Consider the following 55,389-nt stretch of genomic DNA (forward strand, 5'->3'; position numbering starts at 1 on the left):
TCGACATACTGATAGAGCGCCACGGCCACGCCGGCGAGCGCCAGTCCCCAGGCCAGCGCCTTGATGGCCGGCGCGCTGCCGCGGGCCTGCACCACCAGCGGAAAGACCAGAAGCGTCAGAAAGCCCACATGGAAAGCACGGACCACCTGGCTCGGCAGGTTCAGCACATGGGCGGCGGTGGCGATCTGGTAGAGCGAGAAGATCACCGCGATCCAGAAAAGAAACCGCCCGATGCGGTCGGTGCCGAACTCGCCATGGGCGTGATCGTGCAGGTCTGCCTGGTCCGCGACTGTCGTCTGGCCGGTTTCACTCTTGCTCATTGGGTGCTCCGCTTCCCCATGCTCTTGTTCGGGCCTTGCCGATTGTCCGCTCGTTGTCCGCTTGGGCGCCACAGGGGGCACCGCAGCGGCGCGAGGGCTCGGCATTCGGGCCTTCCTGTCACACCCCGCGCCGGAGCGTGACAGGAAGGCCCCGTCGCTGGACGGGGCCTCGCCTCACTGGCCTAGAGCCTTTTCCGATCAGGTGGAACCACCTGATCGATAAGAAATGGCTCCAGATTCAGTATGTTGAGCAATTCCTTTTCGTTCGGATTGATTCAATCCGAACGGGAAATGCTCTAGAGCAGGCCCTTTTCCTTGTAGTAGCGCTCAGCGCCGGGGTGCAGCGGCAGCGGCAGGCCCTTGGGGCCGTTCTCGGCGGAGATCGCCTTGGCGGCGGCATGAGCGGCCACCATGTCGTCGAGGTTCTCGAAGAGCTGCTTGGTCATCTCGTAAGCAACCTCGTCGGAGACATCCGAATGCGATACGAGAATGTTGGTGATGGCCAGCGTCGGCACATCCTCGCTCTGGCCCTCATAGGTGCCGGCGGGAATGGTTGCCGCGATGAACGGCGCGCCCAGCGTTTCGGCAACGCTGTTGGGCACCGATACGAGGGTCACCGGCAGCGACAGCGCCAGATCCTTGATGGAGGCAACGCCCAGACCGGCCGACTGCAGCGTGGCGTCGAGCTGACGGTTCTTGATCAACTCGACGGATTCGCCGAACGGCAGATACTCGGTCTTGCCGAGATCGTCATAGCTCATGTCCATCGCGCCGAAGATGCGCTGGGCGTTAAGCTCGGTGCCGGACTTCGGTGCGCCGACGGAAAGGCCCTTGCCCTTCAGGTCGCCGAATTCCTTGATGCCGGATTCCTGCGAAGCAACGATCTGGATGTAGTTGGGGTAGATCGCGGCGATGGCGCGCAGCTTGTCGAGCTTCTGGTTGAAGCCGGCTTCCGCGTCGCCTTCCCAGGCCGACTTCACGGAATCGCCGAGCGCGAAGGCGATCTCGCCACGGCCCTGCTGCAGCAGGTTCAGGTTTTCGACCGAAGCCTTGGTCGACTGCACCTGCGTGCGCACGCCGTCGATCTTTTCGCCGTAGATCTTGGAAAGCTGGGAGCCGAGCGGATAGTAGACGCCCGAAGTGCCGCCGGTCAGCACGTTGATGAATTCCTGGGCCATGGCGCCTGCGGGCGCGAGGCCCAGCGAAAGCGCAACCGCGCCGGCTGCGAGATACTTCCTGCTTGCTGATAACATCTTGTCTCCTCCGCTGTTTAACAGTTCGGCAGGCATGGCGGCCTGCGCCATGCGTGACTGTAGACAACCGCACGCCCTTGCCAACCGGAAAGCGGCAGGCAAAGGGAAAAACGGCCTGTCAAAGCCGATAATCGGAGGGAAAAAGCGGCGCAAGCCCCAAGCCGCCGCAATAACGGCCTGAGGTCTTATACCAAAGTATAGTGTCGTTGCGGCAGCCCCAGCGGCTGCCCCATAGTCAGGCGACGCCGGTGGAGCCGAAACCGCCTGCGCCACGGGCGGTGCCGCCCACATGGGTGCGTTCTTCAAGCCGCGCCTGGCTGACCGGCGCAATCACCAGCTGGGCGATGCGCAGGCCACGGGTGATGGCGAAATCATCCTCGCCATGGTTGATCAGCAGCACCTGAACCTCGCCGCGATAGTCGGCGTCGATGGTGCCGGGCGCGTTCAGGCAGGTGATGCCGTGCTTCAGCGCGAGGCCGGAGCGCGGGCGCACCTGTCCTTCGAAACCCTCGGGCAGTTCCAGCACGAAGCCGGTGGGCACCAGCGCGCGGCGGCCGGGCAGGAGAACGATGCGGCGGTCTTCCGGCACTGCGGCGCGCAGATCCATTCCCGCTGCGGCCTCGCTCTCATAGGCGGGCAGCGGCAGCCCCTCGCTGTGCGGCAGACGAACGATGCCGACGGTGGGGCCAATGACGGGCATGGAGGAAACGGTGTTGGACATGGTGCTTATCCTGTGCGCTGCAATCCGGGGGACGACGATCACGACTCATTCCGTCTGGCCCGTTTCGCCGGCGAATTCAACAGCTGGCCATCAGCCAGAGCCATCTCTTCACCGCTATGTGGCTTTTGCGCGCGTCCACTTTCCGTTCGACAGGCGCAGCGCCGCTTGTTAAAAGCCCCGGGCTTCAGGAAAACCAGATACAGATGACCGACAAAATCGCCGATGCGGTGGCCCGCCGCCGCACCTTCGCAATCATTTCGCACCCGGACGCCGGTAAGACCACGCTGACCGAGAAGCTGCTTCTGTTCGGCGGCGCGATCCAGCTCGCCGGTGAGGTGAAAGCGAAGAAGAACCGCGTCCAGACCCGTTCGGACTGGATGAACATCGAGCGCGAGCGCGGCATTTCCGTCGTCACATCGGTGATGACGTTCGAGTATGGCGACCACGTTTTCAACCTGCTCGACACGCCAGGCCACGAAGACTTCGCCGACGACACCTATCGCACGCTGACAGCGGTCGACAGCGCCATTATGGTCATCGACGCGGCCAAGGGCATTGAGCCGCGCACGCTGAAGCTGTTCGAAGTGTGCCGCCTGCGCGATATCCCGATCGTCACCTTCGTCAACAAGCTCGACCGCGAAAGCCGCGACCCGTTCGAAATCCTTGACGAGATCGAGCAGAAGCTGGCGCTGGACACTGCACCCGTCACCTGGCCCATCGGCCGGGGCAAGAGCTTTGTCGGCACCTATAATCTCGCCAACGACACGATGCGCCGCTCGGATGGCGATGTGGAGCCGATTGCCGTCGATGGGCCTGATTCCGAGGCCGTGGCCGGTCTCCTGCCAGAAAATGAGCGCGACATGCTGGTCGAGGAGATGATGCTGGGCAAGGAAGCCTGCCGTCCCTTCGACATGCAGGCGTTCCGCGAAGGGCACCTCACGCCGGTCTATTTCGGCTCGGCGCTGCGCAATTTCGGCGTGCGCGACCTGATCGAGGCGCTTGGTGCATTCGGTCCCGAACCGCGCGCCCAGGAAGCGGATGCGCGCAAGGTCGAGGCGAATGAGGAGAAAATGACCTCCTTCGTCTTCAAGATCCAGGCCAACATGGACCCCAACCATCGCGACCGCATCGCGTTTGTGCGCGTGTGCTCGGGCAGGCTGCAGCGCGGCATGAAGGCCAAGCTGGTGCGCACCGGCAAGCCGATCAGCCTGTCAGCGCCGCAGTTCTTCTTCGCCAAGAGCCGCATCACCGCTGACGAGGCGTTCGCCGGCGACGTGGTGGGCATTCCCAATCACGGCACGCTGCGCATTGGCGACACGCTGACCGAGGGCGAGGAGCTTCTGTTCCGCGGCGTGCCCAATTTCGCGCCGGAAATCCTGCGCCGCGTGCGCCTTGGCGACGCCATGAAGGCCAAGAAGCTGAAGGAAGCCCTGCAGCAGATGGCCGAAGAGGGCGTCGTGCAGCTCTTCACGCCCGAAGATGGCTCGCCCGCCATTGTCGGCGTGGTCGGCGCGCTTCAGCTCGACGTTCTGAAAGAGCGTCTGAAGATCGAGTATTCGCTGCCGGTGGATTTCGAGATGGCGCGCTTCAGCGTTTGCCGCTGGATCACCTCCGACGAGGCGGGCGAAGTGGACCGTTTCATTGCCAGCCATCGCGGCGACATTGCGCGTGATCTCGACGACGATCCGGTTTTCCTCGCGCCGCATGAGTTCGGTCTGAACTACGAGGCCGACCGCTGGAAGGCCGTGCGCTTCACCGCCGTGAAGGATTACCAGACCCGAAAGGCCGCCTGAGCGAAGGAATTCGCCGGGCGACACGAGTGGGGGATGTAAATTTCCCTCTCGTGCTCATTTTGGGAATAAGATTCCAAGCAACTGCGTCAATTTACACCTAGATGAGGTTCATCAACCTGTGTTTGGGTTGCTATCCTGCTGCGGCAGGAACACCCAACGCTTTATCTCACCTCAGGAGGAGAGAACGATGAGCCTTCGCATCAATGACGCGGCGCCGGATTTCAGCGCCGAGACCACCCACGGCACGATCAATTTCCATGACTGGGTCGGCGACGGCTGGGCCGTGCTCTTCAGCCACCCAAAGGATTTCACGCCCGTCTGCACGACCGAACTCGGCACGATGGCTGGCCTCGAGGATGAGTTCAAGAAGCGCAACACCAAGATCATCGGCATCTCCGTCGATCCGGTCGAGGACCATGTGCGCTGGAAGGAAGACATCAAGAAGGCCACCGGCCAGGCCGTCGAGTATCCGATGATCGGCGACAGCGACCTGAAGGTCGCCAAGCTCTATGGCATGCTGCCGGCTGACGCGGGCGACAGCTCCGACGGTCGCACGGCTGCGGACAACCAGACCGTTCGCTCGGTCTACGTTGTCGGTCCCGACAAGAAGATCAAGCTGGTGCTGACCTACCCGATGACGACGGGCCGCAATTTTGCGGAGATCCTGCGCGCCATCGATTCCATCCAGCTCACCGCCAGGCATCAGGTGGCGACGCCCGCCAACTGGCAGAATGGCGAGGATGTGATCATCACGCCGGCCGTCTCTAACGAAGAAGCCGAAAAGCGTTTCGGGTCATTCGAGACCATCCTGCCCTATCTGCGCAAGACCAAACAGCCGACCGGCTGATCCCTTCGCAGGACAGGTATCAAGAATATCGGCCCCGGAAGCGCTGTTGCTTCCGGGGTTTTTCTTTTTCAGCAAGTATCTGCGGCCATTGTCTTTAATTCGACACGCTGCCACGGTGTGATGATCTGGTTTGATAGTGATTCAGGAGTTTCATCATGCGCCGTTCCATTCTTGCGCTCGTTTCCACGCTTGCACTGGGTTCGTCCGCCTTTGCCGCGACGCTGGAGATCGATCTGCCCGATGTGGAGAGCGTGGAAACCACCGCAGTGACCTATGCCTGCCCGGACGGCGACATCGACGCTACCTATTACAACGCTGACGGCAATTCGCTCGCCGTCGTCATCATCGATGGCAACCCCGTCGTGATGAGCAATGTGCTTGCGGCGTCCGGCGCAAAATACGCAGGCGGCCCCTACATCTGGTGGACCAAGGGCGACAATGCGGACCTCTATGACCTGATGAAGGGCGAGGACGCAGACCCGGTTTCCTGCACCGCCAAGGACTGATCCCGGTCTCTCTCCATAAAGTTAAACCATTCGGTTGACCATTGGGTTGGTGACTGATATCTAAACCATATGGTTGAATATCAGTCGCCCCATCTGGATGCCGTTTTCCATGCCCTGTCGGACCCGACCCGGCGGGCCATGCTGCACAGACTTTCAGCCGGAAAGCACAGCGTGTCGCAATTGGCGGAGCCGTTCGACATGTCGCTTGCCGGCGCATCCAAACATGTGAAGGTGCTGGAGGCAGCCGGCCTTGTGAGCCGGCATGTCGAAGGGCGCACCCATTATTGCCGGCTGGAGGCTGCGCGCCTCGCCGAAGCACAGGCCTGGTTCCGCTACTATGAGCGCTTCTGGAGCGACCGGCTCGATGCGCTTCAGAACATTCTGGAAGCCGAGGATCGGCAGAAACCGCCAGCAGAAAAGGGCTGAGCGCGCGCCGACGCTGTTTCCTCAATGGGAGAGAGACGATGAAACATGCCGATAGGGATGCCTATGGCGTTGTCGAAGCGCCGAATGCGGTGCGTTTCGAACGCCTTTTGCCCGGCCCGGCCGAGCGCATCTGGTCTTATCTGACTGAGGCCGACAAGCGCTGCCAGTGGCTTGCCGGCGGCGCGATGGAAGAGCGCGTTGGCGGGGCCGCGCAGCTCGTGTTCCGTCACGCCGACTTCACCGACGAAACGCCGCCTGACCAATATCGCGAGATGAACGAGAATGGCTTCGTGTCCGAAGGCCGGATACTCGAATGGGACCCGCCGCGCGTTCTCGCCATGACCTGGCCGGGTGAGGGTGAAGGAAGCGAAGTGCGTTTCGAGCTGTTCCCGGAAGGCGACCGGGTTCTTCTGGTGGTCACGCATAGCCGCCTTGCCGGTCGTGGCGAGATGGTCAACGTGTCCGGCGGCTGGCACGCGCATCTGGCGGTGCTCGACGCGGTTCTTTCGGGCAGGCCCGTGCCGCCCTTCTGGGCGCGCATCACCGCGCTGGAAGCCGAATACGAACAGCGTTTCTCGCAGACATAAATCACTGTTCGTCCAACGACGAGAGAAGGAAGAAACGTCATGAACATTGCCGTCATGCCGGATGTTTCCGGCCGCCCCCATGAATGCGCATTGTCCCGGTCGATGAGTGCGGATCCCGACACGCTCTATCGCGCCTGGACCGAGCAGCTCGACCGCTGGTTTGCGTCCCGCGCCTCGGTGCATATGGAGCCGCGCGTCGGGTCTCCCTTCTTCTTCGAAACAGTGCATGGTTTTGATGAGGATAAGCCCGCCGAACGCAGGCCCTGTTACGGGCGTTTCCTCAGGCTTGAGCCGGGCAGGCTGATCGAGATGAGCTGGGTCACCGGATCAAGCGGCACCGAAGGGGCGGAGACCATCGTCACCATGGAGTTCTCGAAGCGCAGCCGCGGCAGCCGCCTGAAGCTCGTGCATAAAGGGTTTCTCAGTCAGGAGAGCGCGGCGAAACACGAAGCGCTCTGGCCGCTGATCCTCGATCACCTCGACAGGTGCATGGAAGGTGTTGGCCCCGATGAGGCTGCGCCAAGGCCCCATCTGGCCGGCGGGCGCAACATCGCCATGAAGGTGCCTGTGCATCAATATGAAGAGACCGTCCGGTTTTACCGCGATGTGCTTGGCATGGAGCAGATCGAAGAGCTTCTCCCGGCCATCGGCTTTCGCTTTGGGGCCAACCAGCTGTGGCTCGACCAGACGCCCGGCATGAGCCAGGCCGAGCTTTGGCTGGAGATCGTCACCGACGACACGAAGGCGGTTGCGGAACTCATGGCCGCAGAGGGCATCGCCCGTTGCGACGCGATCGAATCGCTGGGCGAAAACTTCGACGGTTTCTGGATATCGAGCCCGGCCCAGATCATCCATCTGGTCGATCACAAATCGGGCGCCTGGTAGCCCGCATTCAGGAGGAAGCCATGCTGAAAATCGCGCTGATGAGCGTTCTGGTCGATGATCAGGACAAGGCCGGGGCCTTCTACACGCAGGTGCTGGGTTTCACGAAGAAACAGGATTTCCCGGTTGGCAAGGCGCGCTGGCTGACCGTCGTTTCGCCCGGTACGGAGGGCGGAACGGAGCTTCTTCTCGAACCCATGGGATATGATTTTGCGCGCGACTATCAAAAGGCTCTGCGCGATGCCGGGCTGCCGGCTGTCACCCTCGCCTCGGATAATGTGCATGCGGAACATGCGCGCCTCACGGGAAAAGGCGTGACATTTCGTGTGGAGCCAACACAGGCAGAGGGGCAACCGACCATCGCGCTCTTCGAGGATGGCTGCGGCAACCTCATCCAGATTTATGAGGCCGGATGAGGCGGCGCGCGTTGCGCCGCCTCATTGCGGGTTTCGTCAGGACTTCGCGCCTTCGCGGATGAAGGTGCCGGCATTCAGCTCGTTGAAGGCCTGCATGAGTTCCTGGCGCGTGTTCATCACGATGGGGCCGTGCCAGGCTACCGGCTCCTGGATCGGCTTGCCCGACACAAGAAGGAAGCGGATGCCGCGTTCGCCGGCCTGAACAACAACTTCATCGCCCGTGTCGAACACCACAAGCGTACGGTCGCCGCTCATGTCGCGCAGATGCACTTCCTCGCCGGCGACTTCCTTCTCCACCAGAACACCGAACGGGCGCGACGCATCGCGGAACGTGCCGGAGCCTTCGAAGATATAGGCAAACGCGCTGCGATAGGTGTCGACCGGCAGCACCTTGCGTTTGCCCGGCGGCACCCAGACATCGAGATATTGCGGATCGGCGGCAATGCCGTCGACCGGTCCGCGCTTGCCCCAGAACTCGCCGACCACCACACGCACCCGCGTGCCGTCATCGTCGATCACTTCGGGAATCTCGCCGGCTTTCACATCCTGATAGCGCGGCGTGGTCATCTTCTCGCTCGAAGGCAGGTTGGCCCAGAGCTGGAAGCCATGCATGCGCCCGGTCTTGTCGCCATGCGGCATTTCCTGATGGAGAATGCCGCTGCCCGCCGTCATCCATTGCACGTCGCCCGCGCCGAGCGAACCGGCATTGCCCAGACTGTCGGCATGATCCACGCTGCCGGCCAGCACATAGGTGATGGTCTCGATGCCGCGATGCGGATGCCAGGGGAAGCCGGCCTGATAGTCTTCCGGCCGCTCATTGCGGAAATCGTCGAGAAGCAGGAAGGGATCGGCCAGCTTCGGATCGGTGAAGCCGAAAGCGCGGTCCAGACGAACGCCAGCGCCCTCAATGGTGGGCTGCGCCTGCGAAATCTGCCTTACGGGACGAATGGACATGATCGTCTCTCCATCTGTTGCCAGAGCATTGGATCGAAAAACGGAATCCGGATCTCGGGCTATTCCAACGCTCTATCAATGATTTAGATTGCCGTTTGTGCGTCCGAATGGGCGCACGGTGATCTGGCGTCAAAGATAGGTTCTGGCAGCGGTCACCGCATCAAGGTGTATGAAGACACGCTGTTCACTTATTGGAGACAATCGACTGATTGAGAAGCGGACGCGCATCGAGCCCAAGGTTCGATGCGCCCGTTTCTACTCCTGTGACGCAGCGTTAAGCGTCGGGATTTTCCGCAGCGCCACGCCGGCGAGCACGGCAAGAATGGCAATGCTCGCTGCGCTGAAAGCGGCTGCGGTGTTGAAGCCCGCGATGAAGGAGGATTGTGCGTCTTCCAAAAGTCCGGCTGGCAATCTTTGCGCCATCGCGGATGCCGCCCACAGGCTGTCGCCAACCGCCGCCTGCACCTCTGGTGAGAGGTCGTCGGGCAATCGGTCCTGCATCGTCTGGCGATAGATCGCCGTCGTGATGCTGCCAAGTAAGGCGATGCCCAGAGAGGCGCCCAGCTCCTGCACGGTCTCGGACATGGCAGAAGCCGAGCCTGCCTTCTCCACCGGCGCCGATCCGACCACGAGGTCCGTGCCAAGGGCTGCGATCGTGCCAAGACCGAGATAGGCAAGCGAGAAGCCGGCGACGACCATCACAAGGCCGCTCGCATCGTTCTTGAGCCATGTCAGCATGAGATAGCCGGCGACCGACAGCGCGAGCGCTCCCGCCACGACAAAGCCAGGCCGGACATAGCGGGCAAGCAGCGGCGTACCGATCCCGGCGGCCACCATCGCCAGCGCGGGAGGCCCCATCCAGAGACCGGCGACCAGCGGTGAGAAACCAGCCACCAATTGCAGATATTGCGTGACCAGAAGCATGGTTCCTCCAACGGCGACAAGTCCGAAGAGAAGCACAACAAGGGCGACCGAGAAGGCCCTGCTTGCGAAGAGGTCGAGATCGAGAAGCGGGTCGGCAAGACGCCGCTGCCGCCACGCGAAAAGCAGGCCGAAAAGAATGCCGGCAACAATCGTGGCGATGGAGGTGAGGGCGAGCCCTTCCTTGGCGATTTCCTTGATGCCATAGATGACGGGCAACATGGCGGCGAGCGAAAGTGCGGCGCTGAAGAGGTCGATCCTGTCGCTTTGCCGAGCACGATATTCCGGCAGCAGAACCGGCGCGAGCAACAGGAGAAGCACGACGATGGGCACCGCGACGAGAAAGCCCGCGCCCCACCAGAAATGCTCCAGAAGCACCCCGCCCACGATCGGCCCCGCTGCCATTCCGAGCGCGAATGTTGTCGCCCAGACGCCGATCGCCAATGCGCGCTGCCGGGGATCGGCAAACAGATTGCTGATGAGCGCCAGAGTGGAGGGCATAAGCGTTGCGCCGGCCACGCCCAGAGCTGCGCGCGCGGCGATCAGCATGGGGGCGTTGGTTGAAAACGCGGCGATGATGGAGGTGACGCCGAACGCCGCCGCCCCGATCATAAGCAGCCGACGCCGGCCGATGCGGTCGCCCAGCGTTCCCATGGTGATGAGAAAGCCCGCGATCATGAAGCCATAGGCATCCATGATCCAAAGGGCCTCTGTGCTCGTCGGTCTCAGATCGGCTGCCAGCGCCGGCAGGGCCAGATGCAGCAGGGTCAGGTCGAGCCCAAGCAGGACGGTCGGCAATGAGAGCAGGGCAAGTCCCAGCCATTCACGGGCTCCTGCCTTCGAAGGCAGGGGGCGTGCCGGTGCGGAGAGAGGATCTTGTTCTGAAATAGCGGTTTCGTTGTAAGTGGTCATGATGCCTCCTTGCGGGAGGCGGACTTTCAGGGCAAAAATGAAACTGTTACAATATTGGAAATTATCCTGTTACCATGAGCAATAGGCAGCCCCAACGATCCCTCGCCCGCACGCGCAGCGATCTTTCGGAATTTTTGCGGCATCACAGGGCAAGGCTCACGCCTGCCGATGTCGGCCTTCCGACAAGGGGCGGGCGTCGCACGCCGGGACTGAGGCGCGAGGAGGTGGCCCTGCTCGCAGGCGTCGGGCTCACATGGTACACGTGGTTCGAGCAGGGGCGTGACATTCAGGTCTCTGAATCTTTCCTGCTCAACGTCTCGAAGGCCCTACGGCTGGACGATGCCGAGTGTTGTCATCTGTTTCTCCTGGCGCATCAGCGGCCACCGCCTTCCCAGGCGTACCAGCCTGCTTCCGTCAGCGCGCACATTCAGCAATTGCTGGACGATCTTTCAAACCGCCCGGCCTATGTGTTCAATCTGCGTTGGGACGTGGTTGCCTGGAATGCCGCAGCCGACGATCTCCTCGATTTTGGCGGGCGAAATCCGGCCGAGCGAAACCTCATGCAGATGATGTTCGCCGATCCCGACATGCGCCGCCGTCTTCCGGACTGGCGGGAAGATGCCCAGAGGCTCGTCGCTCAGTTCCGTTGCGATCTGACGGGCACGCCTGACGAACCCTCGATCCGCACGCTGATCGACGACCTGAAGAAACTGTCCCCCGACTTTCGGCGCTGGATGGAGCAGCCGGACATGACCGGCTACAGCCGGGGCATCGGCACGATCGTCGCGCAGTCGGGCGAACGGTTGCGTTTTCAGCATGAGGTGCTGACCGTGGAGGAGCACCGGCATCTCCGAATGGTGGTCTATTTTCGCAACGAGGCTGAAGACGGGTGAGGGAGCCTGAAGACGGGTGAGGCGCAGAGCCCCATCCCTGCAACGCGGTCAGCCGTGCCAGTAGATGATCGCCGGCCGTTCGTTGAAGTCCGTGCGCGCACGTTCCGCAAAGCCGAGGCGTGCTGCGAGCTTCTGCGAAGGCGTGTTTTCCGCATCGATGATGCAGGTGATCTCCATGGCCGGCTGTGCGCTGGCGCACCATTTGAACACGGCTTCCATCGCTTCGCGCGCATAGCCCTTGCCGTGCGCTTCCGGCAGGAAGACCCAGCCGGCCTCCATCGTTCCCTCGATCGAGGGCGAGAGTTCGCGCCGGCATTCCTGCACGCCCGCATCGCCGAGAAACGCGCCGGTGGACTTCTCGATGACGGCGAAATAGCCAAAACCCATCAGGTCCCACATGCCCCGGTGCATGGCCATACGCCGCCATGCTTCTTCGCGCGACAGGGGGCGACCCGTGGTGAAGCGTGTCGCCTCGGGCAGCGACCAGAGGCGTGCGAAAGCGTCGAGATCGCTGAAGCTGTGCGCCCGCAGCGTGAGGCGTTCTGTTTCCAGAACCGGTGTCGTTGATGTCATTGAGTGGGTCCGAGACGGTCTGCGATGAGTTGCGCCAGTCGCTCCGCAACCTCTTCCTTGCTCATTTCGGGCCACTCGTCATGCCCTTCATGGCCGACGATGACGACGCTGTTGCGATCGCCGCCCATCACGCCGCCGGGGCCGACGCCGCTGTCATGCGAGACATCATTGGCAACGATGAAGTCCGCGCCCTTCTTGTTGAGCTTGGTGCGGGCGTTCTTGAAGAGGTCCTGCGTTTCGGCGGCAAAGCCGATCACGAGCGCGGGGCGTTTCTTGTGATGTCCGATGCCGGCCAGAATGTCCGGGTTTTCGGTAAGCTCCAGCGTGGGCGCGCCCTCGCCGGGCTTCTTCTTGATCTTTTCCGAGATTTCGACGGCGGGCCGCCAGTCGGCAACAGCGGCAACGAACACGCCCGCATCCGCCGGCAGCGAAGCCTCCACGGCCTCGCGCATCTGGCGGGCCGTTTCCACATGGGTGGTCGTCACGCCGTGCGGGTCGGGAATGGAGACCGGTCCGGAAACGAGGTGCACCGATGCGCCCAGCCGGGCGAGCGCGGCGGCAATGGCGTGTCCCTGCTTGCCCGAAGAGCGGTTGGCGATGTAGCGCACCGGATCGATGATTTCGTGGGTCGGGCCGGAGGTGACGATCACCTTGCGCCCGGCGAGCGGCTTTTCGTGATTGCCGATCAGCGCTTCAACCGCAGCAACGATCTCCATCGGCTCGGCCATGCGGCCCTCGCCGGCTTCTCCGCTTTCAGCCATCTCGCCCCGGTTGGGGCCGACGAAATTCACGCCGTCTTCCTTCAGTGTCGCAAGGTTGCGCTGGGTTGCCGGATGCTCCCACATGCGCGGGTTCATGGCGGGTGCGATGAGAACCGGCTTGTCGGTTGCTATGAGAACCGTGGACGCGAGGTCGTTGGCATGGCCATTGGCAAGCTTCGCCATTAGGTCGGCCGTGCCCGGCGCAACGACCAGAAGGCCAGCCTCACGCGACAGGCGGATGTGCCCGACATCATGCTCGTCCTGCCGGTCGAACAGCTCGGTGAACACATGGTCTGCGGAAAGCGCGCCGACGGAGAGCGGCGTGATGAATTCCTGTGCGGCTTTCGTCATCACACAGCGCACGCTCGCCCCGCGTTCGCGCAGGCGGCGGATCAGGTCGAGGCATTTATAGGCTGCGATGCCGCCCCCGATGATAAGCAGGATACGGGCTTTGGTAAGCGTCTGCTGCGGGGCTGTCATGGATGAAGGCTCTCTCAGGACGGCTTTATTGCGGGCTCTATATCCGTATGGACGAAATCCGAACCTTTGAAAAGGAGCGGCAGGTTAGCGGTTCTGGCCAGCGCGTAAGCAAAGCAGTCGCCGATGTTCAGCGCTGCCGGGTGGCCGGTCGCCTGACCGTAAATCGCATAGGCCTTACGGGCGATGGTCAGCTGCCGCTCATCGAAATCGATGGTTTCAGGGGAAAGCGCGCCAAGAAGCGTGTTGAGCCGTTCGGTGCCGTCGATCAGCGAGATGTGCTTGGCGACATACTGCGCTTCAAACGTCGTGGTGCTGCTGATGAGGATCTGCTCTGCGTCCTGAAGCGCCTGGCGGAACGTATCCGCGTCGGGATCGTCGTTCAGGACGGCGATAAGGGCCGACGTATCGACCACGAATTTGGGCTCACAACGTACGGCCATTCCAGATCTCGTCGCTGATTGCCTTGAGGTCGAATTCTCCAATCGGGCGCATGGAGACCGTGTTGAGCGTTTCTGCGCGCCGCGCCTTGCTCTGATGCTGGGCCGGGTCGTCTGCCAGCTGCACGCTGCGGGCCAGAATGCGTCTGACCTCTTCTTCCATCGAGACGTCATTTTCGGCTGCGCGTCTGCGTAGCGCGCGCCGAACTTTCTCATCGACATTTCGTATCGTTAGTGTCGCCATCGATAAGTCCAAAAAATGAGCCGGCAAATCTGAATGCACAGATTTGTAAAACGCAGACTTGAAAGCAATGACTGCATTTTTGTCTTTGACTGCGTTTGCCGGGTTTTTGACAGCATTGCTGTCATTCTTGCCGGTTTGCGCCCCGCGCGGTCTCGATTGCCTGGAAGGTGCCCCCTTCGCTCGTGCAGCGTATTATGATTCTCTTACTCTATAGATTGTGGGGATGTCATTGCCGGCAATGCATTATTCACACTTCTTCGCACGCGGAAACGCAAGGCGAATCTGTGGCTTAGGTGATGTTTGCTAGCAACGCTGTCATTGCAGGCGCAATGCGTCGTCGCAGGATTAGCCAGCTATCCCGTGCTGCAATGTTCCGAATGTGAGGAAGGATGGCGCAAATGCGCCATCAGCATGGATCGGGGATCAGGAAATCTGCCAGGCGATGACCGCGAGGGCTGCGGCGATGACCCAGAGCGCAACGCGCCCACCACGGGAATGGCGCGCCTCGGCCTTGCCGATGGCTTCCGCCGTTTCCGGATCGAAGCGCAGGCCCTTCTGCGCCATCGTGTCGATTTCGCGTGAGAGCCGCTCCGTGCGTGCGGCGAGATCCGGCGCCTGACGAACGAGCGAGACGAGAGCGCCGACGCCTTCGCGGGCGTCGTTCAGCATGCCGCGCGGCCCGAGATTGCCGGCAATCCAGTCGGAAACCACCGGTTCGGCCGCTTTCCACATGTTGAAATGCGGATCGAGCGTTCGCGCAACGCCTTCCACCACGACCATGGTCTTCTGCAGGAGCAGCAGTTCGGGCCGTGTCTGCATGTCGAACAGCTCGGTCACTTCAAAGAGAAGCGTCAGAAGCCGCGCCATGGAGATGGTTTCGGCCGACTGGCCGTGGATCGGTTCGCCAATGGCGCGCAGCGCCTGTGCGAAGGCCGCCACATCGTGGTGCCCCGGCACATATCCTGCCTCGAAATGCACTTCCGCCACCCTGCGGAAATCGCGGGTGATGAAACCGTACAGGATCTCGGCGAGGAAGTGCCGTTCCTTGCGGCCGATACGCCCCGTAATGCCGAAATCCACCGCGACGATGGTTCCATCGTCTTCAACGAACAGGTTTCCCGGATGCATGTCGGCGTGAAAGAAGCCGTCGCGCAGCGTGTGGCGCAGGAAGGACTGAATGAGCGTCTGCGCCAGCGCTTCGAGATCGTGACCCGCTTCGCGCAGGGCCTCGATGTTCGACATCTTGGTGCCGTCGACCCATTCCAGCGTCACCACATCGCGGCCGGTGCGCTGCCAGTCGACATTGGGCACCCGGAAGCCGGGATCGTTCAGCGTGTTCTCGTGGATCTCGGAAATGGCCGCCGCCTCAAGGCGCAGATCCATCTCGATCCGGGTCACCTGCGCCAGCGTTTCGGCCACTTTGACCGGCTTCAGGCGACGGGTGGACGGGATGAAGCGTTCCTGCAGATGGGCTGCGAGGAAATAGCTTTCCAGATCGTTCTGGAAGCGCCGGCGCACGCCGGGGCGGATCACCTTCACTGCAACGCGCTTGAGGCCCGTTTCGGTGGCGACACGCGCCTCATGCACCTGCGCGATGGAGGCCGCTGCCACCGGGCCGTCGAACTCCGCGTAAAGCGCCTCGACCGGCTGGCCGAGCGAGCCTTCGATGGCCGCGCGCGCCTGCGCCTCGGGAAACGTGTTCATGCGGTCCTGAAGGCTGGCGAGATCATGCGCCATCTCATGGCCCACAACATCCGGCCGCGTCGCCAGAAACTGCCCGAGTTTCACATAGGACGGCCCGAGCCGGTTCACGGCCTGGGCAAGGCGTTCGGGCCGGTCGCGCCGCTTGGAGCGACGCCGCGACAAGACTTTGGCCACCTTCCAGCCGAACAGCGGCATGCCTTCCAGCTGGTCGCCGGGCATGGCCGCCACAACGCCCTCACGAACAAGAATCCAGCCCGCGCGGGCCAGCCGAAGATATGCGCCGACAGTGCTCATTTTTACGCCGTCAAATCTTCCAGCCGGAGTGCAGGGTGGCGATGCCGCCGGAGTAATTGCGCCAGGTCACGCGGGAGAAGCCCGCATTGGTGATCATCGCGCCGAAATTCTGCTGGTTGGGGAATTTGCGGATGGATTCGATGAGATAGCGATAGGGCTCGCCATCGCCGGTCACAGCCTGGCCGATGCGCGGAATGGCGTGGAACGACCAGTTCTCATAGACCTTGTCGAGGATCGGCATGTCCACCTCGGAAAATTCGAGGCAGAGAAAGCGCCCGCCGGGCCGGAGCACGCGGAAGGCTTCGGAAAGCGCGCGGTCGATATGCGGCACGTTGCGAATGCCGAAGGCAATCGTGTAGGCGTCGAAACTGTTGTCCTCGAAGGGCAGCTCCTCGGCGTTCGCCTCAACGAAAGTCAGATTGTCGGCGATGCCCTTCTTCTCGGCGCGCTCACGGCCGACTTCGAGCATCGAGCCATTGATGTCCAGAACGGTGACGTCAGCCATCCGGCGCGAGGCCTCGACGATGCGGAACGCGATGTCGCCCGTGCCGCCGGCCACGTCCAGTGCGCGATAGCCCGGTCGCTTGGAAGGCGCGAGCCAGGAGATCATGGCGTCTTTCCAGACCCGGTGCAGACCCGCCGACATAAGGTCGTTCATCACGTCATACCGTTTGGCGACGCGGTGGAATACCGTGTTGACCAGGCCCTGCTTTTCGGTTTCGTCTACCGTGCGAAAACCATAGGCCGTCTCCATGCCGCCTTCGGCGGTGGTGCGCTGATCGGACATCTTCACCCTTTCGAAATCGCCGGGACCATAGCCCATTGCCGTTCGCGGCGCTATTGTCAAAACCGCGATGAACAGCCGCGCCAGCGGACTGGTTAAAATGGAGCACACATGGTCGCAAAAGCCGAGCTTCACTGCCATATCGAGGGAGCCGCTTCCCCCGATCTCGTCCTTGCCCAGGCGCGCAAATACGGCGTCGACACATCGAATTTCCTGCGCGACGGGGCCTATCACTGGTACGATTTCACCAGCTTTCTCGCCGCTTATGACGAGGCCGCCAGCCTGTTTCGAACCGAAGAAGACTATGCGCTTCTCGCCGAGGATTATCTGACCAGCCTGGCGAAAGACGGCGCGATCTATTCGGAGATATTCATCTCGCCCGATCATGCAGAACGCGCCGGGCTTTCGCGCATGGCCTACACCAACGCGCTTGGCGAGGGCATAGAGCGCGCGCGCGCCGCAACCGGCATAGAGGGGCGCATCATCGTGACCGGCGTGCGCCATTTCGGGGCAGTGTCGGTGGAAGATGCAGCGCGCTTCGCGGTTGCCTGCGAGCATCCGCTTGTCACCGGTTTCGGCATGGCGGGCGAAGAGCGTTTCGGCAATGTGCGCGACTATGAGACCGCCTTCGATATTGCACGCGAGGCGGGGCTCGGCATCACGGTCCATGCAGGCGAGCTGGTCGGCTGGGAGAGCGTCGAGGCGGCGCTGAACCATCTGCGCCCCACACGCATCGGTCATGGCGTGCGCGCCATCGAGAACCCGGATCTGGTGCGCCGTCTGGTGGATGAGGGTGTGGTGCTGGAGGTCTGCCCGGTTTCAAACATCGTGCTGAAGGTCTTTCCCGACTACGCCAGCCATCCTCTGCCGCAATTGATGGCCGCCGGCTGTCGCGTGACGCTCAACTCCGATGACCCGCCGCATTTCCACACGTCGCTCGCGCATGAATATGCGGTGGCGAAGGCGCATTTCGGGCTCGATGACACGGCGCTTCGCGGCATCACGCAAACGGCCATCGAAGCCGCATTTGTCGATGAGGTCACCCGCACGCGCCTGCTTGCAGCGCTGGGCCATAAAACTGTGGCTCAGTGAGCCTTATGGTATCCTGCTCGGCCACGCGTCGTTAATATCGACAGGATTTCAAGCATTCGGGGAACAGCACATGCAGGGCGTGACCGTCGTCGACCATCCGCTTGTCCAGCACAAGCTCACCATCATGCGCGACAAGGAGACTTCGACCGCCAGCTTCAGGCGTCTGCTGCGCGAAATTTCGCTGCTGCTCTGCTATGAGGTCACGCGCGATCTGGAGCTGACGACACGGCGCATCGAAACGCCGCTTCAGCCGATCGACTCGCCCACGCTCGAAGGCAAGAAGCTCGTCTTCGCCTCGGTTCTGCGCGCCGGCAACGGCCTGCTGGACGGCATGCTGGATCTCGTTCCCGCCGCACGCGTGGCGCATGTGGGCATGTATCGCGACCACGAAACGCTAGAGGCGGTCGAGTATTTCTTCAAGGCTCCGAGCAATCTGGGCGACCGCCTGGTGATCGTCGTTGACCCGATGCTGGCCACGGCCAACTCCGCCATCGCCGCCGTCGACAAGCTCAAGGAGCGCGGCGCGACCAATCTGCGCTTCCTCTGCCTTCTGGCGGCGCCCGAAGGCGTCGAGAACTTCCGCAAGTCGCATCCTGACGTGCCGGTCTTCACCGCGTCCATCGATGAATGCCTGAACGAGAAGGGCTACATCGTGCCGGGTCTGGGCGATGCCGGCGACCGGATGTACGGAACGAAATAACGCTCGTTTAACCAAGCGGCGCGGTTGTCCGCGCCGTTAAAACAATGGTTGCCGTTGCGGCATAGGGTCTTCCCGATTGAAGGGGTGGAAGGCGCATATGGTTCGCAAGGTGGTCATGCTCGGTATCGTTATCGGAGCTGCGGGGGCAATCCCCGCGCTTTACCAGAGCAATCCGGATTTCTATCGGAGCCTTCTTGGCAGCGCGCTTGAAGAGACGCCTGTGGAGGAGGTTCAGCAGGTCGCGATGGTTCGCGCGCCCGCGCCGGAGCGCGGCAAGACCTCCGTGCTTCTCGGCAAGCGGGTCAGCATCGCGGTCGACAGGTCCGGCCATTTCGTCGGACGCTTCAAGCTCAATGGCCGTGACACGAAGGCCATGATCGATACGGGCGCGACCTATGTGGCGATCAACAGGAGCACCGCGCGCCGGATCGGCCTGAATCTCACCGCGAGCGATTTCAAATATGAAGTCAGCACGGCCAATGGCAAGGCCAGCGCTGCTGCCGCCGTTATCGAAAACCTTCAGATCGGCCGCATCTATATTGAGAATGTCGAAGCGCTGGTGCTTGAGGATCGTGCGCTCGACAGTGTGCTCATTGGCATGAGCTTTCTCGAGCGCCTCGCGCGCTACAGGGTGGAAGATCGCGCGCTGATTCTGGAACAGTAAGGCAGTTCTCAGACTTCCGCTGTCACCCGGCGCAGGATGGTTTTCCTGGTGCGCGGTTTCGCATCGGTCACCGAATAGGCTTTCAGAACCGCACTGCGCGCCCGTTCCGCGTCGTCGTCGGATGCGGCATGCACCATGCAGACCGGCTCTCCGCGCTTCAACTCCGCGCCCACGGGCAGAAGCTCCGTCAGGCCGACAGAGTGGTCGATGGCGTCTTCGGGCGTGCGTCGCCCGCCACCCAGTTCGATCACGCAGATGCCCACGGCACGCGAGTCGATTGCGCCGACAAAACCGTCTTCTTCAGCGAGCACGGGCTTGATCACCTTCGCCTTCGGCAGGTGCCTGCCGGCAGCCTCGATGAAGTCCGCCGGCCCGCCGAGTGTGTGCACCATCCTGCCAAACAGTTCCGCTGCCCGTCCGCTTTCCAGCGCGTCATGCGCCCAATCGAAGGCCTCGCGCGTGGTGGCTGCCACGCCGGAGGAAAGAAGCATCTCGCCGGCGAGCGCCAGCGTCACGTCGAGAAGCCGCCGGTCGCGTTTCCTGCCTGTCAGGAAATCAACGGCGTTGGCCACTTCCACGGCATTGCCGGCAGCAGAGGCAAGCGGCTGGTTCATGTCGGTCACGAGGGCGGTGGCCGGAAGCCCGGCCCCGCCCGCGACACGCACCAGATTGTCGGCCAGTTTGCGCGCCGCGCGGGCGTCATCCATGAACGCGCCATTGCCCGATTTCACATCGAGCACCAGCGAGGAAAGGCCGGCGGCCAGTTTCTTGGAGAGGATCGACGCTGTGATGAGCGGGATCGATTCCACCGTGCCGGTCACATCGCGCACGGCGTAGAAGCGCTTGTCGGCGGGGGCGAGATCGGCGGTCTGGCCGATGATCGCGCAACCCACATCGCGCACGGTTCTGGCGAACAGCTTTTCATCCGGTTGGCTCGTATAGCCGGGAATGGAATCCATCTTGTCGAGCGTGCCGCCCGTATGGCCAAGCCCGCGTCCGGAGATCATCGGCACAAACGCGCCGCAGGCCGCCACGATGGGGGCGAGCATCAGCGAGACATTGTCGCCCACCCCGCCGGTGGAGTGTTTGTCGGTCACCGGGCCGGGCAGGTCCGACCAGTCGAGAACACTGCCGGAATCGCGCATGGCGATGGTCAGCGCAGCGCCTTCCTCAGCCGTCATGCCGTTCAGGAAAATCGCCATGGCCAGCGCCGCGATCTGCCCTTCGCTCCACGTGCCATGGGTGAGCCCGTGAGCGAAATCTGCGATCTCTTCACTGGTGAGCGCCTGGCGGTCGCGCTTCCTGCGGATGATCTCCTGCGGCAGCATGGGTACCTCAGCCTGTCGGCAGGCCGTCGGCGCAGAGCTGGCCGAGAACCGTTGCGAGACGCTGGCCGCCAATGGGAGCCATGTCCTTGGTTTCCTGATGCGACAGCTCGCCCGCGCTCATGCCCGCACCCAGATTGGTGATGACCGAGCAGGCCGCGACCCGAAGGCCGAAATAGCGCGCGAGGATTACTTCCGGCACGGTAGACATGCCCACGGCGTCCGCACCCAGCGTGCGCGCCATGCGAATTTCCGCCGGCGTCTCGAAGGACGGGCCGGAGAACCACATGTAGACGCCCTTGTGCAGCGCGACGCCGCTCTTTTCAGCGGCGGCTTCGAGGCTGGCGCGCAGGCCCGCATCATAAGCCTCGCTCATGCCGACGAAGCGCCGGTCGCTGCCCTCGCCGATCAGCGGGTTCATGCCGGAGAAATTGATGTGGTCCTCGATCAGCATCACCGAGCCGGGCGGCATGTCCTGCCTCAGCGATCCCGCCGCATTGGTCAGGATCATCTGGGTGATGCCGATGCCCCACAGGGTTTCCAGCGCCGGGCGCATGGCCGCCGCATCGCCATGTTCGTAATAGTGCGCGCGACCGGCAAGCATCAGCACGGGCGTGCCCGAAAGCCGTCCGGCGACAATCTCGCCCGCATGGCCGGTCACGCCGCTTTGCGGAAAACCGGGTAATTCGGAATAGGAAATCCGCACCGGGTTTTCGACGTCGTTCACAAGACCGCCAAGCCCCGAGCCAAGCACCAGCGCAAGCTGCGGGGCGAGGCCGTTCAGCCGTTCGGTGAGAAGGTCCACCGCTTCTTTCATTTGCCATCCTCGAAGCTGAAGCCGCGCGGGAACACGGCCGAGAAGGGAACCGTTTCAAGCACCCCGTTGGTGTCGCAGAGATGCAGGCGGGCATCGTCGGTGACGAACTCCGCCAGCCGCTGGCGGCAACCGCCGCAGGGCATGATCTTCGGCATCTTTTCCGCCACCACGGCGATCTCCGTCACGCGTCCACCGCCCGCCATGATGAGATGGCCAAGCGCGGTGGTCTCGGCGCACCATCCTTCCGGGTAAGACGCGTTCTCGATGTTGCAGCCTGCGTGGATTGCGCCGGCCTCGGTCTTCACCGCAGCCCCCACGGGAAAGCGCGAATAGGGGGCGTAGGCGTTCTGCATCGCCGCGCTCGCGGCTGCAAACAGGTCTTCGGCGCTCATCACCGCTCCTTCACATAGGGCACGCCGCCGGCGCGCGGGGGAATGGCCTTGCCGATGAAGCCGGCCAGAAGCACCACGGTCAGAATGTAGGGCAGGGCCTGCATGAACTGCACCGGCACCTGACCGATGAGGGGCAGGGGCGTGCCCTGAATGCGGATCGCGAAGGCGTCGAGAAAGCCGAACAGAAGGCAGGCGAACATCACCGGCACAGGCTTCCACTTGGCGAAGATCAGCGCGGCGAGCGCGATAAAGCCGCGTCCTGCCGTCATGTCTTTCACGAAGCCGGCATTCTGCGCCATGGAGAGATAGGCGCCGGCCATGCCGGTTAGAATGCCGGTGCAGATCACGGCCCGGTAGCGCAGCCACGAAACGGAGATGCCCGCCGTGTCGACCGCAGCCGGGTTTTCGCCCACCGCGCGCAGCCGGAGGCCGAAGCGGGTGCGGAACAAAACCCACCAGGTGAAGGGCACCAGAAGAAAGGCCGCATAGGTCAGAAGCGAGTGGCCGGAAATCAGCTCGGAATAGACGTCGCCGAGGATCGGGACATCGCGTACGGCTTCGGCAAAGGGTAATTCGATCGCGCCGAAACGCGCCTCGCCCGGCAGCGATGGCGTGCGCCCGCCCTGCCGGAACCAGGCCTGCCCCAGAATGATTGTGGAGCCGGCGGCGATGAAGTTGATGGCGACGCCCGAAACGATCTGGTTGCCGCGATGGGTGATGGAGGCAAAGCCATGCACCAGCGCGAGGAAGATGGAAATGAGCATCGCCGCGCCGAGACCGGCCCAGGCGGATCCGGTGACGGCGGCGGCCGCGCCGGCCGCAAATGCGCCTGCCAGCATCTTGCCTTCAAGGCCGATGTCGAAGACGCCGGAGCGCTCCGAATAAAGCCCGGCAAGTGCGGCCAGCAGAAGCGGTACCGAAAGCCGCACGGTGGAATCGAGAACGAGGATCAGGGCGTGAAAGAAGTCCATGTCAGCTACCCTCTCCCTGCTGCGCCTCAAGGCCCGTCGAACGCGAGCCAAGGCTTGCGAAAAGGGCCTGAATGGACGGTCTGAACATATGCTCCAGCGCACCGGCAAACAGGATCACGAGGCCCTGGATGATGACGATCATGTCGCGTGAGATGTTGGGCATCTCGAAGGCGAGTTCCGCACCGCCCTGATAGAGCATGCCGAACAGGATCGCCGCCGGCACGATGCCGGCCGGATGCGACCGGCCCATCAACGCCACCGCGATGCCGACGAAACCGGCCCCGGTCACGAAGTCGATCTGCAGCCGGTTCTGGTCACCCATCACCGGGTTGAGCGCCATCATGCCGGCAAGCGCGCCGGAGATGAGCATGGTGATGATGATGATTTTCGTTTCGCTCACACCGGCATAGCGGGCCGCCTTGGGGCTGTAGCCGCGCATGCGGATCTCATAGCCGAGCCGCGTGCGCCAGATCAGCACCCAGACGAAGAACGCCGCAGCCAGCGCCAGCAGGAACGACAGGTTGAAGGGCGCGGAGCGGATGGTGAAGCCCATGGCCTCGAGCATCCAGTTGAGCTTGGGCAGCTGCCCGCCTTCAAGGAAGTTGCGGGTCTGCGGGGCCTGCGCGCCGGCCGGCTTCAGCACGTTCACCAGCAGATAGACCATCAGGCTGGCGGCGATGAAGTTGAACATGATCGTCGTGATGACGATGTGCGAGCCGCGCTTTGCCTGGAAATAGGCGGGAATGAAGGCCCACGCCGCGCCGAACACCGCCGCGCCGACAATGGCCAGCGGAAAAACGAGCCACCAGGGCAGAATGCTGTCGAAGGCGAGGCAGACAACGGCCACGCCGAGCCCGCCCACATAGGCCTGTCCCTCGCCGCCGATGTTGAACAGGCTGCAGTGAAAGGCCACCGCCACCGCAAGGCCGGTGAAGATGAAGCTCGTCGCGTAATAGAGCGTGTAGGCGATGTTCTGGCCGCGTCCGAGCGCGCCATCCACCAGGATGACCGCAGCACGGATCGGGTTTTCGCCAACCAGCATCACCACCAGGCCGGCCACCAGAAAGGCCACGGCGAGGTTGATCAGCGGGATCAGCCCGTAATCGGCCCAGGCGGGCAGTTTCGCATAGGGCGCGCTCATTCCGCCGCCTCCTTTTCCTCGACGCCGGCCATGAGCAGGCCAAGTTCGCTTTCGCTTGCTTCGGGTCCGCGCTCGCCGACGACACGGCCGGCGAACATCACCAGAATGCGGTCGGACAGCGAGCGGATTTCATCCAGCTCCACAGAGACCAGAAGAACGGCCTTGCCCTGGTCGCGCATGTCGATCAGCCGTTTGTGGATGAACTCGATCGCACCCACATCCACGCCGCGCGTCGGCTGGCCGACGATCAGCACTTTCGGGTCCTGTTCGATCTCGCGGGCCAGCACGATTTTCTGCTGGTTGCCGCCGGAGAAATTGGCCGTCTTCAGCCGGCAGTCCGGCGGGCGGATATCGTATTTCTCGATTTTCTCGCGCGCATCGGCGCGGATCGCCTCAATGTTGAGGAAAGGGCCGTTCAGATATTTTGCCTGCCGGTGATAGCCCAGCATGGCGTTTTCGTTTTCCTCGAAAGGCAGCACGAGACCGACATGATGGCGGTCTTCCGGCACATGGGCCATGCCGCGTTCGCGCAGGTCGGCGGGGTCGGCCGCACCCGTCAGGTCCACCGGTTCGCCATCCAGCGTCACCGTTCCCGAAACCGCCTTCTGCACGCCGGTGATGGCGTCGAGAAGCTGCGACTGGCCGTTGCCGGCCACACCCGCAATGCCGACGATCTCGCCCGCGCGCACATCCAGCGACAGGTTGTCGACCATGGTGACGCCGCGCGAATCCTTGACCGTCAGTCCCTTGACCGAAAGAAGAACGTCACCCGGCGTCGCCTCGCCCTTTTCCACCTGCAGCAGAACGCGCCGGCCCACCATGAGCTCGGCCAGTTCTTCCACATTGGTCTCGGAGGTCTTGCGAGTGGCCACCATCGTGCCCTGGCGCATGACCGACACATTGTCGGTGATGGCCATGATCTCGCGCAGCTTGTGCGTGATGAGGATGATGGTCTTTCCCTCATCCTTAAGCTGCTCCAGAATGCGGAACAGATGGTCCGCCTCGGCAGGCGTCAGAACGCCGGTCGGCTCGTCGAGGATCAGAATGTCAGCGCCGCGATAAAGCGCCTTCAGGATCTCCACGCGCTGCTGCAGGCCCACCGGCAGATCCTCAATGATCGCATCGGGGTCCACTTCCAGACCGTAGTCGCGCTCCAGCCGCTCAAGCTCCGAACGGGCCTTGGCGATGGAGGTGTTGAGCAGCGCTTCGCCCTCGGCCCCCAGAATGACGTTTTCCAGAACGGAGAAATTCTCCACAAGCATGAAGTGCTGATGCACCATGCCGATGCCCAGTGCGATGGCGTCGCTCGGCGTGTTGATGGTCGCCTTCCTGCCGGCCACCTCGATGCGCCCTCTGTCGGCCTGGTAGAAGCCGTAGAGGATCGACATCAGTGTCGATTTGCCGGCCCCATTCTCGCCAATGATGCCATGGATCGTTCCGGCGGTGATCTTCAGATCGATGTTGCGGTTTGCGTGAACCGCCCCAAAGCTCTTGCTGATGCCCTTGAGCTCGATTGCCGTGTCAGCCATCGGCGACCCACTTCCCCGTTTTTATCAATTGGTCAAATGCAGTATCACGGCGTTCCGCCACCTGCCAACCGCGCGCTGCGCGGCAGCAACGAAACGTCCCTTGGGGCACTCTCGACAAATCGGGCCTTGCTTGTCAATTTCCCGGCGCGAGAATGCACCGAAACCGCAGAAAGAAGCGTGCCATGACGGAAGACCGGATCACCCAGCTCGAAATCCTGGCCGCCGAGCAGGAAAAGACCATCGAAGAGCTTTCGACGGAACTCACCCGCCAGTGGCGCGAGATGGAGGCGCTGAAGAAAAAACTCCAGCGCCTGTCCGAGCGTTTCATGGAACTGGAAGAGCAGACGGCGGGCGACGTGCCGGTGACGAAGCCGCCGCACTGGTGAGGGGTGTCACCCTTGCCATTTTCACGGGCTGTTCCACGCGGGCTCACGCTTCCGGTGTCACCAGCGCCTCGAAAGCCCGGCGCATCTCGGTGCGGGCGGCGTGTTCGGATATCTGCCCGTCGAGCAGCGCACGCGCCAGTTCTTCCACGGCCCCGAACAGCGCGATCATCCGGGCCTGCGCGGGCATGTCGCCTGCCGGAAAGCAGGGGGCGAGAAGCCGTGTCAGCATATCGCAGAAAGCGGTGCGGATTTCCGTGCCGATCGTGCCGTGCTCGGGGTAGGAACGCAGGGCGGCGATGGTCGCTTCGTAAACCCGCCCGTGCCGTGTGATGCAGGCGATATAGCTTTCGGCGAACATGTTTGCAGCATCGCGGGGCGTGGGCGGGCGGTGGGCCATGCCAGCTTCGAGATCGGCAAAGAGCCGCTGATCATAGCGCCGATAGAGCGCGAGCAGCAGCCCCATGCGCGTGCCGAACTGGCTATAGGTGACAGGTTTGGTGACGCCAGCGGCCTCGGCCAGCGTCTGGAGCGTCAGCGCATCGGAACCCCTGGTGGCCAGAATGTCCGCCGCAAGGTCGAGAAGGAGGTTGCGGCGGTCTTCGCGTTTGAGGCGCTTGCGCGGGGTGGCGCTATCCTGATTTTGCTGGCCTGACATGGCTTGCCTTATAGACAATCGCGATCATGCGGGCCAGCGGGCGGCGCGGTGACCGCCCGCCGGTCTGCATGTCAGTCGCGGTTCTGGAGCGGCACTTTCGGGAAGTCGATTTTCGGCTGCACGATGTTGTTGACCCAGTTGCTGAAGCTGTTCATCGCTGTCCACGCGCAGATCTGAATCAGCTTTTTCTCCGAAATGCCGGCCTGTGCGGCGCGTTCGAAATCATGCGTTTCCAGATTGCCGCGCTGTGCAATCAGGCGGAGCGCCAGGTCGATGACCGCCTGTTCGCAGGCGTCATCCGCCTCGCCGCGCTGTGCGGCGACGCATTCCTCGGCGCTCATGCCGGCTTTCTTGCCCGAGAAAGTGTGTCCGCTGACGCAGTAATGGCAGCCATTGCTGTTGGCCACGGCGAGCGAGATCATCTCGCGCTCGCGGACGGACAGATGGCTGGCTGCCTCCACGGCCTCCTGAAAGGCCAGATAGCCATTGAGCGTCGCGCCATCGATGCCGAGCGCGCCGAAGAAGTTCGGCACCATGCCGTACTGGGCTTTGAAGCCTTCGAGGGTCGGGGTGGCGGCTTCATCGGCCGTTTCGATGGTGACCGGGGTCATTTTCAGCATGGGGTTCTCCATGGGGGATTTGGGAATGGGGGGAATTTGGGAATGGGGAGGAATTGGGTCGAAGTTCAACGCGCGGGCGCTTGAGCCTGCGTTGGGGTTCGTATGTGTAAGACCGGAAGAGAGACGGTGCGTGTAAGCTTGGCCGTCAACCCGCGATCTATCCCATCGCGGGAGGGCAATGGGTGCAGCGGGGGCGGGCGGGTGCTGTGGCCCGCGTGTGCCGGTCAGCGGCCTGGTTTACGAACTGCATGATCCTGTCCACGGTTTGCGGCGTGCCGCGTGTTGTACAATCGCTATATACTTATGGTAACTTAATTTGCAAGAGCCCTGAAGGGATGGTGAAGTCCGCATGGTGGCTGCCCTGAGAGACGGCAACGAGAGGCCCGTCGAAGAGCCTTCGGCGGGACACGCCGGCCAGTGGCACGTGATGGAGGCGCCTTAGATGAGCTCGAACGCTTTGAACGCCTCTGGGAAGAATTTATGGAACTGGATGAGAAAACAGCCGGCGACGCGCCCGTGGCGAGCCGCCACACTGATGGGGGCTTTTCGCTTTTACGCGGTAGCCACAAAGGTGGCGGACAGTCTGGGCGCCCTGTGCAGCCCGGATTCCAGGGGCGGGTGTTCGCCGGTGCTCAGGGCCGGGCCATCCGCTCGCAAGCCTGTCGAGGACCTGCATGAATGGCGCAGGGAAGTTATCGGGCGTTTCCTGGTATTATGGCCGGTTCACGGCTTCTATTTATAAGTAAAGAATTTCATTTTCTCTTGAAGGTGGGATAAGTGCGTTATCACAAGGGCGTTTGACACGCCTAGAACGATGGGCAGAACGCATTTATCCTGGAGCGCTTCGTAGATTATAAAATTTGCAACGGCAATTGTAATCAATGCGAAGGCAAACTGAATCGCTTTTATCATAATTTTCTCTCTTGAATAAAAACTATATTGCCATTCGTCGGCGATCCCGTTGATTTGCATAGAAGAAGGCGTCGCCAGATGGCGAAGGCTGTATCAAATGCAGCTCCGGCGGCGTCTGAGGCGCAGGAGTAGTTTGCGTTTGTGGTCGTGGGGTTATGAGGTTTCGGATGCCAAAGGTAAGAAGCTAAGCATATTTTTCATAATAGATTTGAAAAATTCTAATTTTTACTAGGCAATTAGCGGCGCTCTTTAAAATAATGCGAATTTCCATTTGGTCAACTTGGTATTTCGAATAAATAGATTACGTTATGTTCTGTATTTGATTTTGAGGAAACCTGCTTCATCTCAAAAAGACAGGCATTAAAAAACCCCGCCGGATCGCTCCGGCGGGGTCTTTGTTTTCAGGCCTGATCGGCTGACGATTACTCGTCGCCGCCCTGCTTCTTCAGGGCTGCGCCCAGAATGTCGCCGAGCGAAGCGCCGGAGTCGGTGGAACCGAACTGTGCGACAGCTTCCTTCTCTTCGGCGATTTCCAGCGCCTTGATCGAGACGTTGATGCGACGGGTCTTCTTGTCGAAGACGGTGACGCGGGCGTCCACCTTCTGGCCGACGGAGAAGCGCTCGGGGCGCTGCTCTGCACGGTCACGCGACAGGTCGGAGCGCTTGATGAAGCTCTCGACGTCGTGATCGACCAGCAGAACCTCGAGGCCGCCGTCTTTCACGCCGGTCACTTCACAGGTCACAACCGCGCCCTTGCGCAGTTCGCCGGAAGCAGCGGCTTCGCCGATGGAGTCATGACCAAGCTGCTTGATGCCGAGAGAGATGCGCTCCTTGTCGACGTCCACGTCGAGAACCTGCGCCTTCACCACGTCGCCGCGGTTGTACTCTTCGATCACCTGCTCGCCCGGACGGTTCCAGTCGAGATCGGAAAGGTGGACCATGCCGTCCACGTCGCCGTCCAGGCCGATGAACAGACCGAACTCGGTCTTGTTCTTGACCTCGCCCTCGACAACGGAGCCGACGGTGTGGTTGCGGGCGAATGCCTCCCACGGGTTCTCGAGCGTCTGCTTGAGGCCCAGCGAGATGCGGCGCTTCACCGGATCCACTTCCAGCACGACAACTTCGACTTCCTGCGTGGTGGAAAGGATCTTGCCCGGATGAACGTTCTTTTTCGTCCAGGACATTTCCGAAACGTGGATCAGGCCTTCGATGCCCGGCTCCAGCTCCACAAACGCACCGTAGTCGGTGATGTTGGTGACGCGACCCAGAACCTTCTTGCCGAGCGGGTACTTGCCGCCGATGCCGTCCCACGGATCGGCTTCGAGCTGCTTCATGCCCAGCGAGATGCGGTGGGTTTCCTGGTTGATGCGGATGATCTGCACCTTGACCGTCTGACCGATGTTGAGGATCTCGGTCGGATGGTTGACACGGCGCCATGCCATGTCGGTGACGTGCAGCAGGCCGTCAATGCCGCCCAGGTCAACGAACGCACCGTAGTCGGTGATGTTCTTGACCACGCCTTCGACCACCTGACCCTCTTCGAGGTTCTGGACGATCTCGGAGCGCTGCTCTGCGCGGCTCTCTTCGAGAACCGTGCGGCGGGACACGACGATGTTGCCGCGGCGCTTGTCCATCTTGAGGATTTCGAAGGGCTGCGGGGTGTGCATCAGCGGGGTGACGTCGCGGATCGGACGAATGTCGACCTGCGAACGCGGCAGGAAGGCCACGGCGCCGTCCAGATCGACGGTGAAGCCGCCCTTGACCTGGTTGAAGATGAAGCCCTCGACGCGCTCGCCGGCGTTGAACTTCGCTTCCAGCTTGACCCAGCTTTCCTCGCGGCGTGCTTTCTCGCGGCTCAGCATTGCCTCGCCAAGCGCGTTCTCGATGCGCTCGACATAGACTTCAACTTCGTCGCCGACCTTGAGGTCCGATTCCTTGCCCTTCGCGCCGAATTCCTTCAGCGGGACACGGCCCTCGACCTTGAGGCCGACATCGACGATCGCCATGTCTTTTTCGATGGCGGTGACGATGCCCTTTACGACGGAGCCTTCAGCGGCGTCGCGTTCGTTGAAGGATTCTTCGAGAAGGCTCGCGAAATCATCGCGAGACGGATTGAATTCTGACATTGATGCTCCTGAAACGCCCTGTTTTTCAAAACGGGGCAAAGCGCCGGTGGTTCGTGTTGCGTTTGTCCAGCCACGCATCCGAGCGGATCGCTCTATGGCCGCCTGAGCGGCAGATCCGGCGCAAAGAATGCGTGGCAGACGATTTTTCTCAGTCTTCTTTTCGAGCCGCCAGCCTGGCATCCACCAGTTTGCAGGCAGCCTGAAACGCCGTCTCTATATCCATTTCGCTCGTATCGAGCAAGTGCGCATCGTTCGCGGGCCTTAAAGGACTGTCCTCGCGACCCATGTCGCGGGCGTCCCGCCGCTCGATATCGGCCAGGATCCGGGCATAGTCGGCAGTGCCGCCGCCAGCCTCGATTTCACGCCAGCGGCGGGTGGCGCGCACCTCGGGGCTCGCGATCACATAGAGCTTCACATCGGCTTCAGGGCACACCACCGTGCCGATGTCGCGGCCGTCGAGCACCGCGCCGGGCGGGGTTGCGGCGAAGGCGCGCTGCTTGTCCACCAGCGCCGTGCGCACCGGCGTCATCACAGCCACTTTCGAAGCGGCCTCGCCAATGCCGTGGGCGGAAAGCACTGCCCGATCGAGCGCGCCCAGATCGAGCGCGCGCGCCGCGCGTTCGGCAATCGCAATATCGTCCAGCGGTTCGCCTGCGTCGATCAGCGCCTTGGCCACACCGCGATAGGTGAGGCCGGTGTCGAGATGGTGCAGGCCATACTGGCTGGCCAGCCGGCGTGCGAGCGTGCCCTTGCCGGAAGCGGCGGGGCCGTCGATGGCGATGGTGAACTTGTCTGGCATTCCCGTCATACCGAGCGCGTTATGCCTCCGTCGATGCGTATGTTCTGGCCGGTGATGTATCCCGACTTCTCGCCGGCCAGGAAGGCGATGAGTTCGGCAACTTCTTCTGCGGAGCCGTAGCGGCCCATGGGGATGCGCGAGCGCCGTTCTTCCTTCTCGGGCAGCGAGTCGATGAAACCCGGCAGCACGTTGTTCATGCGCAGATTGTCTTCGGCATATTTGTCGCAAAAGAGCTTGGTGAAGGCCGCCAGCCCTGCCCGGAACACGCCCGATGTGGGGAATGCGGCTTCCGGCTCGAACGTGGCGTAGGTGGAGATGTTGACGATCGAGCCCGATTTCTGCGCCTGCATGATGGGGGTGACGAGCCGTGTCGCGCGCACCACGTTGAGCAGGTAGAAATCCATGCCCGTGTGCCAGTCCCCGTCCGAAAGCGCCAGCACGTCGCCCTTGGGGCCGTGGCCAGCGCCATTCACCAGCGCATCGATGCGGCCGAAGCGCTCCATCGTCGCGTCGGTGAAGCGCTTGAGGTCATCCGTGGAAAGGTTGGAGCCGGTGAAGCCCAGCCCACCCAGTTCCCTGCCCAGCGCCTCACCCTTGCCGGAGGACGACATGACGGCGACCTGATAGCCGTTTTCGGCCAGCTTGCGGGCTGCAGCAGCGCCCATGCCGCTGCCGCCGCCGACAATCATGGCTGTTTTCCCGGTGCTCATGCCGTTTCCTCCCGTGCAGGTTTTTCGTGTCAGTCCAGCTTTGCACCCAGTCGCGTCATCAGGGCGGTGAAGTCGGGGAAGCTGGTTGCGATCATCGCCTGGTCGTCGATGGTCACCGGCTTTTCGCTCGCCAGGCCCATCACGAGGAAGCTCATGGCAATGCGGTGGTCGAGATGCGTCTTGACCGTTCCGCCGCCAAGGCCCTTGCCGCCGGGGCGGCCCGTCACGCGCAGGGTTGCTTCGCCTTCTTCGCAGTCGACGCCATTGGCCTTGAGGCCGTCGGCAACGGCGGAAAGCCGGTCGGATTCCTTGACGCGCAGCTCTTCCAGCCCCTGCATCAGCGTGTCGCCCTCGGCAAAGCAGGCTGCCACGGCGAGCACCGGGTATTCATCGATCATCGACGGCGCGCGGTCTTCGGGCACGGTCACGCCCTTCAGTTCGGAGCCGCGCACGCGCAGATCCGCCACGTCTTCGCCGCCCTCATTGCGGCGGTCGAGAATCTCGATATTCGCGCCCATCTCGATCAGCGTGGTCACGAGGCCGGTGCGGGTCGGGTTCATCAACATGTTTTCGATGACCACGTCTGAGCCCGGCACGATCAGCGCCGCCACCAGCGGGAAAGCGGCCGAGGACGGGTCGCCCGGAACGGCGATGGTCTGGCCCGTCAGCGTCGGCTGGCCTTCGATGCGGATGTGGCGCACGCCGTCGGCGTCGGTCTCCACTTCCAGCGATGCGCCGAAGCCGGCCAGCATCTTTTCGGTGTGGTCGCGGGTCGCCACGGGTTCGATCACCGTGGTCACGCCGGGCGTGTTCAGCGCGGCCAGAAGCACGGCGGATTTCACCTGTGCAGATGGCATCGGCACCCGGTAGCTGATGGGGGCAGCGTGCTTGGGGCCGCGCAGCGTGATCGGCAGGCGGTCGCCCGGCTCGGCGGAAACGACCTGCAGACCCATTTCCTTCAGCGGATCGAGCACGCGGCCCATCGGGCGCTTGGAAAGCGAGGCGTCGCCGATGAAGCGCGTCGTCATGTCGTAGGAGCCGACAAGGCCCATGGTCAGGCGCACGCCGGTGCCGGCATTGCCGAAGTCGAGCGGCTCTTTGGGTTCCAGCAGCGCGCCGTTGCCGGTGCCGATGGCGATCCATTCATCGCCGCGCTTTTCGATTTTCGCACCCATGGCCTTCATGGCCTCGCCGGTGCGCAGAACGTCTTCGCCTTCCAGAAGGCCGGTGATGCGCGTCTCGCCCGCAGCCAGGCCGCCAAACATCAGCGCCCTGTGCGAGATCGACTTGTCGCCGGGCACCCGGGCCCGGCCGGAAAGGGCGTCGGATTTGCTGGCGCTCATGGGGCGCGGTTCATGATCGTGCATTGCGTGGTCCTTGGCGATATGCATGCTGCCGGGCGGCAGATTATTCGAGGATTTTCACAGCTGGCTCTAGCATGATGGCGATAGCTGGTCATCCCCCGGTTGACGGATGGCCCCTGACGGGGTTGTAAAGAGAGTGCGCCTTCGCAGGAGAGGCATAATCCAGGGTTCGCATTAAGCTTTGACAGGTGCTCGACTTGCCGTTATGGGGACCAAAATTTTCAAGTAGGCAGGAAGCGCTTCCGGTGCCGGCCGCGATGGAGCCGTCGCAGGCTGGGCCGACCGCAAGACGATGAGGCAGCAAGGTGGCTAAACCGGAACTCGGAACAAAACGCATCTGCCCGGAGACGGGCCGTAAATTCTACGATCTGAACAAGGATCCGATCGTGTCGCCCTATACAGGGCAGACCTATCCGCGCAGCTTCTTTGAAGCTGTCTCCGACACTTCCGTGGAAGAAGAAGAGGAAGTGGAAGAGAAGGAAGTGGATGGCGAGGGCGAAGGCCCCGAAGTGGTTTCGCTCGAGGATGCCGATGATGAGGCGACCTCCAGCAAGAAGTCGGAAATCCCGGATCTCGACGACGATGACGACGACGATGATGTCGATCTCGGCGACGATGATGACGACACGTTCCTCGACGAGGACGATGATGACGACGACGACGATATGAAAGACATTATCGGCGTTGGCGACGACGAAGACGAAAGCTGATTTTTCAGCACCTGCGGGAAGAAAAACCCCAGCCAGCGTTAAAATCGACGCACAGGCGAAAAACGGGGCTTGATCTTCCCGCCGGGCGGGTTTAGAAGCCGCCCACACGGTTGGCCCAGCGGGCCGGCCGGACCTCTTCGCCGGAGACGGCGACCGGCCAAATCGCCGGAGTGTGGGGCCATAGCTCAGTTGGGAGAGCGCTTGAATGGCATTCAAGAGGTCAGGGGTTCGACTCCCCTTGGCTCCACCAAATTTTCTCTGATCTCAGACACACAGAACCGGTCAAGCCGAAGTTGCTTCTTCTTCCGCGGCTTTTGCACAGTCAATCCGGTTGCGTGTTGCGACATATGGCCTTGAGCGATGTGGACGCACAGGCCGTCACAGCCGTCCGTCGGGCTGCATGAAATGTCGCAGGCAGAGGCCCGGCCCCAGCGTGAGTTCAGGCCCAGACGCCTTGCTCCCCAAACGCATCTTTTGCCCTCTGCCCGAAAGCCGTCGAGCCTCTCGCAGTGTTCCGCTCAGCGGTAATGCATCCCAGCGGTGTTTGCTGCGAATTTCTTGCAACCTTGGGAAATCCTCCCCGAAAGCGTTTGACGTATACGGAAATTCGTTGCCAAATGCCGCGTCTCTCATCCGTTCGTCGGATGATATGAAAGCAAAATGGGAGTGAGGGAAAATGTTGAAATCCCTGGTACGGCCGCTGCTCGCGGGTACGATTCTGGTCTCGACGGCGATGGCAGCGTCCGCCGTGACCTATGTACGCGGCAATGACGGCGATCCGGAAACGCTGGACCAGCACAAGACGTCGCTTGTTGCCGAAGCCCACCTGATGCGCGATCTCTATGAAGGCCTGGTCGTCTATGACGCCAACGCCAAGATCATTCCGGGTGTGGCCGAGGAGTGGAGCGTGTCCGATGATGGCACCGTCTACACCTTCAACCTGCGCGACGATGCAAAATGGTCGAATGGCGACCCGGTGGTGGCTGAGGATTTCGTGTTCTCGCTGCGCCGTATCATGATGCCCGACACGGGCGCGAAATACGCCAACATCCTCTACCCGATCAAGAACGCCGAGGCGATCAACAAGGGTGAGATGGAAGCCGATCAGATGGGCGTGAAAGCTGTCGATGATCGCACGCTTGAGATCACGCTCGAGCAGCCGACCCCGTTTTTCCTGGAGCTTCTCACGCACCAGACCGGCCTGCCGGTGAACCCGAAGGCCGTCGAGGCGCATGGCACGGATTTCGTGCAGCCCGAAAACATCGTCACCAACGGCGCCTACAAGCTCGTTTCCTTCACGCCGGGCGACAAGATCGTCATGGAGAAGAACGAGAACTTCCATGACGCCGACAATGTCCAGATCGACACGATCGAGTACATTCCGTTCGAAGACCGCGCGACCTGCGTGCGCCGCTTCGAGGCCGGCGAGGTTCAAAGCTGCTCCGATCTTCCGACCGAGCAGATCAAGTCCATGAAGGAGCGTCTGGGCGATCAGGTTCGCATTTCGCCCTATCTCGGCACCTACTATTACTCGCTCAACATGAAGCGCGATGTCATGTCGGACCCGAAGGTGCGGCAGGCGCTCGCCATGGTCATCGACCGTGAATTCCTGGGCGACGAGATCTGGGCCGGCGCGATGCTGCCCGCCTATTCGCTGGTTCCGCCCGGCATCGGCAATTATGAAGGCGGCGGCTCGCCGGCCGAGTGGGCCGACATGTCCCTGCTCGACCGCGAAGACAAGGCCATCGAGCTGATGACGGAAGCCGGCTACGGCCCGGACAATCCGGTCACGGTCGAGCTTGCCTACAACAACTCCGAGAACCACAAGAACACGGCAACTGCGATTGCCGACATGTGGAAGCCGCTCGGCGTCAATGTCGAATTCAATGTCCGCGACCTGTCCGCTCACTATGCGAACCTGCGCGACCAGAAGGATTTCGACGTGGCGCGCGCCGGCTGGATCGGCGACTACTCCGACCCGCAGAACTTCCTGTTCCTGGTCGAGAGCGACAACACCGGCTTCAACTACGCCCAGTATGAGAACCCGGACTATGACGCACTGATGGACAAGGCCGCTGCCGAGACCGATCTGGTCAAGCGCGCCGAGATCCTGCGCGAGGCAGAAGCGACGTTCATGGCAGACATGCCCTACATCCCGCTTCTGTTCTACTCCTCCCTGTCTCTGGTGTCGCCCAAGCTCAATGGCTGGGAAGACAACATCCAGAACGTCCATGGGACGCGCTTCATGAGCATCAGCGAGTAACAACAGCGTTCGATCTTTCCGCCCGGCCCCTTCGTGGGCCGGGCGGTTTCGAACACATATGAGAGTTGGTAGCGATGCTCGGTTATGCCGTGCGCCGTCTTCTTGGCGCTATTCCGACCCTGTTCCTCATTGTCACCTTCGCCTTCTTCCTCATGCGGGTGGCGCCGGGCGGTCCCTTCGACCGCGAGCGCACGCTGGAGGCCAAGGTCCTGGAAAACCTCAACCGCGTTTTCCACCTCGATAAGCCGCTTTGGGAACAGTATTTCTATTATCTCGGCAACCTCGCCCGTGGCGATCTGGGTCCGAGTTTCATCTATCGGGATTTCTCCGTTCAGCAATTGATCGGCAATGGTCTGCCCGTGTCCATCCAGCTCGGTGGCATGGCCCTGCTTGTTGCGCTGCTGATCGGTAGTGTGCTCGGCAGTATTGCCGCGCTGCGCCAGAATTCCTGGGTCGACTATTCGGTCATTGCGGTTGCCACTTTCGGCATCACCGTGCCGAACTTCGTCGTCGCCCCGCTTCTGTCGCTGATTTTCGGCGTCTGGCTCAGCCTGTTGCCGGCCGGCGGCTGGAGCAGTCCTGAATCCATGGTTCTGCCCGTCATCACGCTCGCCCTGCCGCAGGTGGCCATCATCGCCCGCCTGATACGCGGCTCCATGATCGAGGCGTTGCGTTCCGACCATGTGCGCACGGCGCGGGCCTATGGCCTGCCGACGCGCATGATCGTGGTCGTGCATGCGCTGCGGGCGGCCTGTCTGCCGGTGATTTCCTATCTCGGGCCTGCGGCTGCCGCGCTTCTGACAGGGTCCGTCGTGGTGGAAACCATCTTCGGCCTGCCGGGCATCGGCCGTTACTTCGTCCAGGGCGCCCTGAACCGCGATTACACGCTGGTCATGGGCACCGTCATCATCATCGCCGTCTTCGTGGTGGTCTTCAACCTGATCGTCGACCTCCTCTATGCGGCGCTGGATCCGAGAGTGCGTTATGACTGACATCGCCACCGGCCCAATGCCGCCAGAGGGCGAGCTGCCGACCACCAAGAGCCGTTCGGCCTGGGAAACGGCTTTCATGCGGCTGCGCAAGAACCGCGCAGCCATGGCCAGCCTGTTCGTTCTGATCCTGTTCGTGTTCGCGGGCATCTTCGGGCCGATGCTGGCGCCGCATCCCTATGCGCGCGTCTATTCGGACTTCGTGAAGGTGCCAGCGAGCCTCGAGCCCTATCCGCGTCAGGCAGAAATCGTGCCGCTGGCCGAGTCCGCCCTGTCGCGGGCGCGGCTTGAAACCAGTTCCATCGAGCTTGATGGCGACAGGGTGCGGATCGAAGCAACATCCAGCCGCGAGATCGATCCGCGCGTGACGCGCTATCTCGACCGCTCGGATCTGTTCTCGAACGCCCGTGTGGTCGAACAGGCCAGCGACAACAAGTCGATAATCATGGAGGCGGACGTCCAGCGTCTGCGTTTCATATTCGGCACGGATGCAAACGGGCGCGACCTGTTTGCACGCGTGCTGATCTCGATCCGCATTTCGTTGATGATCGGCGCGCTCGCCACCGGCGTGGCGCTGTTGATCGGCGTGATCTACGGAGCCACCGCCGGCTTCCTTGGTGGACGCATCGACAACGTCATGATGCGCATCGTCGACATACTGTACTCGCTGCCCTTCACCTTCTTCGCCATCCTTCTGGTGGTGTTCTTCGGGCGAAACGTGGTCCTGATGTTCATTGCCGTCGGCGCGGTCGAGTGGCTGGACATGGCGCGTATCGTGCGTGGCCAGACCATTGCGCTGAGAAGGCGTGAGTTCGTGCAGGCGGCCGAGGCGCTGGGTGTCGGCTCAAGCGGCATCCTGAAGCGGCATATCATCCCCAACACGCTCGGCCCGGTGATCATCTACATGACGCTGCTGGTGCCCAAGGTCATTCTTCTGGAGAGCTTCCTCTCCTTCCTCGGCCTTGGCGTGCAGGAGCCTCTGACCAGTCTGGGCGTGCTGATCTCCGAGGGCGCGCGCAACATGCGCGGGGCGGCCTACATGCTGCTCTATCCGTCGCTGGCGCTGACCGCGCTCCTGTTTGCGCTCAACTTCCTGGGCGATGGCCTGCGCGATGCGCTCGATCCCAAGGACCGCTGACATGAAGCAGCAGAACGAGGAACGCATCTTCGACATAAGCGACATTCGCGTCACCTTCGACACGCCCGATGGCGCAGTCGAGGCGGTGCGTGGTGTGGACATGCATGTGAACGCCGGCGAAACGGTCGCCGTCGTGGGCGAATCGGGGTCCGGCAAGAGCCAGATCATGATGGCGTCGATGGGGCTTCTGGCGTCCAACGGCTCCGTCTCCGGTTCCGTCAGCTATCGCGGGCAGGAACTCATCGGCCTGCCGCGCGCGAAGCTCAACAAGATCCGCGGCGCGAAGGTCACCATGATCTTCCAGGAGCCGATGACCTCGCTTGATCCGCTCTACACGATCGAGCGGCAGATCTGTGAGCCGATCCGGGTTCATGGCGGGCTTTCGGCCGGGGCGGCGCGCAAGCGCGCGCTGGAGCTTCTCAAGCTCGTCCACATTCCCGATCCCGAGCGACGGATGAAATCCTATCCGCACGAAATGTCCGGTGGCCAGCGTCAGCGCGTGATGATCGCCATGGCGCTCGCCAACGATCCGGACCTGTTGATCGCCGACGAACCGACCACGGCGCTCGACGTGACCATTCAGGCCGAAATCCTCGGCCTGCTGGCCGAACTGCAGAAGAAGCTCGGCATGGCCATTCTCTTCATCACGCATGATCTCGGCATCGTCGAAGCTTTTGCCGACCGGGTCTATGTGATGCAGAAGGGGCTCGTGGTGGAGACGGGCGAGACTGCCGACATCTTCGAGCGCCCGCAGGAGGACTACACCAGAATGCTGCTGGCGGCGGAGCCGGAAGGGCACAAGCCTCCGGTCGGCAACGACCAGCCCATCCTGCTCGATGCGAAGGATGTCTGCGTCACCTTCGTCGTCAAGGGCGGCTTCCTGTCCGGTCCGGGCTACGAGGTGAAGGCCGTGCAGAATGTCGGGCTGACGCTGCGCGCCGGCCAGACCATCGGCATTGTCGGCGAATCGGGGTCGGGCAAGTCCACGCTCGGCCGCGCGCTCCTGCAGCTTCTGCCGTCCGAGGGGCGGGTGGTCTATCAGGGCACGTCCATTCAGGGGTTTGACCGGGCGGCCATGCGGCCCTTCCGGCGCAATCTGCAAATGGTGTTCCAGGACCCCTATGGCTCGCTCAGCCCGCGCATGACGGTGGGCGAGATCATCACCGAGGGGCTGCTCGTTCATGAGCCGCAACTGTCCGCGCGCGAGCGCGACAAACGGGCCATTCAGGCGCTGGAGGAAGTCGGGCTCGACCCGTCCATGCGCAACCGCTTCCCGCACGAGTTTTCGGGCGGTCAGCGCCAGCGCATCGCCATCGCCCGCGCGGTGATCCTCAAGCCCACCGTGATCGTGCTGGACGAACCGACCTCGGCGCTTGACCGTTCGGTGCAGAAGCAGATCATCACACTGCTCAGGCGCATCCAGGAAAGCCACAACCTGTCCTTCATCTTCATCAGCCACGACCTGTCCGTGGTGAAGGCGCTGTCCGATTACGCCATCGTGATGCGTTCGGGCCAGGTCGTGGAAGAGGGGCTCACCAGCGACGTCTTCGATAATCCACAGAGCGATTACACGAAGGACCTGATGGAAGCAGCGTTCAATCTCAGGGAAGTCTTGCATCGCCAGGCAGCAGCCCGCGCATAGTATAAAACAGGGCTGTCCGCAGGATTGCGGGCAGCCCGTCATCGGTTTTCACTCCCCTCAATTACAGCCGCAAATATAAAGTTTCCGATTTTTCGGGAACTTTATCTCCCGCCGTCGCTTCTGCTAATGGAAACAATCGATTGCACAATCGATTGACTCTGCCGTGCGTCTGTTTCACGCTGGCCGGGTCGAACGACGACTGGGAGCAAGGAGGCGCGCTTGAGCGCACCCCAAATGATCGGCGCGAACAAAGATGAGGCCATGCCCCTGCGGTGTGGCCATCTGCGTTCGTTCTGCTGGCAGCAGGCGTATATCGTCGCTGTCATCATGAGCGCCGCATCTTTCCCCCTGCTTCTCGGGCGCAGCAAAAAGCGCCGTCGTAGATTCCCGGCAAAAGCGCGTTTGCGCGGAATTGCGACCGTACCGGGCTGGTTTCCAGCCAGTTGACGCCGTTCGCCTGAATACGATTTGCCTTTAGCCGACAACGGCTTCTGGCGCGGATTCCCTTTTTGCCTAAACCAAGTACGTCAAAAACAGAGGAGAACAGAATGCGTTCCATCAAGACCCGCTTAAAGGCAGGCCTCGCCGGCGTCGCGATCTTTGCGGCCGGTGTAACCGCTGCCCAGGCGGACACCTGGAAATACGCTTTCGAAGAAGCGATGACCGACGTTCAGGGCGTCTACGCCCAGAAGTTCAAGGAAGAGATCGAGGCCAATTCGGACCACGAGGTCCAGCTCTTCCCGTTCGGCACGCTTGGCGAGTCTGCCGACATCATGGAGCAGGCACAGGCCGGCATCCTGCAGTTCGTTGACCAGTCCCCGGGCTTCACCGGCGCGCTGATCCCCGAAGCGCAGGTCTTCTTCGTGCCTTACCTGCTTCCGGCAAAGTCCGAAGAACTGGGCGACTTCTTCCGCAACTCCAAGGCCATCAACGAGATGTTCCCGGAGCTCTACGCTCAGCAGGGCCTCGAGCTTCTCACCATGTTCCCCGAGGGCGAAGTGGTGATGAACACCAAGGACCCGGTGGAGAAGCCGGAAGACCTGAACGAAGTGAAGTTCCGCGTTATGACCAACCCGCTTCTGGTGGAAAGCTACAAGGCATTCGGCGCAACGCCGACGCCGCTTCCCTGGGGCGAGGTCTATGGCGGCCTGCAGACCAACATCATTCAGGGTCAGGAAAACCCGCTGTTCTGGGTCGAGTCCACGAAGATGTATGAAGTGACCGGCGCGATCACGCTCACCGGCCACAACAACTTCACCACCGCTGTGATGGCCAACAAGGAATTCTATGATGGCCTGAGCGACGAGGAGAAGAAGCTCGTCCAGGACGCGTCTTCCGCAGCATTCGAGCACATCCTTGAATACCAGAAGGGTCTGAGCGAGGAATCGCTTGCGAAGATCAAGGAAGCCAAACCCGAGATGACCATCAGCGACCTCACCGAAGAGCAGCGCGCTCCCTTCAAGGAAGCCGCCGCGCAGGTTGAGGCCAAGTTCATCGAGATGACCGGCGACAGCGGCAAGAAGATTCTTGACCAGATGAAGGAAGACCTGAAGGCCGCGACGCAGTAGCCCGCTGCCCGCAGCAAAAACAAGAAGAGCCCTGCGGCCCCTTTTGGGTCGCGGGGTTCCGTCATCTCACTGAGGGGAATGAAGATGGGCAGTGACGACGAAACATCTGAACAGCACAGCGAAACATACGAATCCACACTGCCCGGTGTGATCGGCATGTTCGACAATGCCATCAGCCGCATCGAGTCGGTGATGCTCGCGCTCGGCGTCATGCTCATGGCGCTCAACACCATCGCCAATGTGGTCAGCCGGGGCATCGGCCACACAATCTTTTTCTCCGAGGAGCTCAACAGCATCCTCATCATTCTCATCACCTTCGCCGGCATCGGCTATGCCGCGCGTCACGGGCGTCACATCCGCATGTCCGCCCTTTACGACGCCCTGCCGCCCAAGACGCGCAAGGTGCTGATGATCGTCATCACGGTCATCACCGCGCTGACCATGTTCGCGCTCTGCTATTTCGCGATTGGTTACATCGGCAAGGTGGCCAAGTCCGGTCGCATCCTGCCGGCCATGCAGATCCCCGTTTACTGGATCTATCTCTGGGTCCCTGTCGGCTTCTTCATCACCGGTGTGCAGTACGCGCTCACCGCGCTGAAGAACGTCGTCCAGAAGGACATCTATCTCTCCACGCATGTTCTGGAGGGATACGAAGAAGACGAAATCGAGATCTGACCGGGGCCAGCGACCATGACACTCAAAATCTCCACCATCATGATCGTGTTGCTGCTCTTCGGCTTCCCGATGATGATTCCGCTCATTCTGGGCGCGGGCTACGGCTTCTATGGCCTGTTCGGCGGTTTCGACCGCATGGACTTCATGGTTCAGCAGATGCTGGCCGGCATTCGCCCGGCGTCGCTGATCGCCGTGCCCATGTTCATCCTCGCCGCAGACATCATGACCCGCGGCCAGTCGGCCGACCGTCTGATCGACATGGTCATGAAGTTCATCGGCCACATCAAGGGCGGCCTGGCCGTCTCCACCGCCACCGCCTGTACACTGTTTGGCGCGGTGTCCGGTTCGACGCAGGCAACGGTCGTTGCCGTCGGTTCGCCGCTGCGTCCGCGCATGCTCAAGGCCGGCTACAATGATTCCTTCGTTCTGGCGCTGATCATCAACGCCAGTGACATCGCCTTCCTGATCCCGCCATCCATCGGCATGATCATCTATGGCGTCGTCTCCAAGACCTCGATTGCAGAACTCTTCATCGCCGGCATCGGGCCGGGCCTTCTGCTTCTGGTCCTGTTCTCCGCCTACTGCATCGTCTACGCGACCATCAAGGGCGTGCCGACGGAACCAAAAGCGCCGTGGAGTGAGCGGGTCGCAGCCGTGCGGGCGGCCATCTGGCCGTTGTTCTTCCCGGTCATCATCGTTGGCGGCATCTATGGTGGCATCGTCAGCCCCACCGAGGCCGCCGCCATCTGTGTGGCCTATGCGCTGTTCCTGGAGCTGGTGATCTTCCGGTCGCTCTCCATTCCCGACATCTACAAGATCTCCAAGTCGACCGGCCTCATCACTGCGGTGGTGTTCATTCTGGTCGCAGCGGGCACGGCCTTTTCCTGGGTCATCTCCTTTGCCCAGATCCCGCAGGAGATCCTCGGCGCCATCGGCATTGACGAGATGGGGCCGAAAATGGTCCTCGCGGTCATTTCGATCTCATTCTTCGTCGGCTGCATGTTCGTGGACCCGATCGTGGTGATCCTCGTTCTGGTGCCGATCTTCGCGCCGGTGGTGGATTCGGTCGGTCTCGACAAGGTTCTGGTCGGCACGATCATCACGCTGCAGGTGGCCATCGGCTCAGCCACGCCGCCATTCGGGTGTGACATCTTCACGGCCATCGCCATCTTCAAGCGGCCCTATATGGACGTGATCCGCGGCATCCCGCCATTCACGCTCATCCTGCTTGGCGTGTCGGTCGCGCTGATCTTCATCCCGCAGATCGCCCTGTTCCTGCCCAGCCTGGCATTCGATTAGGAGACGCGTCATGTTCAAGAGAATACTTGTACCCGTCGACGGTTCGGAAAACGCGCTGAAGGCACTCGAGATGGGCGTTCAGATGCAGAAGACCACGGGCGCGGAGCTGATGACGCTCACCGTGTTCCGGCATCACAGCCTGCTTGAGGCGTCCATGTCGATGGTGCGGCCCGATGATCCGCAGAACATTGATGACGTGATGCGGGAGCATGCCAAGGAAATCGCCGATGCGGCCAAGAAGGCCGCATTGCAGATGGGGGCGGAAAGCCCCCGCGCCTTCGTGAAGAACGGCCAGCCGGCGCGCACCATCGTCAAGTTCGCAAAGGAACGCGAGGTGGATCTGATCGTGCTTGGCAGCCGTGGACTGGGCGATCTGGAGGGGTATCTATTGGGCAGTGTGTCGCACAAGGTCACCAGTCTGGCCGCTTGTCCGGTCATGGTGGTGTAGCGGCCTGCGGCCGGGCGGTTGTGCCCCAAGCGAAGCGTTCTGTGTCTGAATGCAATAAGGGCCGGTTCCCGCCATCGGGACCGGCCCTTATTCGTCGTGTTCCAAAAGCGATTCGGCGCTCTGCCCTGGCAGTCTCAAACCGGATCCGCTCCACCAATAGGCGGCGTGCCCGTGGGCTTGCGCCAGATGTGCCCGATACGCGTGCCAATTGCGGTCAGGGCATGTTTGAGGACCGCCGAACGGGCCTTGTTAGCCTGCCGCGCATAGCGCTGCATTTCAGGGCTGGAACCAACGCCCACCGTGTAGTGTGACATCAGAACCTCCTTGAGAGGGTTAGCAATGTAGAGAGTCTGCGGCGGTGTGCTGCCGGTTTCGGCCGGTCAACCCATCGCTACAGTTCCTATTTGGGGTCTATGGCCGTTTTACACAATAGAAATTATTCTTCCCGTTGTGTGCGTTTATGTTACGCTGAGGGCAGGGCCATCCCCCCCCCCTTCCCCCCGGGATCAAGGGCTTTGACGCAGCAGGTCGCCGGTCGATCGAGCGGCCATCGGATCGGCCCGGCGAGCATATCCGCGCAAATCAGGCCGACCAAAGCGGCCATAGGAAGAGGTCCTGACCCCAAGCCATGCGCCAGCGTCTGCCCAATCTCAACGCCGTTCGGGCGTTCGATGCCGCCGCCCGGCACCAGAGCTTCTCGCGCGCCGCCGAAGAGCTTGGCGTCACCCATGCCTCCGTCAGCCGACACATCAAGAATCTCGAAGCCGATCTCGGCATGCCGCTGTTCGAGCGGCGGCACCGGCAGGTGGCGCTCACGCCGGGTGGCGCGCGCTATGCGGAAATCGTCGCCGATGCGCTGATGCTCATCTCGCTGGATACGGGCACGCGCGCCACGCGGAACGCGAAGGGCAGGGTGGTGCTGGAATCCGATTCGGATCTGGCGGCCCTCTGGCTCATGCCGCTGCTCACCGACGAAGTTCTGGAAACGCTGGGCATCGAGCTGGAACTGCGCTCCTATCCCGAGCCGCCGCGCACCATCGCGCCCGACACGGATCTGGCGCTCACCTGGGGGCGGTTGGATGTGCCCGGCTATTCGCGCGAGCCATTTCTGGATTTCACGATCTTCCCCGTCTGCACGCCGGAGCGCGCAGACCATGTGCGCACCCATGGGCTCATCGCCAACAAGCTGATCTACGACCGGGGCGTCAACACATGGGACGAGCTTCTGCGGCGGCAGGGGTCCAGCCTTAGCGCCGCATCGGGCCATCTCATCTTTCATCGCACGCAGCTTTGTCTAGAGGCTGCGGCGCGCGGGCTTGGCGTGGCGCTGGGCGATGACGTCACGGCGGCGGCCATGCTGCGCGACGGGCGTCTGGTGCGGCCCTGCGGCCCGTCCGTGCCCGGACGCAACAGCTATTATCTCTCCTCGGTGTCGCGCGGGCCTGTCAGCCCCTCCGTCATCGCCATGCGTACATGGCTTCTGGAAAAGGCGGAGGAACATGTGCGCTGGGCGGAGGAGGCAGGCTACGCGTTGCCGAAGAGCCCCTAGAGCATTTTCGTTGAAACGCGAAAACACCCTGGCTCTTTGTGTTGACGCAATTCCGGACGGAAACCCGGTTCCCACTTTTCCTGGAATTGCTCTGGCCGCACGCTTTCAGGCGCTGCATCTGTGATCATAAAAAAAGCCCGGGGCCTCTGCGGTCCCGGGCTTTTCAATGTCTGTCAGGCTGAGGCGCTTCAGGCGGCCTTCTCAGCCAGCCGCTTGCGGATGCTTTCCACATCGGCGCGCGGCGTCGCTGCAAAGAGCGATCGGGTGTATTCGTGCTGCGGGTCGGAGAACACCGCATCGCGGGTTCCGTACTCCACGGCTTCGCCGAAATACATCACCATCACCTCGTCTGCGATGTAGCGCACCACCGAAAGGTCGTGGCTGATGAAGACATAGGTGAGGCCGAACTCTTCCTGAAGGTCCGCCAGAAGGTTCAGCACCTGCGCCTGCACCGAAAGATCGAGCGCGGAGACCGGCTCGTCCAGCACCAGCAGGCGTGGCCGCAGCATCAGCGCGCGCGCGATGGCGATGCGCTGGCGCTGGCCGCCCGAGAACATGTGCGGATAGCGGTTGAAGTGTTCGGCCTGCAGGCCGACCTTCAAGAGCATCTCCATGGCGCGTTCGCGCCGTTCCTGGGCAGGAACCTTCTCGTTGATGATCAGCGGCTCCATCAGAACGTCACCGATCTTCTGGCGCGGGTTCAGCGAACCATAGGGGTTCTGGAAAACGATCTGCACCTTGCGGCGCATTTCGGGATCCACGCCCTTCTTGCCGATTTCAACCGGCTTGCCGTCGATCAGCAGTTCACCGGAGGTGGGCGCATCGATCATCGTCATGATGCGGGCGAGGGTGGATTTGCCACAGCCCGATTCGCCGACGATGGCCAGCGTCTTGCCCTTCTCGACCTTCAGGTCGACGCCTTTCAGCGCATGGACGGTGCGGCCTTTTCCAAAAAAGCCGCCGCCGATGTGATAGTCGCGCGTGATGCCGCGCGTCTCCAGGACGATCTCGCTCATGGGCGGGCTCCTGTCTGCGGCGCTTCATCGAACACGAAGTCGGAGACGGTCGGCAGGCGGTCGCCCGTCGCATTCTCCGGCAGGGCCGAAAGCAGCGCCTTGGTGTAAGGGTGCTGGGGCTTTTCAAACAGCGAAAGCACGTCGGCTTCCTCCATCTTCTTGCCCTTGTACTGCACGATCACACGGTCGGCCGTTTCCGCCACCACGCCCATGTCATGGGTGATCATGATCATGCCCATGTCCTTCTCGACCTGGATCGACACCAGAAGATCGAGAATCTGCTTCTGGATCGTCACGTCGAGCGCGGTGGTCGGCTCGTCGGCGATCAGAAGCTTGGGATCACAGGCAATCGCCATGGCGATCATCACGCGCTGGCACTGGCCGCCCGACATCTGGTGCGGATAGGCGCTCAGCCGATCGGCGGCATTGGGCAGGCCCACGGCCTCGAAGAGTTCCACCGTCCGGTCGCGCCGCTGGCGGGACGTCAGATTGGTGTGCATCTTCAGCGTTTCATCGATCTGGAAGCCGACCGTGAAGCACGGATTGAGGCTGGCGATCGGCTCCTGGAAGATCATGGCGATGTCCTTGCCGACGATCTTGCGTCGCTCGGCAGGAGACAGGTTCATGATGTCGCGGCCCTGAAAGAGCATCGCATCCGCCTTGACCTTCGCGGTCCAGGGCAGAAGCCCCATGACCGCAAGCATCGAAACGGATTTGCCCGAGCCCGATTCGCCGACGATGGCCAGCACCTCGCGCGCATCGACGGACAGCGAAACGCCATCCACCGCACGCAGGGTGCCACCCGCCGTTTCGAACTCGACGCTCAGATTGCGGATGTCGAGAAGAGCACCGTTCTTGTTACTCATGTCACGACCTCTTCAGCTTGGGATCGAGCGCATCGCGAAGACCGTCGCCCATCAGGTTGATGGCCAGAACGGTGATCAGGATGGCGAGACCCGGGAAGGTGACGACCCACCAGGCGCGCAGGATGAACTCGCGCGCTTCGGCCAGCATCGTGCCCCATTCGGGTGTGGGCGGCTGTGCGCCCATGCCCAGGAAGCCCAGCGCCGCCGCATCAAGGATCGCGGTCGAGAAGGAGAGGGCCGCCTGCACGATCAGCGGTGCGGTACAGTTCGGCAGAATGGTCTTGAACATCAGCCGGATGTTGCCCGCGCCGGCAACGCGTGCCGCCGTCACATAGTCGCGTCCCTTCTCCGACATCACCGCAGCGCGCGTCAGGCGCACATAGTGCGGCTGCTGCACAAGCGCGATGGCGATCATCGCGTTGACGAGGCCCGGTCCCAGAATGGCGACCAGAACCAGCGCCAGAAGCAGCGACGGGAAGGCGAGGATGATGTCCATCACGCGCATGATGACCGTGTCCACCGCGCCGCGGAAATAACCGGCGATGAGGCCGATCAGAATACCCACGGAGACGGCGACCGACACCACCACCACGCCGATGAACAGCGAGAAGCGCGCGCCATAGATCAGGCGTGAAAGCACGTCGCGGCCCACGGCGTCGGTGCCGAGGATGAACGACCAGTTGCCGCCCTCCTCCCAGACCGGCGGTAGCAGGAAGAAGCCGCGGTTCTGCATGGTCGGGCTGTGCGGTGCAAGCACCGGCGCGAAAATGGCGATCAGAACGATTGCGATGAAGACATAGAGGCCGATCACGGCGCCACGGTTCTGGCTGAAATAGTACCAGAACTCCGCAAGACGGGCGCGCCGTGAGACCGCGATGACCGTGCCGCCTTCGAGACCGACGGCGGCATTCGGGTCTTTTGTGTTTGTCGAGGTCATGGTCAGTGCCTGATTCTCGGATTGATCAGACCGTAGAGGACGTCCACGATCAGGTTCACGATCATGATGATGGCGGCAATGAGCAGAAGTCCGCCCTGCACCACCGCATAATCGCGCTTGAACACGCTATCGACCATCCACTTGCCGATGCCCGGCCAGGAGAAGATCGTCTCGGTCAGAATGGCGCCTGCGAGCAGCACACCCACCTGGAGACCAATGGTGGTCACCACGGGGATGAGAGCGTTGCGCAGCGCGTGCAGGCCGATCACCCGGCGGGGCGGAAGGCCCTTCGAGCGCGCCGTGCGTACATAGTCCTCGCCAAGCACTTCAAGCATGGCCGAGCGCGTCTGGCGGGCGATCACCGCAAGCGGGATCGTGGCCAGCACGATGGTCGGCAGGATGAGGTGCGAAACCGCCGATTTGAAGGCGCCGGGCTGGCCCGACAGAAGACTGTCGATCAGCATGAAGCCGGTCACGGGCGGGAAGAAGTAGAGCAGCGAGATGCGGCCTGAAACCGGCGTCCAGCCAAGAATGCCGGAGAACAGGATGATCAGCAGCAGACCCCACCAGAAGATCGGCATGGAATAGCCGACAAGGGCTGCGCCCATCACCGTCTGGTCGAGCCAGGAGCCGCGCTTGACGGCGGCGATGACGCCGACGGGAACGCCGATGGCAATCGCCACGATGATCGCGGAGAGCGACAGTTCCAGCGTGGCCGGAAACAGCGTCAGGAACTCCTGAAGCACCGGGCGCTTGGTGACGATGGAGGTGCCGAAATCACCCTGCAGCAGGTCCGTCATGTAATGGAAATACTGAACGAACAGCGGCTGGTCGAACCCGTAGAGCGACTGAAGCTGCTGGTAGCGCTCCTCGCTCATGCCGCGTTCGCCGGCGAGAAGCATGATCGGATCGCCTGGCAGGAGGCGGATGAAGGCAAAGGCAACAATGGAGACCCCGATGAATGTGGGGATCAGCAGCGCCAGCCGTGAAAGAAAGAAACGGAGCATCTAATACACGACCGGCGACAGCTCGCGCTGCCGCCGGTTCCTGTCTCTGTTGTGGGGCCTACTCGGCGAGGTCTACGCCTTCAAAGGCGTGGCCGCCGAGCGGGTCCATCTTGTAGCCGGTGACTTCCTTGCGCATCGGCATGTGAACCACGGAGTGCGCAATGGTTGCCCAGGGTGCTTCGCGCTTGAAGACGACCTGGGCCTCTTCATAGAGCTTGGCGCGCTCGTCCTGCGAGGAAAGCGTCTTGGCCTTCTGGATCAGACCCTCGAACTCCTCGTTGCACCACTGGGCGCGGTTGGAGCCGCCAACACCGTCACAGCCGAGCAGCACGGCGAGGAAGTTGTCCGGATCGCCATTGTCGCCGGTCCAGCCGAGCAGCACTGCGCCGTCGCGGTCTTCCGCCTTGGAGCGCTCGAGATACTCACCCCATTCGTAGGAGACGATCTCGACATTGACGCCGACCTTGGAGAAGTCTTCCTGGATCAGCTCTGCCATGCGGCGTGCGTTCGGGTTGTACGGACGCTGAACGGGCATTGCCCAGATCTTCATGGAAAGATCCGTAACGCCTGCTTCCTCAAGCATCTTCTTCGATGCTTCCGGATCGTAGGCGTCGTCTTCAACGGCGTTGTTGTACGACCACATTGTCGGCGGGATCGGGTTCTTGGCTGCCTGACCGGCGCCCTGGAACACGGCGTCGAGAATGGCTTCCTTGTTGATCGCCGAGTTCAGCGCCTTGCGGACCTTCGCATTGTCGAAGGGCGCAACCTTGGTGTTGTAAGCCAGGTAGCCGACATTCAGGCCTTCCTGCTCGTCAACCTTCAGCGCATCGTTTGCCTTCAGGCTCTCGATGTCGGCCGGGTTCGGGTAAGGCGTGATGTGGCACTCGCCTGCGATCAGCTTCTGCTGGCGCACGGAGGCCTCGGTGGTGATGGCGAACACCAGATCGTCGATCGGCTGCTTGCCGTTCCAGTAGTCCGGATGCGCCTTGTAGCGGATCACGGCGTCAGGCTGGTAAGCCACGAACTGGAAGGGGCCGGTGCCGACGGGCTTCTGGTTCAGGTCAGACATGGTGCCGGCTTCAGCGAGCTGGTCAGCATATTCTTTCGAGAAGATGGAGGCGAAGTCCATGGCCAGGTTGGCGATGAACGGTGCTTCCGGGCGGTTCAGCACGAACTTGACCGTGTAGTCATCGACCTTGTCGATGGACTTGATCAGGTCCGGCATGGACATGCCGTTGAAGTATTCCCAGGACGCGCCCTCGACATAGGCGTTGTACGGGTGGTCCTTGCTGTACTGACGGTTGAAGGAGAACAGCACGTCGTCAGCGTTGAAGTCGCGGGTCGGCGTGAAGAAGTCCGTGGTGTGGAACTTGACGCCTTCGCGAAGCTTGAAGGTGACCTCAAGACCATCGTCGGAAACTTCCCAGCTCTCTGCAAGGCCCGGAACAGTCTTCGTCGTACCCGGCTCGAACTGCACGAGACGGTTGTAGACGGGCTTCGACGACGCGTCGAACGTGGTGCCTGCGGTGTAGAGCGCCGGATCGAAGCCTTCCGGGCTTCCTTCCGAGCAATAGACAAGCGTCTTGGCGCTGGCAGCGCCGCTCAGAACCGTGGCGGCAAGCAGCGCAGCCGCAAAGGTCGTTTTGGTTTTCATTGAGGTCTCCCTAACTCTCGCATGAGCCTACTTATGAGGCCCTGGAAGCCGGCATATAAGCAAAGATCGAATGGTGTGGGAACTCCCTCGATCACTTTCACGCCGCAAATGCAACTTTTTATCGAATCAGTCTTGATGGGCGCAACAAATCTCCATCCGGGATATTGTAGTATAGGTTCGGCAAGGACCATATGCATAAGCATACCGTTATTTTGAGGAGAGAACCGCATGGGCGAAAACTGGCAAGACGAGGTTCTGGACTTCTGGTTCGGCACGCTGACGCCCAGGGACTGGTTCACCGTCAGTGAAGAGACGGACGCGCTGATCCGCGAGCGCTTCGGCGCGCTGCACGAACAGCTCGTGCAGAAGCTGCCTGAAAATGTGAAGACCGATCCAAGGGCCGCTCTGGCCGCCGTGATCGTACTGGATCAGTTCCCGCGCAACATCCATCGGCGTCAGCCCGGCGCGTTCTCCTCGGATGAACTCGCCATCGAAGTGGCAGGCGACGCCATCGAGAAAGGCTTCGACGATGGAATGGACGAGCGCGAGCGGCAATTCCTCTACATGCCCTACATGCACTCTGAAGTGCTGGCGGATCAGGAACGCGCGGTAATGCTGTTCCGTTCGCTCGGGCAGGAAGAGGCGTTGAAGTTCGCCATCGAGCATCGCGACATCGTTGCGCGCTTCGGCCGGTTTCCGCATCGAAACCGGGTGCTGGGCCGCGAGAGCGGGCCGGAAGAGCTTGCGTTTCTCGAAGAGCATGAAGGCTATGGACAGTGATGCCGTCCCCCGCCTTGCTCCGGGCAGAGCCCGCAGTGAAGCCGCGCGCCCGCCCTTTCTTTCGAATACGGTTGGCCTTTCAAAAACGCTTGGCGTTGCGTTTTTTGTTACGTGAACGTAAACGTTATAGCTGGGTTTTCTTTCTGGGAGGAACAGTTGTCTAAAAGCGCAAAGACGACCGCCAAGGGCGAAAAGACCGTCGCCCGCAAGGCGGAACCCGCCAAAAGCGCCAAAACGGCGGCCAAAAAAACAAAAAGTGCGAGCGCGGATTTTCCGCGCCCCTGGGTCGATCATTACCCCGAAGGCGTTCCCGCCGAGATGGGTGACTATCCGTTTGCGTCGCTGGGCGATCTTCTGGTCGATGCCTGCAAGGCCCATGGCGACCGTCCGGCCTTCACCTGCATGGGCAAGGCGCTCAGTTATCGCGAGCTTGATGCGCTGTCGGAGCGCTTCGCCGCCTATCTCCAGTCGCTTGGACTGAAGCCTGGCGCGCGCGTTGCGTTGATGATGCCCAATGTCCTGCAATATCCCGTCGCCATGATGGCGGTGCTGCGGGCCGGTTACGTGGTGGTCAACGTCAATCCGCTCTACACGCCGCGCGAGCTTGAGCATCAGCTCAACGACGCCGGGGCCGAGGCCATCGTCATCCTTGAGAATTTCGCCCACACGCTTCAGGCCGTCGCGGCAAGAACGACGGTCAAGCATGTGGTCGTGGCCTCGATGGGCGATCTTCTGGGGCTCAAGGGCTTCATCGTCAATCTGGTCGTGCGCCGGGTGAAGAAGATGGTGCCGGCCTGGTCGCTGCCGGGGCATGTTTCCTTCAGCGATGCGCTGAAGCGCGGCGCATCAAAGGGCTTCAAGCCGGTCAATGTGACGCTGTCCGACAATGCGTTCCTGCAATATACGGGCGGCACGACGGGCGTTTCCAAGGGCGCGACATTGCTGCACAGCAATGTCATGGCCAATGTGATCCAGAACGAATTGTGGTTCCGCAGCGCCTATATCGGCAAGCCGAAGCCCGAAGCGCCGGTGCTCATCTGCGCACTGCCGCTCTATCACATCTACGCGCTCACGGTGAACGCGCTGATGGGCATGAAGCTGGGCGGCAACAATGTGCTGATCCCCAATCCGCGTGATATCCCGGCCTTCGTGAAGGAGTTGCAGAGCTTCGACTTCCACATTTTCCCGGGCCTCAACACGCTGTTCAACGCGCTCCTCAACAATGAGGATTTCCGCAAGCTTCCCTTCAAGAGCCTTCTTGTCACCTTCGGCGGTGGCATGGCGGTGCAGCGCGGCGTTGCCGAACGCTGGCAGGAGCTGACGGGCTGCGTCATTTCACAGGGCTACGGCCTGTCGGAAACCTCTCCGGTCGCAACCGTCAACAGCTTCGACGCGAAGGAATTCACCGGAACGATCGGCTATCCGGTTCCCTCGACTGACATCACCATTCGCGATGACAACGGCAAGGATCTGCCCCGCGGCAAGGTCGGCGAGATCTGCATTCGCGGCCCGCAGGTCATGGCCGGTTACTGGAACCGCCCGGACGAGACCGCCAAGGTGATGACGGAGGATGGTTTCTTCCGGTCGGGCGACATGGGCACCATGGCCGAAGACGGTCAGGTCACCATTGTCGACCGCAAGAAGGACATGATCGTGGTGTCCGGCTTCAAGGTCTTCCCCAATGAGGTGGAAGAGGTGGTCGCTGGTCATCCCGGCGTTCTGGAAGCGGCCATTGTCGGGGTCGAGGACGAGCATTCGGGCGAGGTGCCCAAGCTCTTCGTTGTCCGCAAGGACGCAAACCTCACCGAGGCGGACCTGAAGAAGTTCTGCAAGGAAAACCTCACCGGCTACAAGCGCCCGAAATATGTCGAGTTCCGCGACGATCTGCCGAAATCCAATGTCGGCAAGATCCTGCGCAAGGAACTGCGCTGAACAGGATGGCCCGCGCCCGGTGCGCGGGCCTCGTTTCTTGAGGGCGGCATGCGGTGATTTCGGTCATGCGTGGATCTCGTGGCAGCAGCGCTGTGCGTGGTTCGACAGGCTCACCATGAGGGAGGAACATACCTTGCGGAAAGGGGACTGTGTTTAGGTGCCCTCTTTTCAAGGTGCCTGGATCAGGCATGCAGCCAGCGTCCTCCCTCATGGTGAGCCTGTCGAACCACGCACAGCGTTGATGCAACGCGGTTGTACGGTTCAACCCAACCGTGATGCGCCTAAAGCGCTGCCCACCCCTCCGCCGCCCGGCGCGCCAGAATGATCGCGCCATCCACGGCGTCGCCATCGGCGGGTTTCAGCCGCCGGCGCACATCAGGCGAGAGCCACGGTTCCAGCGGCCCTGACAGACCTCCCAGAAGCGTCACGCGCGGTGCGCCCTGATCGAAAAGCGTGCGCACCAGCATGTCGATCTGCGCCGCCGCATCCTGCACGATGCGCCGGGCTGCCGCGTCCCCCTGATCCGCGTGGCGCAGCACCATGGGCGCAAAGGTGGCGTAGTCGGTGGCGGTGGCCCGATCCATCCAGGCGATCACCTCGGCAGGATCATCATCGAACCGGCGCATGAGTTCCGTCAGCAGCGCGCTGTTGGGGATGCGCCCGTCATGCCCCTGCAGGGCGGCGCGCACGGCGTTGAGACCCATATCCGCACCGCTGCCTTCATCGGAAATCGGAAAGCCATAACCGCCGATGCGCAGCCGTCTTCCTTCCACGAGACCAAGCCCGACAGACCCGGTCCCGGCAATCGCAATGGCTCCGTCGAGGCCCGAATGCGCACCCAGACAGGCCGTGTCGCTGTCGCTGGCGAAAACGATGCCGGCAAATGGATGCGGCAGCGCCTCGAAGGCTTCGACCGCGCCCTTGCGGCGCATGCCGGCAAGGCCGACGCCGGCATATGTCCGGGCAGACTGCGCGTCACCAAAACCCGCTTCCTCGATGGCGGCCTCGAAGGCGCGCCGCACCGAGGCCCAGGCCTCATCGACGCCAAGCCGGGTGGTTGCAGGGCCTGACAGGCCCTGTCCGAGCACCGTGCCCCGTGCATCCTCGATGCGCGCCCGACAACCCGTGCCGCCGCCATCGACGCCAAGATAAAAGCGCTCCTGCGCCTGCGATCCGCTCATGCCCGCAACCGTTCGATATCCGCTCCGCACTGCGCCAGCTTGCGGTCAAGTTGTTCATAACCCCGGTCGATATGGTAGACGCGGTTGATGACGGTTTCCCCTTCGGCTGCCAGCGCCGCCAGCACAAGGCAGACCGAGGCGCGCAGATCCGTCGCCATCACCTGTGCGCCCTTGAGCGGCCGCCCGCCGCGCACCACGGCGGTGGTGCCCTGAAGCGCGATGTCGGCCCCGAGCCGCGTCAGTTCCGGCACATGCATGAAGCGGTTTTCAAAGATCGTCTCACGGAACAGCGACGTGCCTTCCGCGCAGCAGGCAAGCGCCATGAACTGCGCCTGAAGATCGGTCGGAAAGCCGGGATAGGGTTCGGTGGTCAGGTCCGCCGTGCGCAGGGGCGCGTTTCTTGAAACGACCAGCCCCCGGTCGCTCGGCCACACATTCACCCCCATCACCTCCAGCGCCTGGATCACGGCAGCGAAGTTCTCCATGCGTGCATTGACCAGTTCCAGCGCTCCGCCGGTGATGGCCGCAGCCACCGCATAGGTGCCCGCTTCGATGCGGTCGGGAATGATGTGATGCGCCGCTGCGCGCCACGCCGTGTCGCCTTCAATGATGATGCGATGCGTTCCCGCTCCCTCGATCTTCGCGCCCATGGCGTTCAGGCAGGCGGCGAGGTCGGCCACTTCCGGTTCGCGCGCAGCGTTCAGGATCTCCGTTTCGCCGCGCGCCGTGGTCGCCGCCATCATGGCGGTCTCGGTCGCGCCCACCGAGGGCGAGCTCAGGATCACGCGCGTGCCCTTGAGGCCGTCACTCGCGCGGGCGACGAT

Annotated in this window: 56 protein-coding genes, 1 tRNA gene and 2 pseudogenes (2 of these 59 running past the window's edge); 27 read left to right on the top strand and 32 right to left on the bottom strand. The window is 62.1% G+C overall.

Features of this window, described 5'->3' with window-relative positions; genetic code table 11:
• The 3 genes from DEJ54_RS05695 to dut all read right to left on the bottom strand — a co-directional run.
• Window positions 1–320, bottom strand: partial view of a TRAP transporter permease gene (locus DEJ54_RS05695; protein WP_113153715.1) — the 5' portion only. It extends 1,798 nt beyond the left edge of the window; 320 of the gene's 2,118 nt are visible here — the first part of the coding sequence; the start codon lies at window positions 318–320; the stop codon falls past the left edge of the window.
• A gap of 296 nt (window positions 321–616) precedes the next feature.
• Window positions 617–1,573 carry a TAXI family TRAP transporter solute-binding subunit gene (locus DEJ54_RS05700; RefSeq protein WP_113156109.1) on the bottom strand — a complete coding sequence of 319 codons (957 nt, stop codon included), beginning with the start codon at window positions 1,571–1,573 and terminating at the stop codon, window positions 617–619.
• A gap of 235 nt (window positions 1,574–1,808) precedes the next feature.
• Window positions 1,809–2,294, bottom strand: coding sequence for a dUTP diphosphatase (gene dut / locus DEJ54_RS05705; protein WP_113153716.1), 486 nt, complete (start codon window positions 2,292–2,294; stop codon window positions 1,809–1,811).
• A 203-nt stretch (window positions 2,295–2,497) separates the two neighbouring features.
• Here dut and DEJ54_RS05710 point away from each other — a divergent pair, with 203 nt between their 5' ends.
• The 8 genes and pseudogenes from DEJ54_RS05710 (at window position 2,498) to DEJ54_RS05740 (ending at window position 7,751) form a co-directional block, all read left to right on the top strand.
• Window positions 2,498–4,087: a peptide chain release factor 3 gene (locus DEJ54_RS05710; RefSeq protein WP_113153717.1), complete on the top strand. Its 1,590-nt coding sequence runs from the start codon at window positions 2,498–2,500 to the stop codon at window positions 4,085–4,087.
• A 187-nt stretch (window positions 4,088–4,274) separates the two neighbouring features.
• Entirely contained in the window at window positions 4,275–4,934 is a 660-nt protein-coding gene (locus DEJ54_RS05715) for a peroxiredoxin (RefSeq protein WP_113153718.1), read from the top strand.
• A 155-nt stretch (window positions 4,935–5,089) separates the two neighbouring features.
• Window positions 5,090–5,440 (top strand): MliC family protein, encoded by a 351-nt coding sequence (locus tag DEJ54_RS05720; protein WP_113153719.1) that lies wholly within the window; start codon window positions 5,090–5,092, stop codon window positions 5,438–5,440.
• 69 nt (window positions 5,441–5,509) lie between these two features.
• Window positions 5,510–5,866: a helix-turn-helix transcriptional regulator gene (locus DEJ54_RS05725; protein ID WP_113153720.1), complete on the top strand. Its 357-nt coding sequence runs from the start codon at window positions 5,510–5,512 to the stop codon at window positions 5,864–5,866.
• A 38-nt stretch (window positions 5,867–5,904) separates the two neighbouring features.
• Complete coding sequence (locus tag DEJ54_RS05730; protein ID WP_113153721.1) at window positions 5,905–6,453, top strand: SRPBCC family protein; 549 nt, start codon at window positions 5,905–5,907, stop codon at window positions 6,451–6,453.
• A 102-nt stretch (window positions 6,454–6,555) separates the two neighbouring features.
• Window positions 6,556–6,936: pseudogene (locus DEJ54_RS05735) on the top strand (SRPBCC domain-containing protein); the annotation flags it as partial.
• A gap of 6 nt (window positions 6,937–6,942) precedes the next feature.
• A complete protein-coding gene (locus DEJ54_RS23330; protein ID WP_204360887.1) occupies window positions 6,943–7,338 on the top strand; it encodes a VOC family protein in 396 nt (131 codons plus the stop codon).
• A gap of 20 nt (window positions 7,339–7,358) precedes the next feature.
• Window positions 7,359–7,751 (top strand): VOC family protein, encoded by a 393-nt coding sequence (locus DEJ54_RS05740; protein ID WP_113153722.1) that lies wholly within the window; start codon window positions 7,359–7,361, stop codon window positions 7,749–7,751.
• Between the two features lie 36 nt (window positions 7,752–7,787).
• Here DEJ54_RS05740 and DEJ54_RS05745 read toward each other — a convergent pair whose 3' ends face one another.
• Both DEJ54_RS05745 and DEJ54_RS05750 read right to left on the bottom strand, forming a co-directional pair.
• Window positions 7,788–8,705 carry a pirin family protein gene (locus tag DEJ54_RS05745; RefSeq protein ID WP_113153723.1) on the bottom strand — a complete coding sequence of 306 codons (918 nt, stop codon included), beginning with the start codon at window positions 8,703–8,705 and terminating at the stop codon, window positions 7,788–7,790.
• Between the two features lie 255 nt (window positions 8,706–8,960).
• The gene (locus tag DEJ54_RS05750) at window positions 8,961–10,538 is read right to left on the bottom strand and encodes an MFS transporter (protein WP_113153724.1); all 1,578 of its coding nucleotides are present in this window, start codon (window positions 10,536–10,538) and stop codon (window positions 8,961–8,963) included.
• A 74-nt stretch (window positions 10,539–10,612) separates the two neighbouring features.
• On the opposite strand from DEJ54_RS05750, the gene DEJ54_RS05755 reads away from it, so the two are divergent.
• On the top strand, window positions 10,613–11,431 hold the full coding sequence (locus DEJ54_RS05755; protein WP_113153725.1) for a helix-turn-helix transcriptional regulator: 819 nt from the start codon (window positions 10,613–10,615) through the stop codon (window positions 11,429–11,431).
• A 48-nt stretch (window positions 11,432–11,479) separates the two neighbouring features.
• On the opposite strand, the gene DEJ54_RS05760 is transcribed toward DEJ54_RS05755, so the two are convergent.
• From DEJ54_RS05760 to ubiE, 7 genes and pseudogenes are all read right to left on the bottom strand, one after another.
• Complete coding sequence (locus DEJ54_RS05760) at window positions 11,480–12,004, bottom strand: GNAT family N-acetyltransferase (protein ID WP_113153726.1); 525 nt, start codon at window positions 12,002–12,004, stop codon at window positions 11,480–11,482.
• Window positions 12,001–13,245 (bottom strand): bifunctional phosphopantothenoylcysteine decarboxylase/phosphopantothenate--cysteine ligase CoaBC, encoded by a 1,245-nt coding sequence (gene coaBC, locus DEJ54_RS05765; RefSeq protein WP_113153727.1) that lies wholly within the window; start codon window positions 13,243–13,245, stop codon window positions 12,001–12,003. Before coaBC ends, DEJ54_RS05760 begins: the two co-directional genes overlap by 4 nt.
• Before the next feature lie 14 nt (window positions 13,246–13,259).
• A complete protein-coding gene (locus DEJ54_RS05770) occupies window positions 13,260–13,685 on the bottom strand; it encodes a type II toxin-antitoxin system VapC family toxin (RefSeq protein WP_113153728.1) in 426 nt (141 codons plus the stop codon).
• A complete protein-coding gene (locus DEJ54_RS05775) occupies window positions 13,669–13,845 on the bottom strand; it encodes a hypothetical protein (protein ID WP_222474305.1) in 177 nt (58 codons plus the stop codon). The genes DEJ54_RS05770 and DEJ54_RS05775 overlap by 17 nt, the downstream gene beginning before the upstream one ends.
• A gap of 15 nt (window positions 13,846–13,860) precedes the next feature.
• A pseudogene (locus tag DEJ54_RS23685) lies at window positions 13,861–13,926 on the bottom strand (plasmid stabilization protein); the annotation flags it as partial.
• Between the two features lie 423 nt (window positions 13,927–14,349).
• Window positions 14,350–15,924 (bottom strand): 2-polyprenylphenol 6-hydroxylase, encoded by a 1,575-nt coding sequence (ubiB, locus tag DEJ54_RS05780; protein WP_113153730.1) that lies wholly within the window; start codon window positions 15,922–15,924, stop codon window positions 14,350–14,352.
• A 10-nt stretch (window positions 15,925–15,934) separates the two neighbouring features.
• Complete coding sequence (gene ubiE, locus DEJ54_RS05785; protein WP_113156110.1) at window positions 15,935–16,711, bottom strand: bifunctional demethylmenaquinone methyltransferase/2-methoxy-6-polyprenyl-1,4-benzoquinol methylase UbiE; 777 nt, start codon at window positions 16,709–16,711, stop codon at window positions 15,935–15,937.
• Window positions 16,712–16,819: 108 nt separating this feature from the next.
• On the opposite strand from ubiE, the gene DEJ54_RS05790 reads away from it, so the two are divergent.
• From DEJ54_RS05790 to DEJ54_RS05800, 3 genes are all read left to right on the top strand, one after another.
• Window positions 16,820–17,800: an adenosine deaminase gene (locus DEJ54_RS05790; RefSeq protein ID WP_113153731.1), complete on the top strand. Its 981-nt coding sequence runs from the start codon at window positions 16,820–16,822 to the stop codon at window positions 17,798–17,800.
• 70 nt (window positions 17,801–17,870) lie between these two features.
• Window positions 17,871–18,500, top strand: coding sequence for a uracil phosphoribosyltransferase (gene upp / locus DEJ54_RS05795; protein ID WP_113153732.1), 630 nt, complete (start codon window positions 17,871–17,873; stop codon window positions 18,498–18,500).
• A gap of 97 nt (window positions 18,501–18,597) precedes the next feature.
• Entirely contained in the window at window positions 18,598–19,164 is a 567-nt protein-coding gene (locus DEJ54_RS05800) for a TIGR02281 family clan AA aspartic protease (RefSeq protein ID WP_113153733.1), read from the top strand.
• 8 nt (window positions 19,165–19,172) lie between these two features.
• Here the strand turns inward: DEJ54_RS05800 and deoA are convergent, their stop codons facing one another.
• The 6 genes from deoA to DEJ54_RS05830 are packed head-to-tail and all read right to left on the bottom strand — an operon-like array spanning window position 19,173 to window position 25,339.
• A complete protein-coding gene (gene deoA, locus DEJ54_RS05805; RefSeq protein WP_113153734.1) occupies window positions 19,173–20,492 on the bottom strand; it encodes a thymidine phosphorylase in 1,320 nt (439 codons plus the stop codon).
• Window positions 20,493–20,499: 7 nt separating this feature from the next.
• Window positions 20,500–21,306 carry a purine-nucleoside phosphorylase gene (locus tag DEJ54_RS05810; RefSeq protein ID WP_113153735.1) on the bottom strand — a complete coding sequence of 269 codons (807 nt, stop codon included), beginning with the start codon at window positions 21,304–21,306 and terminating at the stop codon, window positions 20,500–20,502.
• Window positions 21,303–21,698, bottom strand: a complete 396-nt coding sequence (locus DEJ54_RS05815; RefSeq protein ID WP_113153736.1) for a cytidine deaminase — start codon at window positions 21,696–21,698, stop codon at window positions 21,303–21,305. Before DEJ54_RS05815 ends, DEJ54_RS05810 begins: the two co-directional genes overlap by 4 nt.
• Window positions 21,698–22,669 (bottom strand): ABC transporter permease, encoded by a 972-nt coding sequence (locus DEJ54_RS05820; protein WP_113153737.1) that lies wholly within the window; start codon window positions 22,667–22,669, stop codon window positions 21,698–21,700. The genes DEJ54_RS05815 and DEJ54_RS05820 overlap by 1 nt, the downstream gene beginning before the upstream one ends.
• Before the next feature lies 1 nt (window position 22,670).
• Window positions 22,671–23,810 carry an ABC transporter permease gene (locus DEJ54_RS05825; RefSeq protein WP_113153738.1) on the bottom strand — a complete coding sequence of 380 codons (1,140 nt, stop codon included), beginning with the start codon at window positions 23,808–23,810 and terminating at the stop codon, window positions 22,671–22,673.
• The gene (locus DEJ54_RS05830; RefSeq protein WP_113153739.1) at window positions 23,807–25,339 is read right to left on the bottom strand and encodes an ABC transporter ATP-binding protein; all 1,533 of its coding nucleotides are present in this window, start codon (window positions 25,337–25,339) and stop codon (window positions 23,807–23,809) included. The genes DEJ54_RS05825 and DEJ54_RS05830 overlap by 4 nt, the downstream gene beginning before the upstream one ends.
• 182 nt (window positions 25,340–25,521) lie before the next feature.
• On the opposite strand from DEJ54_RS05830, the gene DEJ54_RS05835 reads away from it, so the two are divergent.
• Window positions 25,522–25,725 carry a SlyX family protein gene (locus tag DEJ54_RS05835; protein ID WP_113153740.1) on the top strand — a complete coding sequence of 68 codons (204 nt, stop codon included), beginning with the start codon at window positions 25,522–25,524 and terminating at the stop codon, window positions 25,723–25,725.
• A 43-nt stretch (window positions 25,726–25,768) separates the two neighbouring features.
• Here DEJ54_RS05835 and DEJ54_RS05840 read toward each other — a convergent pair whose 3' ends face one another.
• The 6 genes from DEJ54_RS05840 to aroA form a co-directional block, all read right to left on the bottom strand.
• A complete protein-coding gene (locus tag DEJ54_RS05840) occupies window positions 25,769–26,380 on the bottom strand; it encodes a TetR/AcrR family transcriptional regulator (protein WP_113153741.1) in 612 nt (203 codons plus the stop codon).
• Window positions 26,381–26,451: 71 nt separating this feature from the next.
• Complete coding sequence (locus DEJ54_RS05845) at window positions 26,452–27,000, bottom strand: carboxymuconolactone decarboxylase family protein (RefSeq protein WP_162742217.1); 549 nt, start codon at window positions 26,998–27,000, stop codon at window positions 26,452–26,454.
• 1,334 nt (window positions 27,001–28,334) lie between these two features.
• Entirely contained in the window at window positions 28,335–30,038 is a 1,704-nt protein-coding gene (gene rpsA / locus DEJ54_RS05855; RefSeq protein ID WP_113153744.1) for a 30S ribosomal protein S1, read from the bottom strand.
• Window positions 30,039–30,186: 148 nt separating this feature from the next.
• Window positions 30,187–30,846 (bottom strand): (d)CMP kinase, encoded by a 660-nt coding sequence (cmk, locus tag DEJ54_RS05860; protein WP_113153745.1) that lies wholly within the window; start codon window positions 30,844–30,846, stop codon window positions 30,187–30,189.
• Window positions 30,843–31,547, bottom strand: a complete 705-nt coding sequence (locus DEJ54_RS05865; RefSeq protein WP_113153746.1) for an SDR family oxidoreductase — start codon at window positions 31,545–31,547, stop codon at window positions 30,843–30,845. The genes cmk and DEJ54_RS05865 overlap by 4 nt, the downstream gene beginning before the upstream one ends.
• 29 nt (window positions 31,548–31,576) lie before the next feature.
• On the bottom strand, window positions 31,577–32,914 hold the full coding sequence (aroA, locus tag DEJ54_RS05870; RefSeq protein WP_113156111.1) for a 3-phosphoshikimate 1-carboxyvinyltransferase: 1,338 nt from the start codon (window positions 32,912–32,914) through the stop codon (window positions 31,577–31,579).
• A gap of 302 nt (window positions 32,915–33,216) precedes the next feature.
• Here aroA and DEJ54_RS05875 point away from each other — a divergent pair, with 302 nt between their 5' ends.
• The 11 genes from DEJ54_RS05875 (at window position 33,217) to DEJ54_RS05920 (ending at window position 43,643) form a co-directional block, all read left to right on the top strand.
• Window positions 33,217–33,621 (top strand): TIGR02300 family protein, encoded by a 405-nt coding sequence (locus tag DEJ54_RS05875; RefSeq protein WP_113153747.1) that lies wholly within the window; start codon window positions 33,217–33,219, stop codon window positions 33,619–33,621.
• Between the two features lie 174 nt (window positions 33,622–33,795).
• Window positions 33,796–33,871, top strand: a tRNA-Ala gene (locus tag DEJ54_RS05880).
• Between the two features lie 426 nt (window positions 33,872–34,297).
• Window positions 34,298–35,884 (top strand): peptide ABC transporter substrate-binding protein, encoded by a 1,587-nt coding sequence (locus DEJ54_RS05885; RefSeq protein ID WP_113153748.1) that lies wholly within the window; start codon window positions 34,298–34,300, stop codon window positions 35,882–35,884.
• Between the two features lie 74 nt (window positions 35,885–35,958).
• Window positions 35,959–36,876 (top strand): oligopeptide ABC transporter permease OppB, encoded by a 918-nt coding sequence (gene oppB / locus DEJ54_RS05890; RefSeq protein ID WP_113153749.1) that lies wholly within the window; start codon window positions 35,959–35,961, stop codon window positions 36,874–36,876.
• Window positions 36,869–38,011, top strand: a complete 1,143-nt coding sequence (locus DEJ54_RS05895; protein ID WP_113153750.1) for an ABC transporter permease — start codon at window positions 36,869–36,871, stop codon at window positions 38,009–38,011. The genes oppB and DEJ54_RS05895 overlap by 8 nt, the downstream gene beginning before the upstream one ends.
• Before the next feature lies 1 nt (window position 38,012).
• On the top strand, window positions 38,013–39,653 hold the full coding sequence (locus DEJ54_RS05900) for an ABC transporter ATP-binding protein (protein WP_113153751.1): 1,641 nt from the start codon (window positions 38,013–38,015) through the stop codon (window positions 39,651–39,653).
• 219 nt (window positions 39,654–39,872) lie between these two features.
• The gene (locus DEJ54_RS23140) at window positions 39,873–40,100 is read left to right on the top strand and encodes a hypothetical protein (RefSeq protein WP_162742218.1); all 228 of its coding nucleotides are present in this window, start codon (window positions 39,873–39,875) and stop codon (window positions 40,098–40,100) included.
• A 101-nt stretch (window positions 40,101–40,201) separates the two neighbouring features.
• On the top strand, window positions 40,202–41,221 hold the full coding sequence (gene dctP, locus DEJ54_RS05905; protein ID WP_113153752.1) for a TRAP transporter substrate-binding protein DctP: 1,020 nt from the start codon (window positions 40,202–40,204) through the stop codon (window positions 41,219–41,221).
• An 84-nt stretch (window positions 41,222–41,305) separates the two neighbouring features.
• Window positions 41,306–41,896, top strand: coding sequence for a TRAP transporter small permease (locus DEJ54_RS05910; protein ID WP_222474306.1), 591 nt, complete (start codon window positions 41,306–41,308; stop codon window positions 41,894–41,896).
• Window positions 41,897–41,911: 15 nt separating this feature from the next.
• Window positions 41,912–43,195, top strand: coding sequence for a TRAP transporter large permease (locus tag DEJ54_RS05915; RefSeq protein WP_113153754.1), 1,284 nt, complete (start codon window positions 41,912–41,914; stop codon window positions 43,193–43,195).
• A gap of 10 nt (window positions 43,196–43,205) precedes the next feature.
• The gene (locus tag DEJ54_RS05920; protein WP_113153755.1) at window positions 43,206–43,643 is read left to right on the top strand and encodes a universal stress protein; all 438 of its coding nucleotides are present in this window, start codon (window positions 43,206–43,208) and stop codon (window positions 43,641–43,643) included.
• A gap of 134 nt (window positions 43,644–43,777) precedes the next feature.
• Here the strand turns inward: DEJ54_RS05920 and DEJ54_RS05925 are convergent, their stop codons facing one another.
• Window positions 43,778–43,957, bottom strand: a complete 180-nt coding sequence (locus DEJ54_RS05925) for a hypothetical protein (protein WP_113153756.1) — start codon at window positions 43,955–43,957, stop codon at window positions 43,778–43,780.
• 314 nt (window positions 43,958–44,271) lie between these two features.
• On the opposite strand from DEJ54_RS05925, the gene DEJ54_RS05930 reads away from it, so the two are divergent.
• On the top strand, window positions 44,272–45,192 hold the full coding sequence (locus DEJ54_RS05930; protein WP_113153757.1) for a LysR family transcriptional regulator: 921 nt from the start codon (window positions 44,272–44,274) through the stop codon (window positions 45,190–45,192).
• A gap of 188 nt (window positions 45,193–45,380) precedes the next feature.
• Here DEJ54_RS05930 and DEJ54_RS05935 read toward each other — a convergent pair whose 3' ends face one another.
• Genes DEJ54_RS05935 through DEJ54_RS05955 form a run of 5 tightly spaced genes read right to left on the bottom strand, consistent with a single transcriptional unit; the run spans window position 45,381 to window position 50,672 of the window.
• Complete coding sequence (locus DEJ54_RS05935) at window positions 45,381–46,208, bottom strand: ABC transporter ATP-binding protein (protein WP_113153758.1); 828 nt, start codon at window positions 46,206–46,208, stop codon at window positions 45,381–45,383.
• On the bottom strand, window positions 46,205–47,074 hold the full coding sequence (locus tag DEJ54_RS05940) for an ABC transporter ATP-binding protein (protein WP_113153759.1): 870 nt from the start codon (window positions 47,072–47,074) through the stop codon (window positions 46,205–46,207). Before DEJ54_RS05940 ends, DEJ54_RS05935 begins: the two co-directional genes overlap by 4 nt.
• Before the next feature lies 1 nt (window position 47,075).
• Window positions 47,076–48,011: an ABC transporter permease subunit gene (locus DEJ54_RS05945; RefSeq protein ID WP_162742219.1), complete on the bottom strand. Its 936-nt coding sequence runs from the start codon at window positions 48,009–48,011 to the stop codon at window positions 47,076–47,078.
• 2 nt (window positions 48,012–48,013) lie between these two features.
• Window positions 48,014–49,018, bottom strand: a complete 1,005-nt coding sequence (locus DEJ54_RS05950; RefSeq protein ID WP_113153760.1) for an ABC transporter permease subunit — start codon at window positions 49,016–49,018, stop codon at window positions 48,014–48,016.
• Between the two features lie 58 nt (window positions 49,019–49,076).
• Window positions 49,077–50,672, bottom strand: a complete 1,596-nt coding sequence (locus tag DEJ54_RS05955; RefSeq protein WP_113153761.1) for an ABC transporter substrate-binding protein — start codon at window positions 50,670–50,672, stop codon at window positions 49,077–49,079.
• 228 nt (window positions 50,673–50,900) lie between these two features.
• On the opposite strand from DEJ54_RS05955, the gene DEJ54_RS05960 reads away from it, so the two are divergent.
• Together DEJ54_RS05960 and DEJ54_RS05965 are read left to right on the top strand one after the other, a co-directional pair.
• Entirely contained in the window at window positions 50,901–51,452 is a 552-nt protein-coding gene (locus DEJ54_RS05960) for a DUF924 family protein (protein WP_113153762.1), read from the top strand.
• A gap of 156 nt (window positions 51,453–51,608) precedes the next feature.
• Window positions 51,609–53,384, top strand: a complete 1,776-nt coding sequence (locus DEJ54_RS05965; protein ID WP_305778810.1) for a long-chain-fatty-acid--CoA ligase — start codon at window positions 51,609–51,611, stop codon at window positions 53,382–53,384.
• Between the two features lie 281 nt (window positions 53,385–53,665).
• On the opposite strand, the gene DEJ54_RS05970 is transcribed toward DEJ54_RS05965, so the two are convergent.
• Window positions 53,666–54,565 (bottom strand): N-acetylglucosamine kinase, encoded by a 900-nt coding sequence (locus tag DEJ54_RS05970; protein WP_113153764.1) that lies wholly within the window; start codon window positions 54,563–54,565, stop codon window positions 53,666–53,668.
• A protein-coding gene (murA, locus tag DEJ54_RS05975; protein ID WP_113153765.1) for a UDP-N-acetylglucosamine 1-carboxyvinyltransferase crosses the window boundary here: on the bottom strand, window positions 54,562–55,389 show its 3' portion. It continues 429 nt past the right edge of the window; 828 of the gene's 1,257 nt are visible here — the last part of the coding sequence; the start codon falls outside the window, past its right edge; its stop codon occupies window positions 54,562–54,564. Before murA ends, DEJ54_RS05970 begins: the two co-directional genes overlap by 4 nt.

It is taken from the genome of Nitratireductor sp. OM-1 (assembly GCF_003296175.1).
Classification (GTDB): domain Bacteria; phylum Pseudomonadota; class Alphaproteobacteria; order Rhizobiales; family Rhizobiaceae; genus Nitratireductor; species Nitratireductor aquimarinus.

Bases quoted from the DNA above. Each gene is read 5' to 3' on its own strand.
- DEJ54_RS05700 (WP_113156109.1), bottom strand. From the start codon at position 1,573: ATGTTATCAGCAAGCAGGAAGTATCTCGCAGCCGGCGCGGTTGCGCTT.
- dut (WP_113153716.1), bottom strand. From the start codon at position 2,294: ATGTCCAACACCGTTTCCTCCATGCCCGTCATTGGCCCCACCGTCGGC.
- DEJ54_RS05710 (WP_113153717.1), top strand. From the start codon at position 2,498: ATGACCGACAAAATCGCCGATGCGGTGGCCCGCCGCCGCACCTTCGCA.
- DEJ54_RS05715 (WP_113153718.1), top strand. From the start codon at position 4,275: ATGAGCCTTCGCATCAATGACGCGGCGCCGGATTTCAGCGCCGAGACC.
- DEJ54_RS05720 (WP_113153719.1), top strand. From the start codon at position 5,090: ATGCGCCGTTCCATTCTTGCGCTCGTTTCCACGCTTGCACTGGGTTCG.
- DEJ54_RS05725 (WP_113153720.1), top strand. From the start codon at position 5,510: ATGGTTGAATATCAGTCGCCCCATCTGGATGCCGTTTTCCATGCCCTG.
- DEJ54_RS05730 (WP_113153721.1), top strand. From the start codon at position 5,905: ATGAAACATGCCGATAGGGATGCCTATGGCGTTGTCGAAGCGCCGAAT.
- DEJ54_RS23330 (WP_204360887.1), top strand. From the start codon at position 6,943: ATGGAAGGTGTTGGCCCCGATGAGGCTGCGCCAAGGCCCCATCTGGCC.
- DEJ54_RS05740 (WP_113153722.1), top strand. From the start codon at position 7,359: ATGCTGAAAATCGCGCTGATGAGCGTTCTGGTCGATGATCAGGACAAG.
- DEJ54_RS05745 (WP_113153723.1), bottom strand. From the start codon at position 8,705: ATGTCCATTCGTCCCGTAAGGCAGATTTCGCAGGCGCAGCCCACCATT.
- DEJ54_RS05750 (WP_113153724.1), bottom strand. From the start codon at position 10,538: ATGACCACTTACAACGAAACCGCTATTTCAGAACAAGATCCTCTCTCC.
- DEJ54_RS05755 (WP_113153725.1), top strand. From the start codon at position 10,613: ATGAGCAATAGGCAGCCCCAACGATCCCTCGCCCGCACGCGCAGCGAT.
- DEJ54_RS05760 (WP_113153726.1), bottom strand. From the start codon at position 12,004: ATGACATCAACGACACCGGTTCTGGAAACAGAACGCCTCACGCTGCGG.
- coaBC (WP_113153727.1), bottom strand. From the start codon at position 13,245: ATGACAGCCCCGCAGCAGACGCTTACCAAAGCCCGTATCCTGCTTATC.
- DEJ54_RS05770 (WP_113153728.1), bottom strand. From the start codon at position 13,685: ATGGCCGTACGTTGTGAGCCCAAATTCGTGGTCGATACGTCGGCCCTT.
- DEJ54_RS05775 (WP_222474305.1), bottom strand. From the start codon at position 13,845: ATGGAAGAAGAGGTCAGACGCATTCTGGCCCGCAGCGTGCAGCTGGCA.
- ubiB (WP_113153730.1), bottom strand. From the start codon at position 15,924: ATGAGCACTGTCGGCGCATATCTTCGGCTGGCCCGCGCGGGCTGGATT.
- ubiE (WP_113156110.1), bottom strand. From the start codon at position 16,711: ATGTCCGATCAGCGCACCACCGCCGAAGGCGGCATGGAGACGGCCTAT.
- DEJ54_RS05790 (WP_113153731.1), top strand. From the start codon at position 16,820: ATGGTCGCAAAAGCCGAGCTTCACTGCCATATCGAGGGAGCCGCTTCC.
- upp (WP_113153732.1), top strand. From the start codon at position 17,871: ATGCAGGGCGTGACCGTCGTCGACCATCCGCTTGTCCAGCACAAGCTC.
- DEJ54_RS05800 (WP_113153733.1), top strand. From the start codon at position 18,598: ATGGTTCGCAAGGTGGTCATGCTCGGTATCGTTATCGGAGCTGCGGGG.
- deoA (WP_113153734.1), bottom strand. From the start codon at position 20,492: ATGCTGCCGCAGGAGATCATCCGCAGGAAGCGCGACCGCCAGGCGCTC.
- DEJ54_RS05810 (WP_113153735.1), bottom strand. From the start codon at position 21,306: ATGAAAGAAGCGGTGGACCTTCTCACCGAACGGCTGAACGGCCTCGCC.
- DEJ54_RS05815 (WP_113153736.1), bottom strand. From the start codon at position 21,698: ATGAGCGCCGAAGACCTGTTTGCAGCCGCGAGCGCGGCGATGCAGAAC.
- DEJ54_RS05820 (WP_113153737.1), bottom strand. From the start codon at position 22,669: ATGGACTTCTTTCACGCCCTGATCCTCGTTCTCGATTCCACCGTGCGG.
- DEJ54_RS05825 (WP_113153738.1), bottom strand. From the start codon at position 23,810: ATGAGCGCGCCCTATGCGAAACTGCCCGCCTGGGCCGATTACGGGCTG.
- DEJ54_RS05830 (WP_113153739.1), bottom strand. From the start codon at position 25,339: ATGGCTGACACGGCAATCGAGCTCAAGGGCATCAGCAAGAGCTTTGGG.
- DEJ54_RS05835 (WP_113153740.1), top strand. From the start codon at position 25,522: ATGACGGAAGACCGGATCACCCAGCTCGAAATCCTGGCCGCCGAGCAG.
- DEJ54_RS05840 (WP_113153741.1), bottom strand. From the start codon at position 26,380: ATGTCAGGCCAGCAAAATCAGGATAGCGCCACCCCGCGCAAGCGCCTC.
- DEJ54_RS05845 (WP_162742217.1), bottom strand. From the start codon at position 27,000: ATGCTGAAAATGACCCCGGTCACCATCGAAACGGCCGATGAAGCCGCC.
- rpsA (WP_113153744.1), bottom strand. From the start codon at position 30,038: ATGTCAGAATTCAATCCGTCTCGCGATGATTTCGCGAGCCTTCTCGAA.
- cmk (WP_113153745.1), bottom strand. From the start codon at position 30,846: ATGACGGGAATGCCAGACAAGTTCACCATCGCCATCGACGGCCCCGCC.
- DEJ54_RS05865 (WP_113153746.1), bottom strand. From the start codon at position 31,547: ATGAGCACCGGGAAAACAGCCATGATTGTCGGCGGCGGCAGCGGCATG.
- aroA (WP_113156111.1), bottom strand. From the start codon at position 32,914: ATGCACGATCATGAACCGCGCCCCATGAGCGCCAGCAAATCCGACGCC.
- DEJ54_RS05885 (WP_113153748.1), top strand. From the start codon at position 34,298: ATGTTGAAATCCCTGGTACGGCCGCTGCTCGCGGGTACGATTCTGGTC.
- oppB (WP_113153749.1), top strand. From the start codon at position 35,959: ATGCTCGGTTATGCCGTGCGCCGTCTTCTTGGCGCTATTCCGACCCTG.
- DEJ54_RS05895 (WP_113153750.1), top strand. From the start codon at position 36,869: ATGACTGACATCGCCACCGGCCCAATGCCGCCAGAGGGCGAGCTGCCG.
- DEJ54_RS05900 (WP_113153751.1), top strand. From the start codon at position 38,013: ATGAAGCAGCAGAACGAGGAACGCATCTTCGACATAAGCGACATTCGC.
- dctP (WP_113153752.1), top strand. From the start codon at position 40,202: ATGCGTTCCATCAAGACCCGCTTAAAGGCAGGCCTCGCCGGCGTCGCG.
- DEJ54_RS05910 (WP_222474306.1), top strand. From the start codon at position 41,306: ATGGGCAGTGACGACGAAACATCTGAACAGCACAGCGAAACATACGAA.
- DEJ54_RS05915 (WP_113153754.1), top strand. From the start codon at position 41,912: ATGACACTCAAAATCTCCACCATCATGATCGTGTTGCTGCTCTTCGGC.
- DEJ54_RS05920 (WP_113153755.1), top strand. From the start codon at position 43,206: ATGTTCAAGAGAATACTTGTACCCGTCGACGGTTCGGAAAACGCGCTG.
- DEJ54_RS05925 (WP_113153756.1), bottom strand. From the start codon at position 43,957: ATGTCACACTACACGGTGGGCGTTGGTTCCAGCCCTGAAATGCAGCGC.
- DEJ54_RS05930 (WP_113153757.1), top strand. From the start codon at position 44,272: ATGCGCCAGCGTCTGCCCAATCTCAACGCCGTTCGGGCGTTCGATGCC.
- DEJ54_RS05935 (WP_113153758.1), bottom strand. From the start codon at position 46,208: ATGAGCGAGATCGTCCTGGAGACGCGCGGCATCACGCGCGACTATCAC.
- DEJ54_RS05940 (WP_113153759.1), bottom strand. From the start codon at position 47,074: ATGAGTAACAAGAACGGTGCTCTTCTCGACATCCGCAATCTGAGCGTC.
- DEJ54_RS05945 (WP_162742219.1), bottom strand. From the start codon at position 48,011: ATGACCTCGACAAACACAAAAGACCCGAATGCCGCCGTCGGTCTCGAA.
- DEJ54_RS05950 (WP_113153760.1), bottom strand. From the start codon at position 49,018: ATGCTCCGTTTCTTTCTTTCACGGCTGGCGCTGCTGATCCCCACATTC.
- DEJ54_RS05955 (WP_113153761.1), bottom strand. From the start codon at position 50,672: ATGAAAACCAAAACGACCTTTGCGGCTGCGCTGCTTGCCGCCACGGTT.
- DEJ54_RS05960 (WP_113153762.1), top strand. From the start codon at position 50,901: ATGGGCGAAAACTGGCAAGACGAGGTTCTGGACTTCTGGTTCGGCACG.
- DEJ54_RS05970 (WP_113153764.1), bottom strand. From the start codon at position 54,565: ATGAGCGGATCGCAGGCGCAGGAGCGCTTTTATCTTGGCGTCGATGGC.